At 62.7% G+C, this 57,671-nt stretch carries 50 protein-coding genes (2 of these 50 running past the window's edge); 19 read left to right on the top strand and 31 right to left on the bottom strand.

Features of this window, described 5'->3' with window-relative positions:
• A protein-coding gene (locus AC0Z42_RS20125; protein ID WP_485469954.1) for a heavy metal translocating P-type ATPase crosses the window boundary here: on the bottom strand, nt 1–1,421 show its 5' portion. The gene continues 871 nt to the left of window position 1, outside the view; the window shows 1,421 of its 2,292 coding nt (coding positions 1–1,421); the start codon lies at nt 1,419–1,421; its stop codon lies beyond the left edge, outside the window.
• 96 nt (nt 1,422–1,517) lie between these two features.
• Between AC0Z42_RS20125 and cadR the strand changes: the two genes are divergently transcribed.
• Nucleotides 1,518–1,946: a Cd(II)/Pb(II)-responsive transcriptional regulator gene (cadR, locus tag AC0Z42_RS20120; protein ID WP_485469953.1), complete on the top strand. Its 429-nt coding sequence runs from the start codon at nt 1,518–1,520 to the stop codon at nt 1,944–1,946.
• Between the two features lie 24 nt (nt 1,947–1,970).
• Here the strand turns inward: cadR and AC0Z42_RS20115 are convergent, their stop codons facing one another.
• The 5 genes from AC0Z42_RS20115 to AC0Z42_RS20095 all read right to left on the bottom strand — a co-directional run bounded on the left by AC0Z42_RS20115 (nt 1,971) and on the right by AC0Z42_RS20095 (nt 5,932).
• Nucleotides 1,971–2,354, bottom strand: a complete 384-nt coding sequence (locus AC0Z42_RS20115) for a hypothetical protein (protein WP_485469952.1) — start codon at nt 2,352–2,354, stop codon at nt 1,971–1,973.
• A 96-nt stretch (nt 2,355–2,450) separates the two neighbouring features.
• Nucleotides 2,451–3,002: a DUF4142 domain-containing protein gene (locus AC0Z42_RS20110; RefSeq protein ID WP_485469951.1), complete on the bottom strand. Its 552-nt coding sequence runs from the start codon at nt 3,000–3,002 to the stop codon at nt 2,451–2,453.
• Between the two features lie 96 nt (nt 3,003–3,098).
• Nucleotides 3,099–3,752, bottom strand: coding sequence for an SMI1/KNR4 family protein (locus tag AC0Z42_RS20105; RefSeq protein ID WP_485469950.1), 654 nt, complete (start codon nt 3,750–3,752; stop codon nt 3,099–3,101).
• A gap of 63 nt (nt 3,753–3,815) precedes the next feature.
• A complete protein-coding gene (locus AC0Z42_RS20100) occupies nt 3,816–4,946 on the bottom strand; it encodes a catalase family protein (RefSeq protein ID WP_485469949.1) in 1,131 nt (376 codons plus the stop codon).
• Nucleotides 4,947–5,035: 89 nt separating this feature from the next.
• Nucleotides 5,036–5,932 (bottom strand): LysR family transcriptional regulator, encoded by an 897-nt coding sequence (locus AC0Z42_RS20095; RefSeq protein WP_485469948.1) that lies wholly within the window; start codon nt 5,930–5,932, stop codon nt 5,036–5,038.
• A 101-nt stretch (nt 5,933–6,033) separates the two neighbouring features.
• On the opposite strand from AC0Z42_RS20095, the gene AC0Z42_RS20090 reads away from it, so the two are divergent.
• From AC0Z42_RS20090 to AC0Z42_RS20080, 3 genes are all read left to right on the top strand, one after another.
• Nucleotides 6,034–7,473: an amidase gene (locus AC0Z42_RS20090; RefSeq protein ID WP_485469947.1), complete on the top strand. Its 1,440-nt coding sequence runs from the start codon at nt 6,034–6,036 to the stop codon at nt 7,471–7,473.
• A 135-nt stretch (nt 7,474–7,608) separates the two neighbouring features.
• Nucleotides 7,609–7,770, top strand: a complete 162-nt coding sequence (locus AC0Z42_RS20085; RefSeq protein WP_485469946.1) for a hypothetical protein — start codon at nt 7,609–7,611, stop codon at nt 7,768–7,770.
• 21 nt (nt 7,771–7,791) lie between these two features.
• Entirely contained in the window at nt 7,792–9,333 is a 1,542-nt protein-coding gene (locus tag AC0Z42_RS20080) for an FAD-dependent oxidoreductase (RefSeq protein ID WP_485469945.1), read from the top strand.
• 18 nt (nt 9,334–9,351) lie between these two features.
• On the opposite strand, the gene AC0Z42_RS20075 is transcribed toward AC0Z42_RS20080, so the two are convergent.
• From AC0Z42_RS20075 to paoA, 8 genes are all read right to left on the bottom strand, one after another.
• Entirely contained in the window at nt 9,352–9,771 is a 420-nt protein-coding gene (locus tag AC0Z42_RS20075) for a DUF2061 domain-containing protein (protein ID WP_485469944.1), read from the bottom strand.
• 449 nt (nt 9,772–10,220) lie between these two features.
• On the bottom strand, nt 10,221–10,679 hold the full coding sequence (locus AC0Z42_RS20070; protein ID WP_485469943.1) for a hypothetical protein: 459 nt from the start codon (nt 10,677–10,679) through the stop codon (nt 10,221–10,223).
• Between the two features lie 460 nt (nt 10,680–11,139).
• Nucleotides 11,140–11,874, bottom strand: coding sequence for an SDR family oxidoreductase (locus AC0Z42_RS20065; RefSeq protein ID WP_485469942.1), 735 nt, complete (start codon nt 11,872–11,874; stop codon nt 11,140–11,142).
• A gap of 39 nt (nt 11,875–11,913) precedes the next feature.
• Entirely contained in the window at nt 11,914–12,636 is a 723-nt protein-coding gene (locus AC0Z42_RS20060; protein ID WP_485469941.1) for a helix-turn-helix transcriptional regulator, read from the bottom strand.
• Between the two features lies 1 nt (nt 12,637).
• The gene (locus AC0Z42_RS20055) at nt 12,638–13,570 is read right to left on the bottom strand and encodes an NAD(P)-dependent alcohol dehydrogenase (RefSeq protein ID WP_485469940.1); all 933 of its coding nucleotides are present in this window, start codon (nt 13,568–13,570) and stop codon (nt 12,638–12,640) included.
• Nucleotides 13,571–13,657: 87 nt separating this feature from the next.
• Nucleotides 13,658–15,862 carry an aldehyde oxidoreductase molybdenum-binding subunit PaoC gene (paoC, locus tag AC0Z42_RS20050; RefSeq protein WP_485469939.1) on the bottom strand — a complete coding sequence of 735 codons (2,205 nt, stop codon included), beginning with the start codon at nt 15,860–15,862 and terminating at the stop codon, nt 13,658–13,660.
• Nucleotides 15,859–16,815: an FAD binding domain-containing protein gene (locus AC0Z42_RS20045; RefSeq protein WP_485469938.1), complete on the bottom strand. Its 957-nt coding sequence runs from the start codon at nt 16,813–16,815 to the stop codon at nt 15,859–15,861. Before AC0Z42_RS20045 ends, paoC begins: the two co-directional genes overlap by 4 nt.
• Nucleotides 16,812–17,462 (bottom strand): aldehyde dehydrogenase iron-sulfur subunit PaoA, encoded by a 651-nt coding sequence (paoA, locus tag AC0Z42_RS20040; RefSeq protein WP_485469937.1) that lies wholly within the window; start codon nt 17,460–17,462, stop codon nt 16,812–16,814. Before paoA ends, AC0Z42_RS20045 begins: the two co-directional genes overlap by 4 nt.
• Before the next feature lie 183 nt (nt 17,463–17,645).
• Between paoA and AC0Z42_RS20035 the strand changes: the two genes are divergently transcribed.
• The gene (locus AC0Z42_RS20035) at nt 17,646–18,551 is read left to right on the top strand and encodes an AraC family transcriptional regulator (protein WP_485469936.1); all 906 of its coding nucleotides are present in this window, start codon (nt 17,646–17,648) and stop codon (nt 18,549–18,551) included.
• Here the strand turns inward: AC0Z42_RS20035 and AC0Z42_RS20030 are convergent.
• Nucleotides 18,548–19,192 (bottom strand): pyridoxamine 5'-phosphate oxidase family protein, encoded by a 645-nt coding sequence (locus AC0Z42_RS20030; protein ID WP_485469935.1) that lies wholly within the window; start codon nt 19,190–19,192, stop codon nt 18,548–18,550. The two genes, AC0Z42_RS20035 and AC0Z42_RS20030, sit on opposite strands and share 4 nt — an antisense overlap.
• Nucleotides 19,193–19,400: 208 nt before the next feature.
• Here AC0Z42_RS20030 and AC0Z42_RS20025 point away from each other — a divergent pair, with 208 nt between their 5' ends.
• From AC0Z42_RS20025 to AC0Z42_RS20015, 3 genes are read left to right on the top strand one after another with little or no spacing between them, the layout of a single operon-like run.
• Nucleotides 19,401–20,969, top strand: coding sequence for an ATPase domain-containing protein (locus AC0Z42_RS20025; RefSeq protein WP_485469934.1), 1,569 nt, complete (start codon nt 19,401–19,403; stop codon nt 20,967–20,969).
• Nucleotides 20,966–22,231, top strand: coding sequence for a sensor histidine kinase (locus AC0Z42_RS20020; protein ID WP_485469933.1), 1,266 nt, complete (start codon nt 20,966–20,968; stop codon nt 22,229–22,231). The genes AC0Z42_RS20025 and AC0Z42_RS20020 overlap by 4 nt, the downstream gene beginning before the upstream one ends.
• A gap of 10 nt (nt 22,232–22,241) precedes the next feature.
• Nucleotides 22,242–23,138 carry an alpha/beta hydrolase gene (locus AC0Z42_RS20015; protein WP_485469932.1) on the top strand — a complete coding sequence of 299 codons (897 nt, stop codon included), beginning with the start codon at nt 22,242–22,244 and terminating at the stop codon, nt 23,136–23,138.
• Here AC0Z42_RS20015 and AC0Z42_RS20010 read toward each other — a convergent pair.
• The gene (locus AC0Z42_RS20010) at nt 23,130–24,527 is read right to left on the bottom strand and encodes an aminotransferase-like domain-containing protein (RefSeq protein WP_485469931.1); all 1,398 of its coding nucleotides are present in this window, start codon (nt 24,525–24,527) and stop codon (nt 23,130–23,132) included. The genes AC0Z42_RS20015 and AC0Z42_RS20010 overlap by 9 nt on opposite strands.
• Nucleotides 24,528–24,630: 103 nt before the next feature.
• On the opposite strand from AC0Z42_RS20010, the gene AC0Z42_RS20005 reads away from it, so the two are divergent.
• Nucleotides 24,631–25,551 carry a DMT family transporter gene (locus tag AC0Z42_RS20005; protein WP_485469930.1) on the top strand — a complete coding sequence of 307 codons (921 nt, stop codon included), beginning with the start codon at nt 24,631–24,633 and terminating at the stop codon, nt 25,549–25,551.
• Here AC0Z42_RS20005 and AC0Z42_RS20000 read toward each other — a convergent pair.
• The 14 genes from AC0Z42_RS20000 to AC0Z42_RS19935 all read right to left on the bottom strand — a co-directional run bounded on the left by AC0Z42_RS20000 (nt 25,505) and on the right by AC0Z42_RS19935 (nt 46,395).
• On the bottom strand, nt 25,505–27,046 hold the full coding sequence (locus AC0Z42_RS20000; RefSeq protein WP_485469929.1) for a cryptochrome/photolyase family protein: 1,542 nt from the start codon (nt 27,044–27,046) through the stop codon (nt 25,505–25,507). The two genes, AC0Z42_RS20005 and AC0Z42_RS20000, sit on opposite strands and share 47 nt — an antisense overlap.
• A complete protein-coding gene (locus tag AC0Z42_RS19995) occupies nt 27,046–27,489 on the bottom strand; it encodes a GNAT family N-acetyltransferase (protein ID WP_485469928.1) in 444 nt (147 codons plus the stop codon). The genes AC0Z42_RS20000 and AC0Z42_RS19995 overlap by 1 nt, the downstream gene beginning before the upstream one ends.
• 6 nt (nt 27,490–27,495) lie before the next feature.
• Nucleotides 27,496–28,554, bottom strand: coding sequence for an AI-2E family transporter (locus AC0Z42_RS19990; RefSeq protein WP_485469927.1), 1,059 nt, complete (start codon nt 28,552–28,554; stop codon nt 27,496–27,498).
• 81 nt (nt 28,555–28,635) lie between these two features.
• Nucleotides 28,636–30,360 (bottom strand): gamma-glutamyltransferase, encoded by a 1,725-nt coding sequence (ggt, locus tag AC0Z42_RS19985; RefSeq protein WP_485470052.1) that lies wholly within the window; start codon nt 30,358–30,360, stop codon nt 28,636–28,638.
• Between the two features lie 116 nt (nt 30,361–30,476).
• The gene (locus AC0Z42_RS19980; protein WP_485469926.1) at nt 30,477–33,680 is read right to left on the bottom strand and encodes a PAS domain S-box protein; all 3,204 of its coding nucleotides are present in this window, start codon (nt 33,678–33,680) and stop codon (nt 30,477–30,479) included.
• Between the two features lie 53 nt (nt 33,681–33,733).
• On the bottom strand, nt 33,734–35,272 hold the full coding sequence (locus tag AC0Z42_RS19975) for a PepSY domain-containing protein (protein ID WP_485469925.1): 1,539 nt from the start codon (nt 35,270–35,272) through the stop codon (nt 33,734–33,736).
• Entirely contained in the window at nt 35,272–37,386 is a 2,115-nt protein-coding gene (locus AC0Z42_RS19970; protein ID WP_485469924.1) for a TonB-dependent receptor, read from the bottom strand. Before AC0Z42_RS19970 ends, AC0Z42_RS19975 begins: the two co-directional genes overlap by 1 nt.
• Before the next feature lie 14 nt (nt 37,387–37,400).
• Nucleotides 37,401–39,455 carry a TonB-dependent receptor gene (locus AC0Z42_RS19965; protein ID WP_485469923.1) on the bottom strand — a complete coding sequence of 685 codons (2,055 nt, stop codon included), beginning with the start codon at nt 39,453–39,455 and terminating at the stop codon, nt 37,401–37,403.
• 63 nt (nt 39,456–39,518) lie between these two features.
• The gene (locus AC0Z42_RS19960; RefSeq protein WP_485469922.1) at nt 39,519–39,899 is read right to left on the bottom strand and encodes a DUF2946 domain-containing protein; all 381 of its coding nucleotides are present in this window, start codon (nt 39,897–39,899) and stop codon (nt 39,519–39,521) included.
• Between the two features lie 41 nt (nt 39,900–39,940).
• Nucleotides 39,941–41,128: a PepSY-associated TM helix domain-containing protein gene (locus tag AC0Z42_RS19955; RefSeq protein WP_485469921.1), complete on the bottom strand. Its 1,188-nt coding sequence runs from the start codon at nt 41,126–41,128 to the stop codon at nt 39,941–39,943.
• An 8-nt stretch (nt 41,129–41,136) separates the two neighbouring features.
• Nucleotides 41,137–43,542, bottom strand: a complete 2,406-nt coding sequence (locus AC0Z42_RS19950; RefSeq protein ID WP_485469920.1) for a TonB-dependent siderophore receptor — start codon at nt 43,540–43,542, stop codon at nt 41,137–41,139.
• A gap of 99 nt (nt 43,543–43,641) precedes the next feature.
• Nucleotides 43,642–44,649, bottom strand: a complete 1,008-nt coding sequence (locus AC0Z42_RS19945; protein ID WP_485469919.1) for a FecR family protein — start codon at nt 44,647–44,649, stop codon at nt 43,642–43,644.
• The gene (locus AC0Z42_RS19940; protein WP_485469918.1) at nt 44,646–45,179 is read right to left on the bottom strand and encodes a sigma-70 family RNA polymerase sigma factor; all 534 of its coding nucleotides are present in this window, start codon (nt 45,177–45,179) and stop codon (nt 44,646–44,648) included. Before AC0Z42_RS19940 ends, AC0Z42_RS19945 begins: the two co-directional genes overlap by 4 nt.
• 115 nt (nt 45,180–45,294) lie before the next feature.
• Nucleotides 45,295–46,395, bottom strand: a complete 1,101-nt coding sequence (locus AC0Z42_RS19935; protein WP_485469917.1) for a hypothetical protein — start codon at nt 46,393–46,395, stop codon at nt 45,295–45,297.
• Nucleotides 46,396–46,637: 242 nt separating this feature from the next.
• Between AC0Z42_RS19935 and AC0Z42_RS19930 the strand changes: the two genes are divergently transcribed.
• Nucleotides 46,638–47,267, top strand: a complete 630-nt coding sequence (locus AC0Z42_RS19930) for a hypothetical protein (protein WP_485469916.1) — start codon at nt 46,638–46,640, stop codon at nt 47,265–47,267.
• Nucleotides 47,257–48,342, top strand: coding sequence for a hypothetical protein (locus AC0Z42_RS19925; RefSeq protein WP_485469915.1), 1,086 nt, complete (start codon nt 47,257–47,259; stop codon nt 48,340–48,342). The genes AC0Z42_RS19930 and AC0Z42_RS19925 overlap by 11 nt, the downstream gene beginning before the upstream one ends.
• A 99-nt stretch (nt 48,343–48,441) precedes the next feature.
• Here AC0Z42_RS19925 and AC0Z42_RS19920 read toward each other — a convergent pair whose 3' ends face one another.
• The gene (locus AC0Z42_RS19920; protein WP_485469914.1) at nt 48,442–49,377 is read right to left on the bottom strand and encodes a LysR family transcriptional regulator; all 936 of its coding nucleotides are present in this window, start codon (nt 49,375–49,377) and stop codon (nt 48,442–48,444) included.
• 113 nt (nt 49,378–49,490) lie between these two features.
• Here AC0Z42_RS19920 and AC0Z42_RS19915 point away from each other — a divergent pair, with 113 nt between their 5' ends.
• From AC0Z42_RS19915 to AC0Z42_RS19880, 8 genes are all read left to right on the top strand, one after another.
• Nucleotides 49,491–50,267 carry an SDR family NAD(P)-dependent oxidoreductase gene (locus AC0Z42_RS19915; protein ID WP_485469913.1) on the top strand — a complete coding sequence of 259 codons (777 nt, stop codon included), beginning with the start codon at nt 49,491–49,493 and terminating at the stop codon, nt 50,265–50,267.
• A gap of 16 nt (nt 50,268–50,283) precedes the next feature.
• Nucleotides 50,284–51,270: an aldo/keto reductase gene (locus tag AC0Z42_RS19910; RefSeq protein WP_485469912.1), complete on the top strand. Its 987-nt coding sequence runs from the start codon at nt 50,284–50,286 to the stop codon at nt 51,268–51,270.
• A 38-nt stretch (nt 51,271–51,308) separates the two neighbouring features.
• A complete protein-coding gene (locus tag AC0Z42_RS19905; RefSeq protein WP_485469911.1) occupies nt 51,309–52,235 on the top strand; it encodes a Gfo/Idh/MocA family protein in 927 nt (308 codons plus the stop codon).
• A 219-nt stretch (nt 52,236–52,454) separates the two neighbouring features.
• Entirely contained in the window at nt 52,455–53,480 is a 1,026-nt protein-coding gene (locus AC0Z42_RS19900) for an SDR family oxidoreductase (RefSeq protein ID WP_485469910.1), read from the top strand.
• A 21-nt stretch (nt 53,481–53,501) separates the two neighbouring features.
• Nucleotides 53,502–54,077, top strand: coding sequence for a DJ-1/PfpI family protein (locus AC0Z42_RS19895; RefSeq protein ID WP_485469909.1), 576 nt, complete (start codon nt 53,502–53,504; stop codon nt 54,075–54,077).
• Nucleotides 54,078–54,169: 92 nt separating this feature from the next.
• A complete protein-coding gene (locus tag AC0Z42_RS19890; protein ID WP_485469908.1) occupies nt 54,170–55,186 on the top strand; it encodes a serine hydrolase domain-containing protein in 1,017 nt (338 codons plus the stop codon).
• A 256-nt stretch (nt 55,187–55,442) separates the two neighbouring features.
• Nucleotides 55,443–56,216: a ferredoxin--NADP reductase gene (locus tag AC0Z42_RS19885; protein ID WP_485469907.1), complete on the top strand. Its 774-nt coding sequence runs from the start codon at nt 55,443–55,445 to the stop codon at nt 56,214–56,216.
• A 175-nt stretch (nt 56,217–56,391) separates the two neighbouring features.
• Nucleotides 56,392–57,671 carry the 5' portion of a S41 family peptidase gene (locus AC0Z42_RS19880; protein ID WP_485469906.1) on the top strand. Its footprint extends 55 nt past the window's final position, so only the first 1,280 of its 1,335 coding nucleotides appear in the window; its start codon is at nt 56,392–56,394; the stop codon falls past the right edge of the window.

Genomic DNA, 57,671 nt, shown 5'->3' with positions numbered 1-57,671 from the left:
ACCACTTCCGTCACGGCCGGCTTGCCCATGGTCAAGGTACCCGTCTTGTCGACGGCGATGGCCTTGATGCGATGGCCGGTTTCCAGGAATTGCCCGCCTTTCACCAGGATGCCGCGCCGCGCCGCCGCCGTCAGGCCGCTGACCACCGTGACAGGCGTGGAAATGACCAGGGCGCAAGGGCAGGCGATCACCAGCATCACCAGCGCTTTATACACCCAGTCCATCAGCGGCTGGCCCAGCAGCAAGGGTGGCAGCACGGCCACCAGGATGGCGCACACTACCACTGCCGGCGTGTAATAACGGGCGAACTGGTCGACAAAGCGCTGGGTTGGCGCCTGCTTGCCCTGGGTTTCCTCGATTACCTTGACGATTTTGGCCAGCGTGCTATTGCCGCTGTTGGCCGTGACGGTAATATCGAGCAAACCCAGTTCGTTGATAGTGCACGCGTAGACCACATCGCCGGCAGCCTTGTCCACTGGCATGCTTTCGCCCGTGATCGGCGCCTGGTTGACGGCGGACTGGCCGTTTTGAACGATACCGTCCAACGCGATGCGTTCGCCCGGCTTGACGCGCACCAAGCTGCCTACTGCCACTTGCGCCACCGGCACGCTGTGCCAGTCATTGCCCGATTGCACGGTGGCCACATCCGGCGCCAGCTGCATCAGGCTGTGCACGGCATTGCGCGCGCGGTTCAGCGACATGCCTTCGATCAGTTCGGCAATCGCGAACAGGAAAATCACCATCGCCGCTTCCGGCCACTGGCCGATGGCCAGCGCGCCCAGCACCGCCAGGCTCATCAGGAAATTGATATTCAGCGTGAAACTTTTCAGGGCGATCCAGCCTTTTTTCAAGGTCGGCCAGCCGCCGCTGGCGATCGACAGCAGGGCCAGCGCGATCACCAGCGGCGAGTTGTCCTGGTGCGACGTCCACGCCAGTGCTTCGGCTGCCACCGCCGCCACGCCGGACACGACCAGCAGGCTTTTCTGCATGAGCGGGAGCTTTCCTTCATCGGCGTCGCGCGGCTTGGTCGCGCCTGCCTCGACCGGCACGGCCTGCATGCCGATGGCGTGCAGCGCCGCCTCGACCGTCGAAAGGCCAGGCAAGGTGTGATGCACGTCCAGCACCCGGTTCATCAGGTTGAAATCAAGGCCCACCACGCCAGCCATGCCGGACAGCTTGTTGCGGATCAGGCGCTCTTCCACCGGGCAATCCATATTGGCGATGCGGTACTTGGCCGTTTGCGCGCCGGCCGGCGTCGCACTGGGCAAGACCGGCAAGTCAGGCAGGACGGCAGGCGCATCTGGGTGGCTGTGCGAACAGCAGCTGCCATGCGCGTGTGCGTGCGGCTTTTCGTGGGCGTGCGCGTCGGCGGCGCGGTCATCGTCCGAGGGCGTGTGGGCGTGGTGGTGATCGTGCGGCATCGCATCATCCTTCAGGGATTCGTGTATGCTTGCATTAGAAACCCTGTAGCCGCTACAGGGTCAAGCGAAATCTACACGCTACAAGAAAGGACCGCCATGCGTATCGGAGAACTGGCCAGGCGCACCCATTGCGACGTTGAAACGGTGCGCTACTATGAAAAGGCGGGCCTGCTGCAGGAACCGGGCCGCAGCAGCGCCGGCTACCGCGAGTACAAGGCCGAACACCAGGAACGGCTGCAGTTCATCCGCCATTGCCGTTCACTGCAGATCGGCCTGGCCGACATACGCGCCTTGCTTGAATTTAAGAATAACCCGGCCGAGGGTTGCCAGAGCGTCAATCAATTGCTGGACCACCATATCGAGCGTATCGCCGAGCAGATGGCCACCTTGCAAACGTTGCAGCAGCAACTGGTCAGCCTGCGCCATCAGTGCGACCAGCCAACGCCGTCGCAGGACTGCGCAATACTGCAAAACCTGTCGGTAGCAGCCAGCGGCAACGATTGCGCCTGCCATACCGAACACTAAGCGCGAGCCGAACTCAATGCCATCTCAGGCGCATTGCGGCAGGGTCCAGCCTTCATAACCCATATCGGTCGGGTAGATCGCGCGCTCCTGGCCCCAGCGGGCATGGTCCTGCAAGCCATCTTCATGCAGGTCCAGCACCCATTCGGTGCTTTCGAGCATGTCTCCCTGCTTGTCATAGACACGGAAGAACGACTGCGTGCTCAGCGAACGCACGATATTGGACACCGTGCCGCTGCCATAAGCGGGCGCATAGGTATTGATCACGCACTTGCCGCTGGGACTCCAGGCTTGGGCGTACAGTTTGGCGTGCTCGGCGGCATTGATCTTGACGGACAGCCAGACGGCAATCAGCATGGCCATCAGCAGGCCGGCCACGATCAACAGGCTTTTCTTGAGGAGTGGAGACATGAAAGGCAATAAAAACGAGATGGCCGCATTGTAAGCCATGCTGGCACTGGCCGCGCATTTTGGCGATCAGTGCCAGTTATCCATTTACTTGCTTTTTCACTTACCCAGGCTGGAATGCAGGGCGTTGGCCATCTCCAGATGGTGTTGCAACGCTGGCAAGGTCTTGGCGGCAAAGGCCTTGATTTCCGGGTCGGTGGCCTTCTGGCTCGCGTCTGTAAACAGCTTCACGGCATCTTTATGCGCAGCAACGCCGATCTTGGCAGAGTATTCCTGGTCGAACTGCTTGCCTTCCAGGCCGCTCAGCTTGGCGATATCGGCCTTGTGACGTGCGCTGGGCTCGTCGCTGACCGTGATCTGTTTGCTCGCTGCCAATTGCTTGAGTTCATCGGCTACCTTGGTATGGTCGGTCACCATGGAATCGGCAAATTTCTTCACTTCCGCATTGGTACTTTTGCTCTGCGCCACTTTGCTGGCCGCAATCTCGGTACTGCCCGAGTCGGCCGCCTTGGTGATAAAGGTTTTATCGTAGGCGCCCGGCGCATTGGCGGCGATGCTGTTGATCGCCATACCGCTTAACAGCGCGATGGTAGCGCCAATCGCAATGCTTTTCATGGAAGGCGTACGGGAACTGGTGGTGGTCAGACGCATGGGGTTTCCTTTCGATATGGTTTATACAAGCTGATTAAAAGCATAAGCCAGCCATACGAGCATATACATAGGACGCACGCGGCCATCGCCGTAGGACTAGTCCTGTACGTTACCGCACAATTCAATCTCCAGGCGCCGGAACAGCGGACCGATCTCCGGATCGTCGCGCCAGTCGGGCAGGCCGATATCGAGATATTCCGCAGTGGCCGCCAGGTGCGAGGGCAGACTCGCGTATTGCTCAAGGTCCCTGATCACTTCGTTCTTGTCCAGATACAGGCTGGCGATATAGGCGTCGAACGACGGCGCCAGGACCATCAGGCCGGCCGGTGCACGCGGCCCGGCCCACGCCGGCAGTTCGCGAATATGTGCCAGCACCCGGCCCTGTCCCTCATCGCTGAGGTCCAGGAACAGCATGGAATCGCCGCCATCGCGGGCAAACGGCAGGATTTTTTCCGGCATCTCCATGTGCTTGCGCGCGGCGCGCAATTCGCCGATCAGGGTTTCATCGCAGAAGTCGCCTTCGCCGGCATTGAACAGGCCCGGAAACGACATCTGCTCGACGCCGCCACGGCCATCGGGTACGTCGCAGTAATAATCGATCTCGCCGCCGTTGGCCACCTGCAAAAACTCCAGGAAGCTGGCCGGCAGCGAAGCCTGCAGTTCGGTTTCGATGGCGGCGATCTGGGCTGGCGTGGGGGCCGGCCCGGCTTCGTCGATGGCGATGTGGCGATAGCGGGTGTAGTAGCTCATGGGTGTCCTGGCGGGAAGTAAAAACCGCCAGTGTAAGCAAGGCGGCCGCTTGGGTGCGTTCCATTACACTATCGGCAAGTCTTCGACGCCGCGTGGTTCGCGCACTTCGATCCCCGTGCGCTCGAAGCGGAAGCGCGACGACATCGCATAGGCCGCCTTGCGCACCCGCATGATGGAGCCCAGCGGACGGTGTTTCAGAATACCGTGCCACGGCGTAAACGACATGCCGTCATCGATGGCGCGCGACAACGCTTCCGTCCAACCCGCCTGTGGCGGCGCCGTGATGCGCGCCACCGGCAGGAACGGGCTGTCTTCCTGCTTCCATTCGACCGACGCATCTTCCAGCGGCATCGCCTCGATATCGCGGCACAGCTGCACCCGCACTTCCCAGGTCGCCGCATGGCTGGCAAAAAACGCCGCTACCGCCGCGCGCAGCCCGTTCGGCTTGCCGTCCAGGTCGACTGGCGCATCTTTCAGCGCAGCCAGTTCCGGAGAGACCGGCACCAGTTGCACCTTGGCCATGTAGAGGCCATATAAAATGGGGACCTGGCTGAAATAGGTTTCGCCCAGCACATTGGTTTCCGGGTGGCCGCCCATGCCTTTCAACAAGGTGCTTGCGCCGCCAACCGCTTCCAGCGCCTTTTCCGCACCTTGCAATACGGTGGACAGGGCTTTTTTCAGGCCTGGCGCCTTGTCGGTGGTGCTGGCCAGCAATTTCAGGCTGCCAAGGAATTTTTTCGCGGTCGGCGCCTGGAACACCGGGCCATTGACCAGCACGAAATCCTGGGTCGCAGCCGGCGTGCTGGCCGTGCTGGCTTCGCCGTCCAGGATCGACAGCTGCGTACCCGGTACCCCAAGCACCTTGATGGCCATGCCGCGCGGCACCGAGACATTGTCGTCCAGCATGTCGCCGGGAATGGTGGAGATGCGCATCACCACCGGATAGCTGCCCGGTTGGGCAAACAGACCTTGCGCCAGCTCGGGCGCCAGGCCATCGAGTACCTGCAACTGGCCGCGCAGCAAGCCATGGCTTTTTGCATGCACGCTGCGCGTGGCGTGGCCGGTGTCTTTATAGGTCGTTGCGGAAATGCCGTGCAAGGTCTGCAACAGCTGCGCCGTGGTGTCCTGCTCGCCTTCCTCTTCATATTCAAAACGCGGCTCGTAAGGCAGGGGCGGGCGGGGAATGGCGGACATGGCTTTTCCTTGTGTGGGTAAATGATGGCCCATGATTGCCGCAACCGGCGATGCCTTCTGTATGCTGGCGTACAGAGTGACGTAATGCGCTACAGCGCCGCCATGACCTGCGCGCGCAGCCAGCGGTGGCCGGGGTCCAGGTGCATGCGCTCATGCCATACCATCGCCATCTCGTAATCGGGCAGCACCAGCGGTGCTTCCCAGGTGCGCAGCTGCGCCAGGGCATTTTTCAGCAGCCGCGACGGCAGCAGCGCCACCATGTCGGATTGCGCCAGCAACGGAGGCACGAACAGGAAGTGCGGCACCGACAGCACCACCTTGCGCTGGCGGCCCTGTAGTGCCAGCGCCGTATCGACAGCCGTGCGGTAGCCGCCGCCATTGGGCGACACCACCACGAATTCCAGCGTGCAAAAGCGCTCGAGATCGGGCGCGCTCTGCAACAGCGGATGGTCGCGCCGGCAAGCGAGGACATAGTGTTCGGTAAACAACACGCGGTGGCGCAACAGCGGCGGCGCTTCTTCCTGCGCCAGGAAGCCGAGGTCGACCTGGCCGCTTTCCAGTTGGCCCGCCATGCGCGCCGGCACCGCTTCCAGCACGGCCATGCGCGAGCGCGGCGCCAGGGCGCGCAAGCCAGGCAGCAGCGGCAGCAGGATCGCGTATTCGGTGGCGTCGGCCGCCGCCAGCTTCCATTCCACCTCGGCCGTCAATGGCTCGAAGGCGCTTTCCGGCTGCAGCACCTGCTCCAGCTGGGCCAGCGCCGCTTGCAATGGCGCCATCAGCGCCAGTGCGCGCGCCGTCGGCAACATGCCGCGCGGGCCAGGCAACAGCAGCGGATCGTCAAAGGCGGCGCGCAGCTTGCCCAGCTGCACGCTGACGGACGGCTGGCTCAGGTGCAACCGCTCGGCCGCGCGCGTCACATTGCGCTCGACCAGTAGGGCATCGAGCGTCAGCAGCAGATTCAAATCGAGCTTGCTTAAATTGTGCATGACTATACCTGGAATTTACCTTATTCATTTCCGCAATACTACCATCAGCCCTACAGTGTGTGTAGTGCCACAGCACATTCATCCACTACAGGAGCAATCTGATGCAACTCCATGAATATACTCAATATGATGGCCTGGGTCTGGCAGCACTGGTGCGCCAGGGCCAGGTCAGCGCAGCGCAATTGCAGGCCTGCGCGCTGCAGGCCATCGAGGCCGTCAATCCCCGTCTCAATGCGGTCGCCGAACACTGGACAATGGACTGCGGGCCAACCGATCCTGCTGCGCCGTTTGCCGGCGTGCCTTTCCTGATCAAGGATATTGCCGTGGCCATGGCCGGCAAGAAAATGGAAATGGGCAGCCGCCTGGCGGCCGGCCATGTGGCGCCAGCCGACTCATTCCTGATGACGCAGTTCCGCCGCGCCGGCCTGGCCACCATCGGCCGCAGCACCACCCCTGAAATGGCGTTTGCCACCACCACCGAAGCCGTACTGTACGGCGCCACGCGCAATCCCTGGGACCTGGCACTGAGCCCGGGTGGCTCCAGCGGCGGCGCGGCAGCGGCCGTGGCCGCCGGCATCGTGCCGCTGGCCCATGCAACGGACGCAGCCGGCTCGATCCGCGTGCCGGCCGCGTCAACCGGCCTGTTCGGCCTGAAGCCGAGCCGTGGCCGGGTCTCGAACGGACCGGCGATGGATGAAATCTTCAGCGGCCTGGGCGTGCAGCTGGGCGTCAGCCGCAGCGTGCGCGACAGCGCCGCCTTGCTGGACGCGGTACAGGGCGTGATGCCGGGCGAGCCGTATGTCACGGCCGCGCCAGGCCACACTTGGCTGTCGCAGGTCAGCGCACAGCCAGGCAGGCTGCGAATCGGCGTGATGCGCACCGCCTGCGATGGGCAGCGCCCCGACGCCGAAGTGGGCACGGCGCTGGACGACGGCGTGCGCCTGCTGGAAAGCTTGGGTCACCATCTGGAAGACGCCGCGCCGCCGCTGGGCGTATCGTGGGAGGCATTTGTGCTGGCCAATGCACGCATCTGGTGCGCCAACCTGGTGGGCTGGATCGATGGCATGGCGCAAGAGCAGGGGCGCGCCATCTCGCTGGCAACGCTGGAACCGGCCACCCTGGCTTGCTATCGCTATGGCCAGGCGGTCTCGGCAGTCGAGTTTGTTGCTGCGCTGTCCGTGCGCAATACCGTCACGCGCCAGGCGGGCGCCTACTTTGCCCACTATGATGTGTTGCTGTCGCCCACCTTGCCGTCGCTGCCGTGGCCGCTGGGGCGCTATGGGCAAAACCAGGAAGCGATGGACGGGTTTGCCTGGACGGCGCGCTTGTTCCAGCACTCGCCGTACACGCCGCTGGCCAATGTGGCCGGCCTGCCTGCGATGTCGGTGCCGCTGGCCATGTCCGGCAATGGCTTGCCGATCGGTATGCAGTTCATGGCTGGCCTGGGCCGGGAAGGCTGCTTGCTGCGACTGGCGGGCCAGCTGGAACGGGCCGCGCCGTGGGCGCAGCGGCGTCCACCGGTGTGGGCAGGAAACAAGTAGTCCGCAAGGCATGCATGACCTTTGATACAGGTCAAAACGCCCCTCATTGTCGGCATTTCCATGTAACTTAGTTCGCTGGCCGGCATCTTATCCTTCATCACATGGCGCGGCACTGGCCGGGACTGGAGCGATAAAGTGACAAGCAAAAAATTCCTTTACATGGTGGAGCGTCTGTACCGCGCCGGCCAGCGCATGGATGCGGCCAAATCGATCCAGGAGCGGGTGCTGGCGGCGCGCTGGCTGACGGCCTGGAACAGGGCCTTGCAGACCGAGCACGCCAGGAATCTCCATCTTTAAGCAGCATCGGGACGGTCCGTCATGACACCAGCAAACAGCCATCTTTCCACCTCGGTCTGGCAAGCCACGGCGGCGCCAGTCATCCCTGCGCCTTTGCCTGGCGATGCCACAGCCGACGTCTGCGTGATCGGCGCCGGCATTGCCGGCCTGACCAGCGCCTGCCTGCTGGCCAGGCACGGCCTGAAAGTCATCGTGATCGACGCCGCAGGCATCGGCACGGGCGAAACGGGCCGCACTACCGCGCATTTCTTTCCTCCTGACGAATGGTATGGCGGCATTGAACAGTCGTTCGGCCCGGCACAGGCGCGCCTGGTGGCCGACAGTTTTGCGCGCGCCATCGACATGGTCGAGTCCATTATTTCCAGCGAGTCCATCGATTGTAAATTTGAACGGCTCGATGGCTATCTGTACGCCTTGCCCGGCAATGGCAAGCACGATATTGACAAGGAATTGGCGGCGGCCCTGCGTGCAGGCGTACTGGCAGAGCGGCACGAGCGCGTGCCGGGCTTGTCGTTCGACACCGGCCCCTGCGTACGTTACCAGGGGCAGGCGCAATTTCATCCGCTGATGTATCTGCATGGACTGGCGCGCGCCATCCTTGCCCACGGCGGCGCAATCTACGGCCAGACCAGGGCGCTCAAGCTTGAGGGCAACATCAACGAGCAGCGCGTGACGACCGAGCGCGGCGAGATACGCGCCAGGTCGGTGGTCGTTGCCACCAATACGCCGTTCAACAACCGCTTCGTGCTGCATACGAAACAGTCGGCCTATCTCACTTACGTGGTGGCGTTTGCCGTGCCCAAGGGCAGCGTGCCGCGCATCCTGCTGTGGGATACAGGCGATCCCTACTATTACATACGGCTGGAAACCTCGGGCGCGCCGCCTGGCCATGAAGTGCTGATCGTCGGCGGCGCCGACCACAAGGTGGGCCAGGATGCGCATCCCGAACACCGCTACGCCGGCATCGAACGCTGGGTGCGCGAGCGCTTTCCCATGGCTGCCGACGTACTGTACCGGTGGTCGGGCGAAGTGATGGAGCCGTCGGACGGGCCGGCATTTCTTGGTCGCAATCCCATGGACGAGAAAAATGTCTATGTCATCACGGGCGACTCCGGCAACGGCATGACCCACTGCACCATCGGCGCCATGCTGGTAACGGACCTGATACTGGGCCACGCCAACCCCTGGGCCAGCTTGTACGACCCGGCCCGCAAGGTCACGCGCGGCATGGCAGATTTCGTCGAAGAACAGATCAATACCGCGGCGCAATATGGCGACTGGGCCAAGGGCGGCGAAGTGCAGTCCGGGCAGCAGCTGGCGCCAGGCGAGGGCGCCATCATCAACCAGGGACTGCAAAAGGTCGCCGTCTACCGCGATGACCAGGGCGCCTTGCACGCGGTCACGGCCAAGTGTCCGCACCTGGGCTGCTTGGTACATTTCAACTCGGCCGAGCGCTCCTGGGACTGCCCATGCCACGGTTCGCGCTTCAGCATCAGCGGTGCCGTCCTGCACGGACCGTCCTATGCGCCGCTGGATCCGGTGCGCCTGGAAGGGCCCACCTGATACGTCGGCACAATATGGTCAAGCGGCAAAGCGGCTGAACTGCTGCGCTTGCAAGCGGCCGCGCAGGCGTTCCCACAGGCGGTCATGGAAAGGCAGCACGATCACATTGCATATTGGCTCGATCACCGCAAGCAAGCCGCCAAAGGCAGCCGAGCCCGTGGCCCAGTACATGACGCCAAACGCGACGCCGATATGCAAGCTGGTCTGGCTGACTTTTTCACCCACCAGGGCAAACAGCGCCAAGCGGCTGCTGGACTGGCGGTGGCGGATCGCATGCCAGGCTTTTTCATGCCAGGGCAGCACGGCGACATTAATCACCGGCTCGATAATGGCTGCCAGCCCCCCGAGCGCCAGCGAACCGGTCAGCATATAAGCCAGGCCGAACGCGATCGACATATGGGTGACAATCTGGCTGAATGTTTTAATGGCAGTAAACAAGGGAGGCTCCTTTCTGTACAAGCTGATCCTTGATTTAGATAGTAACGATTCGCATTTACAAAAGAAAGCGAAATCTTTCAATGCTTTCAATAGAAAAGGACTATTGACCGCGCAGTGGCACCAGGGAGGGGCAGGGCAGCAGCAGTTGTTGCTGCCCTGCCGCAATACCGCTCAGAACGGACGTCAGGACCGCAGATGCCTGGCTGGCGTGCCATTTCCCGTCAGAAATTCGATGAACTCCAGACGCTGGCCGGCGCCCTGAACCACGGCGGCGCACGTGCATAATGCAGCGGTCAAAGCGGCTGTGGCCCGTATCGACGCTAATCTGGGCAAGCGCGCCCGCAGTCATGGAGACGCAGCGCCGGTTCCGCAGCGGCACGCTGGAGGAAGCACCCGTAAACAGTTGAAACAGTTGGTATTGTCGAGTATGTCGGCGAACGACGGGATGGCTACGCCTTCAGCAAGTCAGGCTGGTTGAACAACTCGTTGATGAGTTCACAAACGATATCAAAGCTCCGGCCGACGTTCGGACGAAGATTATCTGTGCCATGGGCATGCATATTTCTCAACTGCGGGAGTGCGGTGATAATACGCCCGATCCAGTCGAATTGAAGCTCCGCCTCGGTTGGCTGCACATTTGTGTAGTCAACAACGCGGTGATTCAAACCTTCCTCGTTCATTCTACGTATCTCGGCACGACGATGGCGATCCCGTGCCATTTCCAGCGCACGTTCACCTCTGTCGCTCAAGCGCTCGTTAGCGATCAATCCATTGGCGCTAGCGGCACGCAATAACTTCGCCAAGCCCCGCGGCGGTTCATCTCCTGTAAAGCTTGCCAAACGCAAGCGCGCCGCCATTTCCAAGCTCGCCAGAATATGCTGTTCCGCCACCATGTTGAAGCGATACACATGCGATGCATAAACGAACAGGTTCCTGCCAGTCTCGAAATGAGTCCGCACTTCGTCAGGAACATCAGCAGAGAGGGTGAATTGGACGATATAGCCGATCCGTTGTTCAGGGTTTGGTGTTGAGTGCGAGGATCTGCCTCCCGCACGTTGCCTGGAGTACGAACTCTATCGCAGCTGTCGATCATTTTTGATCCTGTGTGGTTGTGTTAGAGAGGAAGTGCACCGGTCAAAAAGACGGACCAGCATGCTTACGCAAAATCGCATTTGCGATTGAAGAAATGGTAAAAAGACAATTTTCGCAAATTGCATCATAACTTCGCATAATTTATATTATGTAAAATTACGTACTTGGGGAAGGAAGGCTTTCGCTCATGTCCTACAAAGGGTAACTTTTTAAGCCACAGCCAACGCTGGCTCTTGCATCCATGGAGCCAGCGCGCAGAATCAATACCGACAAATTTCAACCATTCATCCGCTCAAACAAGCCCTCGCCCATCTTGCGTGCGCCCGCCGCCAGCCCTACCAGGACCTCATCCTGGCCGCTTGCCAGCTGCAGCAGCGCTTCGGTCGCAAAATCTTGCGGCGTCATCATGCGCTGGCCCGCCGTGCCGGCGCTGCGATCGTTGCCGCCCAGCCCTGTGTCGACGATCGGTGGCGCCAGTTCCACCACCCGCACCGCAGTTGCCTTCAGTTGATGGCGCAGTGTAAGCGTAAACGAATGCATGGCTGCCTTGGTGGCGCAATAGACAGGAAGGTCGGCGATCGGCGCGTAGGCCAGCGCGGAAGTGACGTTGATGATGGTGGCCGATGATTGCTGTTTCAGCAGCGGCAGCAGCTCGCCGATAAGTCGCACGGGTGCGGTGAAATTGGTTGCCACTTCCTGCTCAAGACCGGCCAGCGCATCGGCGTCGCTGAACAGGCGGCGATGCTGGATGCCGGCGTTGTTAACCAGTATGTTGAGCTGCGGATGCTCGCTGCTCAGCCAGTTCACCATGGCCTGGCGGCTGGCCTGGTCGGTGATGTCGCAGACCCGTATCAGCAAGTCCGGCACCTGTGCTTGCCCCTGCAGCAGCGCCGCTTCGCTGCGCCCGCAGATAATGACGCGGTTGCCGCGTTCTGCCGGCTGGCGCGCCATTGACAGGCCGATGCCGGCGCCACCGCCGGTAACAAGGATGGTGTTGGATGTCAGGTTCATGTCGGTGTTCTCTTCAATTGGTCAATTTCCAGGTTGTAATCAAGCGCAATCGCGCTGCCGGCAGGGATGGTCCGGCAGCGCGCGCCACTGCCGGATCAATTGGCGCCGGTGACTTGGGTAGCGCTGGTCGAGGAAGTCCAGGCTGTCGATGTGATCGAGGTGAAAAATGCGAAACACGCCATCCGACTCGCACCTTGCCGCCACTGACCAGCGCGAAGCCACGAAACCCAGCATCACGGGCCAGATGGTGTCGTCGACCGTGGCGGCAGGCGCTACCGCAGCCCCCTCTTCCCGATACGCCAGGCGCAGCTTGCGTTGTTCCCGCACCGCGAGGCGCAAACGGCCCAGATCGGCGCCGGCAAGATCCTGGGCGCCCTGATGGCGGCTGATGAACAGGCCGTTGTCATCGAATGTGCGGCGCATCTCGGGCGCCAGCACCGCGTCGATCTTGGCCAGCGCATCCTGCACGGCGCGCGCCATGCCGGTGTCGGCATGGCGGCTGACCCACTGGGCGCCGGCCACCAGCGCGTGGATTTCGTCTTCGGTCAACGCCAGCGGCGGCAGGCTGAAGCCCGGCTTGAGCAGATAGCCCACGCCCGCCTCGCCGATGATGTCGGCGCCCATGCCCTGCAAGGTGGCGATATCGCGGCGCAAGGTGCGCAGCGACACGCCGGTGTCGCGCGCCAGCACGCTGCCCGCCACCGTGCCGCGATGGCGGCGCAGCATTTGCATCAGGTCGAACAGGCGGTGGCTGCGCGTCATCTCAGCCCATCCGCACGACAGCTTTGCCGCGCAGGCGCTGGCCGCCTTCGATGGCCGCGATCAGGGCAATCGCCTCGCTCAACGGCACTTCCCTGGCGATCGTCAGGTGCAGGCTGCCGTCGCCGGCGGCGCGGGCCAGCTCGTCGAGCAGTTCAGGTCTCGGCGTGCACACCACCATCTTGAGCCGGCGGCTGAACAGGGCCTTGATGAATTTGCCGGGCGTGGGATGCAGGTCGAGCAAAACGCCGCCTGGCTTGAGCAAGCTGAAACCGGCGCCGCTGTCCATGCTGGCGGCTGTGTCGAAGACTGCGTCGTAACGTCGGCGCAATTGCGACAGATCGGCTTGGCGGTAGTCGAGCACGTTTTCCACGCCGAACACATGGGCGCGCGCCATATCGGCGGCGCTGCACGTGCCCGACACCCGTATGCCGTGCTTGCGCGCAATTTGCACGGCGGCTTCGCCGACCGCGCCCATGCAGCCATTGATGAAGACATGCTGGCCGGCGACCAGGCCGGCCTTGTCGATCAGGGCGTTCCAGGCGGTGATGCCGGGCGAACCGAGGCAGGCGGCCTGGTCGAAACCGACGTTGGCCGGTTTCAGGACCAGCGCGCTTTCGCTGGCAATCGCCGCTTGGCCCAGTGCGCCGCATTGCTTGAAGCGGGCCTGGCCGAATACCTCGTCGCCGACCTGGAAGCGCGTCACGCCAGCGCCGACCGACATCACCGTACCGGACAAATCCATGCCCATGGCGCGCGGAAAGCGTTTGCCGGTGACGATGCGCATCTCGCCCTGGCGCAGTTTCCAGTCGATCGGGTTGATGGCGGCAAACCTGACGCGCACCGCCACCTCGCCCTTGCCCGGCGCCTCTGGCGTGAACTGTTCAAGGCGCATGACGTCCGGGCCGCCATATTGCTGGTATTCAATCCGTTTCATGCGGGTCCTGCTTTCTGTAGTGGGGTAAAGCGCCACTCTAGCTGGCCTTGGTGCCATTTTTTGTCACCATGGTGACGATCATGACGATCAAGCGGGCAAATGATCGAGCAATTTGTCGAGCGTGATGGGGTAGTTGCGCACGCGCACGCCGGTGGCGTTGTAGACCGCATTGGCGATCGCCGCCGCCACGCCGCTGATGCCCAGTTCGCCTACGCCTTTGGCCTTCAGCGGCGAGATGGTCTCGTCCACCTCGTCGAGGAAAATCACCTCCTGGTGCGGCATGTCGGCGTGCACCGGCACCTCATAACCGGCCAGGTCGTGGTTGACGAAAAAACCATGGCGCTTGTCGACCACCAGTTCCTCCATCAGCGCCGCGCCGGCGCCCATCGTCATGCCGCCAATCACCTGGCTGCGCGCGGTTTTCGGATTCAGGATGCGCCCCGCCGCGCACACGGCCAGCATGCGCCGCAAGCGGATTTCGCCGGTGGCGGCGTCGACCGCGACTTCGACAAAATGCGCGCCAAAGGTCTGCTGTACATAGCGCTTGGCGAGGTCGCCATATTCCATCGCGTCCTCGCCAGCCAGTTCGCCGTCTTTTGCCGCCTGGGCCAGGGCAAAAGACCGATCATCCTGCGTCACCCGCCCATCGGCGAACTGCGCGCGCTGCGCGTCCAGGCCGAGTTCGGCCGCCACCAGCGCGCGCAGCTTGACGCAGGCCGCGTACACGCCCGCCGTCGACGAGGCAGCGCCCCACTGGCCGCCCGATCCCGACGACTCGGGAAAGGCCGAGTCGCCCAGCCTGACGACCACCTGGTCCATGCCGACGCCCATCATTTCGGCCGCAGTCTGGGCGATGATGCTGTAGCTGCCGGTGCCGATATCGGTCATGTCGGTCTCGACGGTGACGATGCCCTTGCCGTCCAGCCGCACCCTGGCCGCTGATTTGGTGATCGGCGCGCCACGAATGGCCGCCGCCACGCCAATCCCCAGCAGCCAGCGCCCTACCCGCCTGCTGGCCGGTGTTCGATTGCGCTGCTGCCAGCCAAAGTGCGCTGCGCCGGTTTGCAGGCATTGCACCAGTTGCCGGCGCGAAAATGGCCGCCGTGGGTTGGCCGGGTCGACCTGGGTGTCATTGATAATGCGAAATTCGACCGGATCCAGCCCCAGTTTTTCCGCCATCTCGTCCATCGCGATTTCGAGCGCCATCATGCCCGGCGCTTCGCCGGGCGCACGCATGGCGCTGCCTTCCGGCAAGTCGAGTTGGGCCAGGCGCAGGCGCGTCATGCGGTTGGCGCCGGCATACAGCACGCCGGTCTGGATGGTGGCCGCTTCCGGCCTGCCGCCGGCCAGGTTGCCGGACCAGCTTTCATGCCCGATGGCAGTGATCCTGCCATCCCTGCCGGCGCCGATGCGCAGGCGCTGCAAGGTGGCCGGCCGGTGCGTGAGGTTGTTGAACATCAGCGGGCGCGGCAAGGTCACCTTGACCGGCCGCCCCACCGCGCGCGCGGCCAGTGCGGCCAGCACGGCGTCGCAGAGGATCGTGCCCTTGCCGCCGAAGCCGCCGCCGATATAGGGCGAAATGATGCGTACATTTTGCTTCGCGATGCCGAGAGTCTTGGCGATATCGCGCACGCCCCAGTTGATCTGCTGGATCGCGGTCCATAACGTCAGTTGCTCACCGTTCCAGGCGGCGATGGTGGCGTGCGGCTCCATCATGGCGTGCGCCTGGTCGGGCGTGGCGTACTCGGCATCCAGCCGCACGGGTGCGGCGGCAAACGCGCCGATAAAGTTGCCTAGCTCGCTTTCCGGCGGCGGGCCGAAGGCGGCCGGCCTGGCCACCGGCGCGCCGGCCCTGGCGGCGGCCAGGTCGAACGCGCCCGGCTCGCGCACATACTCCACGCGCACCAGCTGCGCCGCCGCGCGCGCCTGTTCCAAGGTCTGCGCCACCACCACCGCGACGGCCTGGTGATAATGGTCGACCTGCGGCCCGGCCAGCGCGCGCGCCACATAAAACGCGCCGCGGTCAAGCTTGCCGGCGTTGCCAGCATGGACCACCGCCAGCACGCCGGGCGAACCCTTGGCTTGCTCAATATCGATCGCCGCGATGCGGCCCTTGGCGATGCCGGCCCCGACAACATAGCCATAGGCGGCGTTCGGCGCGGCCGCATGTTGTTCATAGGCATAGGTGGCGCGCCCGGTCACCTTGAGCGGGCCGTCGACCCGGTCCAGCGGCTGGCCGATGACTTTCAACTGGTCGATCGGATTGGTGGTAGCTGGCTGGTCAAATTTCATGCGGTCTCCTTGCGTGCCTGGTCCAGCACCGCCTTGATGGTGCGCTGGACCAGAATGATCTTGTAAGCGTTGTCAGGCGTGGTCCTGGCGCCGGCCATCAGCAGCGCCGCGACCGCTTGCGCGCCCTGCGGCATGGCCGCTTCCGCCGCCTCGATGCGCCAGGGTCTTGCCGCCACGCCGCCCAGGGCGATGCGCCCGCTGCCGTCCGCCTGCACGATGGCGCCGACCGACACCAGCGCGAACGCGTACGAGGCGCGGTCGCGCACCTTTTGATAAATATGGACGCCGCCGACGGGTTTGGGCAAGGTGACGCCGGTAATCAGCTCGCCAGGCTCGATCACCGTCTCGCGCTGCGGCGTGTTGCCCGGCAGCGTATAAAAGTCGGCGATGGGAATGCGCCGGCCCGCGCTGTCGGCGCGCATCGTGGTCACCGTGGCGTCGAGCGCCCGCATGGCCACCGCCATGTCGCTCGGGTGGGTGGCGATACAGGCGTCGCTGGCGCCCAGCACCGCATGGCTGCGCGAAAAGCCGCCGATGGCCGCGCAGCCGCTGCCTGGCTGGCGTTTGTTGCAGGGCAAGTTCGTATCGTAGAAATACGCGCAGCGCGTGCACTGCAGCAGGTTGCCGGCGGTGGTCGCCTTGTTGCGCAATTGGCCCGAGGCGCCGGCCAGCAGCGCGCGCGACAGCAAGGCATAATCGCGCCGCACGCGCGTATCCGACGCCAGGTCGGCATTGCGCACCAGCGCGCCGACATGCAGGCCGCCGTCCGGCGTGGCCTCGATGCCGTCCAGGCCCAGGCCATTCACGTCGATCAAATGGCTTGGCGTTTCGATATCGAGCTTCATCAGGTCCAGCAAATTGGTGCCGCCGGCGATAAATTTCGCACCCGGCCGGCGCCCTGCCAGCGCTGCGCCGGCGATAGATTGCGCGCGTTCATAGGTAAAAGCCCTCATGCGCCACTCCCGGCGACTTCGGTAATGGCGTCGACGATATTGGAATACGCGCCGCAGCGGCAGAGATTGCCGCTCATGCGTTCGCGCAGTTCGCCGGCCGTCAGCCGCACCGGCGCTTCAAGATTGGCAGTAACATGGCTGGGCACGCCCGCCTTGACTTCGGCCAGCACCGCCACCGCCGAACAGATCTGCCCCGGCGTGCAGTAACCGCACTGGTAACCGTCGTGCTTGATAAAAGCCGCCTGCAGCGGGTGCAGCGACTGCGGCGTACCCAGCCCCTCGATGGTGGTGACGCTGTCGCCCTCGTGCATTACCGCCAGGCTCAGGCAGGAATTGATGCGGCGGCCATTGACCAGCACCGTGCACGCGCCGCACTGACCATGGTCGCAGCCCTTCTTGGTGCCCGTCAATTGCAGGTGTTCCCGCAAGGCATCGAGCAAGGTGGTACGTGTGTCGAGGATGAGTGCTTGCTGCTGGCCATTGATGGTGAAGCTGACCTGGTGCGGGGCCGGGCCGGCATCCGTGGCGCCGAACTGGGCGTTCGCGCTCGCACTCGCGCTCAAAGGCACCAAGGTGGCGGCGACGGTGGCGCCGCTGCTGACCAAAAAATCGCGCCGCTGCATGTCGGCAGTGTGAGGATCGTGCATGTCGGTGTCCTGGAGATGGTTGGCTTGCGCCCAGCTTGACACAGGCGCCCTGCGCACGATATCCGGATGCTGCCGACTTATTGCCTGTTCTTCTCGAAGTGCGCCGTGCACACTGGCTGGCGCCTGGCCTGCACGCGTATGATGATTGCCTGAAGAATCCACTCCGACTGACGAGGCAAAGCCATGACCCCCGACCCAGAACCCGCGCGCCGCCAGCTTGCTGGCAAGCTGGCGTCATTGATCGGCACCGCCGAGAGCATGCTGCTGGCGGTGCCCGGCCTGACGATCTACCGCCATGCGGCGCCCACCGAGGCCTATTCGAGCACCTACCAGCCCAGCATCGCGCTGGTGGCGCAAGGCAGGAAGCAGGTCGACCTGGGCCAGACCCGGTTCGTCTACGATGAATCACACTTCCTGCTGACGTCGCTCGACTTGCCCGTCACCAGTCGCGTGATCCAGGCCAGCGCCGGGCGCCCGTACCTGTGCGTGCGGCTGGCGTTCGACATGGCGATGGTGCGAGAACTGCTGGCACAGGGCACCTTGCCGGCGGCCCGGGAACAGACGGGCGCGCTGGCGATGACACTGGGCCGGACCACGGCGCCGCTGCTCGATGCCTTCGGCCGCCTGCTGGACCTGCAGCATGCGCCCGGCGAGATCGCTTTTCTCGGCGACCTGCTGGCGCGCGAGATCATCTACCGCGTGCTGCAAAGTACCGAAGGCTCGCGCCTGCGCGCTATCGCGACCCTGGGCGAACACGGCCAGCGCACGGCGGCGGTGGTCGAATGGATCAGGCAACACTACGCCAGGCCGCTGCGGCTGGATGAACTGGCCGGCGTGGCCGCCATGGGCCAGTCCACCCTGCACCGGCATTTCCGCGCCCTGACGTCCATGACGCCGCTGCAATACCAGAAACAGCTGCGCCTGCATGGCGCGCGCCGGCTGATGCTGACCGAAGGATGGGACGCATCGAGCGCCGCCTTCGAGGTCGGCTACGAAAGCGCGAGCCAGTTCAACCGCGAGTACAGCCGTTTTTTTGGCCGTTCGCCGATGCGCGATATGAAGGCGCTACGCACGCCGGAGGGTGGCTAGCGCCTGAGTTTGTCGTCGCCTTCCGCAACCGCCAGCCGCTCCCGCAGCTCGCGCTGTTCCGTTTCAAGTTGCGCCAGACGCTCGCGCAGCGGCGCCACCGCTGCACTGACTTCCTGCTCGGTATAGCGCGGCGTGATGTGCTGCGGGCAATTCCAGTCAAAAGCCTGCAGGCGCAGCCGGTAGATGCGCTCGATTTTGGCGCCATACGCGGTGTCGGTGACCTGCGCTGTCAGTGCCGGCTCGTCTTCTGGTCCCAGTATTTCGACATGCATGTAGATTTTCAGGCGCGCGCGCCGGGTGTAGTCCATCAGGAACAGGCAGGCACGGTCGTTGGTGGCCAGGTTGCCGGTGCTGATGTACTGGCGGTTGCCGCGGTAGTCGGCAAACGCCAGCGTCTGCGCGTCTATCAGCTTGAGAAAGCCGCGCGGCCCGCCCCGGTGCTGCACATAGGGCCAGCCGGTCTCGGACACCGTCGCCATGTAAAAGCTGTCACGTGCGGCGATAAACGCCGCTTCGCTGTCGGTGAAGCGGTCGAACTCGCGGTGGCCCTTGAAGTCCTGCCAGGCATGATCGGCGCCCATGCTGGCCTGTGCGGCGAGCACGCCGGGCGTGATGGCGATATCGAGAAAACCATAAGTCATGGGAAACCTCCGCATTAACGCGCGCCAGGAAAGGCGCGGCAGCGGCCATTATCAAGCGTCCCGCCAAATCTGATAATCCCTTGAAATCGAGATTCATCCTGTCAATAAATGGAAGAATGCATGGCCCGGTGCAAAGCGATGCCTGGCTCATCAGCACTTGTAAACTGCTACACTACGGTAACTATGACATTCTTACCCTCTATCGCACATGAATAACGTTGACGCCCTGGTCAGGACCGGCATCGCCGGCCTCGACGACATACTTTTCGGCGGCATTCCGCGCAATAACAACATCATCGTGGAAGGCGCGCCCGGTGCCGGCAAGACCACGCTGGGGCTCGGTTTCATCCATGCCGGCGCGGCGCAATACAATGAACCGGGGGTGATCGTCTCGTTCGAGCTCGACGAGGCCAAGCTGCTGCGCGACGCGGCCGGCTTTGGCTGGAACCTGCAGGCGCAGATCGACCTGGGGCTGATCAAGATCATCCAGACCAGCCCGGCCGTGCTGCTGGCGGAATTCCGCAATACCGATGGCGCGTTTGCAACAGCCCTGCGCGAGATGGGTGCGCGCCGTTTGCTGATCGATGGCCTGACGCCGATGCGGCTGTACGCCGAAGTCCACGACCTGCCATTTCGCGAAGACATCCACGTGCTGATCGAAGGCCTGAACCGGCTCGGCGTGACGACCATGGTGACGGCCGAGCGCGACGAGTCGATCGCCGCGCCGGCGCACGAGCGCTTCGTGTTCGACACCATCATCGAGTTGTCGCGCGCCGAACAGCGGCGCCGGGTCGAGCGCCGGCTGACGGTAGCCAAGTCGCGCGGCCAGGATTTCATTGCTGGCAGCCACACCATGCGCATCGAGGCGCACGAAGGCGTGCATGTGTACCGCCGCGCGCAGTCGCGCCCGCTGCTGCTGAACGACCAGCCCACCTCGGACCGGCGCATCTCGGTCGGCGCGCCGGCCATCGACATGCTGATGGACGGCGGCCTGTACGAAGGTTCGGTGACCATGGTCAGCGGCATTTCCGGCACCGGCAAGACGGTGCTGTCGGTGCAGTTCCTGACCGCTGCCGTGAAGGCCGGCCACAAGACACTGCTGGTGACGCTCGACGAACATCCGCGCCAGCTTGCCCGCAATGCCGCCTCGCTGGGCTTCGACCTGGACGGCATGCAGGCACGCGGCGAACTGTTTTTGCTGTACGAGTCGCCACTGGAACTGGAACTGGACGTCCATTTCGACCGCGTCATCAAGCTGGCCGAACAGGAAGGCATCGATTGCATCGTGTTCGACTCGATCGCCGTGTATGAAATGGCCAGCCGCACCGAGGTGGCCGACTACCTGTACGCGCTGGCGACCCACTTCAAGAACCGCCTCTCTACCGTGTTCTTCAACTACGAAAGCCCGGAGCTGCTGGGCCTGTCGCAGATCAGCGAAGAACTCAAGGGCTCGCACCTGGTCGACAATATCATCTTGCTCAATTACGTCGAGATCTCCACCGTGCTGCGCCGCGCCATCGCCATTCCGAAGGTGCGCGGCAGCCGTAACCTGCAGGTGACGCGCGAGTACGTGATCGCCAGGGGCGGCCTGTCGCTGCTCGATGAAGACCGCTCGGAAGCGGCGCGCACCAACGCCGTGCCGCAACTGCCGTTTTCAGCGTATTCGAGCCTGCTGTCGCGCTCGCCTACCCGGCAAAGTCCGGCGATCGAATCGGCCGTCGTCAATGGCGAAGAGTTGCCCGATTCGGTCGTGCTGCCTCGCAAAGCGACTTCGTGATCAGCATCGCCGAACCCGATTTTCACCAGGTCGACTGGGAAGAGTGGCGCACGCCGTTGCTGCAGGTGTGCCAGGCCAGCGGCATGGTGGTGTCCGCCTGGGACATTGCGGGCGTGCGCCAGGTCGGCCCCTTGCTGTCGTCGCGCACGGCGCAGTTGCTCGGCACCTCGACCTTGTGGCGCGACGACGGTGCTGGCACCGAAGCCGAGCGGCGCATCGTGGCGCGCATGGCCGCCGGCCAGGATGATGCGGACGCCACGGCGGAGGAACTGTTCCATGGCATGCAGATTTGCAGCCTGCCATTGACGCGCGCCGGCTACCGTTATGGCGTGCTGGTGTTCGGCTGGTGTTTTCGCGATTTCAGCTCCCCCATGGAGTGCGAGCGCCTGGCCAACCTGGTCGGCATATCGGGCCGGACGCTATGGCGCGAAGTGCGGCTTGAAGCGCCGCTGACCGACGCGCGCCTGGCCACCTACCGCGAATTGCTGCGCACCCTGGCCGGTTCGCTCGACCGCCAGCGCGACACCATCGATGAACTGAATCGCGTCAGCCGCACGCGCGACCTGTTCCTGGCCACCGTCTCGCATGAAATGCGCACGCCATTGTCGGCCCTGTCGATGCGGGTCGACCTGCTGCTGCACACCATGCGCGACATGCCGCCGGCGCTGCAGGCGTCCTTGCTGGCGATGCGCGTGCACGTGCGCCAGGAAGCGGCCATGGTGGAAGACCTGATCGACGCGGCGCGCACCCTGACCGGCACCATGTCGATCGCAAGAGCGACGGTATCGCTGGGACGCATCGTGCGCGACGCGGTCGCCACGATAGAAACCATGGCCAACGAAAAGCGCATTGTTTTTTCCGTCATGCCGGCCAATTACGGCGACCATATCGAACTCGACGCCGATCCACGCCGCTTGCAGCAGGTGCTGTGGAACCTGCTGCTGAACGCCATCAAATTTACGCCGCAAGGCGGCAGCGTGGGCGTGATGATCGATGGCGACCAGGATGGCGTGCGCATCCGCGTGCACGACAGCGGCCAGGGCATTGCGCCGGAAGACCTGCCGCATGTGTTTGGCGCATTCACGCTGCAAAGCCACGCCAATGCCAGCGGCCTGGGGCTGGGCCTGTATATCGCGCGCCGCATCGTCGAACTGCACGGCGGCACGATTGCCGCCAGCAGCGCCGGCAAGGACCTGGGCACCAGTTTCACGATTTACCTGCCAACGCGCCAGAGCGCCCTGCTGCCCTCGCCAACCGTCTGAAGGAATGCGCTTGAAACCAGTTTCCCTGCTGCTGGCACTGTGCTGCCTGTTCAACAGCGCCCAGGCCGCCACCGCTGCGCCTGCCGCCTATATGCTGCCCGCAACCGAGGTGCGCGAACTGCGCGCGCAAGCGCTGCAGCGCGACTACCAGCTGTTTGTCGCCCTGCCCGATTCCTACCGCGAAGGCAGCAAGCGCTATCCGGTGGTGTTCGTGGTCGATGCCGATTATTCGTTCGCCGTGGTGCGCAATATTGCCCAGCGCCTGGCCAAACATGCAGGCATGGAAGAAGTCATCGTGGTGGGCCTGTCATATGCGAAGGGCGATGGAGGCGTCTACAGCCGCCGGCGCGACTATACGCCAAGCACGCCGCGCAAGCATGACTACCGCTCCGACATGCCGGGGCGCCAGCCGGCCTTTGGCGAAGCGCCCGCGTATGCCAGATTCATCTCGGGCGAGGTGTTTCCGCTGATCGCCAGCCAGTACCGCGCCAACATGGGGCGCAAGATCTTCGTCGGCCATTCCTACGGCAGCCTGCTGGGCCTGCAGATCATGCTGACCGAACCGCGCACCTTCGAGCATTACATCCTGGGCAGCCCTTCGCTATGGTACGACGCTGGCGTGATGTTCGAGCGCGAACAGGCCTATGCCAGCAGCCACAAGGACCTGCCCGCTTCCGTGTTCTTCGGCATCGGCGGGCTGGAGCGCCTGCCTGCCGGCAAGAAACGCTCGCGCTCCGAAGAAGACGCCGACATGGTCGCCGATCTGCAGGAGTTCAACCAGAAATTGAAGGCGCACAAATTCGCCGGCTTGACAACGCGCCTGCGCGTGTTCGACGACGAAGACCATGCCAGCGTGTTTCCAATGGTGCTGACACACGGCTTGCGCGCTTACCTGAAGTCAAAATAAGCGTGCAGCAAGCGTACCGAGGCGGCGCAGCGCCGCCTCGATGGCGTGATCAAAAGGCAAGCCGCAGCTGAGCCGTACATGGTCGCGGTAGTCGCCATTGCTTGAGAATACATGGCCGGGCATCACGCCCACGCTTTGCGCCAGGGCCTTGCGTGAAAACACGGCCGCGTCGCTGCCCGGCGGCAGCTGTATCCATAGCGACAGGCCGCCGCGCTGCTCGCCCATGCGGGTGCCGGCTGGCCAATGCCGGTCGATGGCGGTGCGCATGCGGCTGGCGTTGCCGGCCAGCGCGCGGCGCAGTTTGCGCAAATGGCGCTCTAGGTCGTGGCGCGCCAGGTAGTCGCTGATGGCCAGCTGCGGCAGGGCCGCATTGCCGACGGTGGAAAAATACTTGGCGCGCAGCAGTTCGCCGGTCCAGGCGCCGCCCAGCATCCAGCCCACGCGCAGGCCCGGCGACAGGGTCTTGGAAAAGGAACTGCAGGTGATCACGGCACTGCCATCGTTCCAGCGCCGCAACGGCGGCGGCCGGCTGTCGTCCCAGGCCAGGTCGCCGTAGATATCGTCTTCGACCAGCACAGTGCCATGGCGCGCACAGCATGCCAGCAGCGCTTGCTTGGTGCTGGCGTCCAGGCTGAGCCCCAGCGGATTGGAAAAATTCGGCACCATCACGGCCGCGCGCACCGCTTGCCCCGCCAGCAGGGTTTCCAGCAAGGCCAGGTCCAGGCCGCCAGAAGCCAGGCGCGGCAATTCCAGCACCTGCAATCCCAACGTGGCCACCGTTTGCAAGATGCCCTGATAGGTCGGTGTTTCGACCAGCACGATGTCACCGGGGCGCGTCAGCACGCGCAGGGCCAGGGTGATCGCTTCCATGGCACCGGCCGTGATAATGATTTCATCGGCGTCGACGGTCACGCCCATGCTGGCGTAGCGCTGGGCGATCTGCCGGCGCAGCGGCGCGTAGCCCTGCGGCGGCGCATAGCCCAGTGCCGGCTCGCGCTGGCGGCGCAGGCTGCGCGACAGGGCGGCGGCGATGGTGGCGTCGGGCAACAACGAAGGCGCCGGACGCGCCGCATGCAGCGGCAAAATATTGGCGCTATAGTCGACCAGCAGCAGATCGAGCAAGGCGGGGTTGCTGATCAGGGCCGGCGCGCGCGGCGGCGGCACGCTCGACCACAGGCCCTGGCTGACCGTGCGCACGAAATAACCGATGCGTGGGCGCGCTTCGGCCAGCCCTTCTCGCTCAAGCTGCAAACAGGCCTGCACGGCCGTGGCCGCACTGACCTGGTGGCTGGCGGCCAGCTGGCGGATCGACGGCAGCCGCTCGCCGGGGCGCAAGCCGCCCTGTTGTATCTGCAGGCGCAGCAGCTGGGCCAGGTTTTTGTAAAGCATGGGGCAGTTTCTGTATTGGTCTCTTTCCATCATACCTGCTGCTGTATTGGTCTGCGGAGAAAAACTACACTGGCCTGCCTTGATTACCAGGCGCCACCTCATCATGTCAGCAAGCTCATCACCGCGCAGCACCGCCCTGTGGCAAATGCTCGCCGCGCAATTCTTGATCGCCTCGGTCGGCATCTTTGTCCGCGAAGGTGGCCAGGACCCCGTCACCACCGTATTCTACCGCTGCCTGTTCGGCGCCCTCTTCCTTGGCCTGTGGGGCGTGATGGGCGGCCATCTGCGCGGCATCTTGCAAGACCGCAAGCTGGTGCTGGGCGCCATCGCTTCGGGCGTGCTGCTGGTGCTCAGTTGGGTCAGCCTGTTTGCCGGCATGGCGCGCTCTTCGATCAGCGTATCGACCATGATGTTTTATTGCTACCCCTTCGTGATGATGGTGCTGGCGGCGCTGCTGCTGGGCGAACGCACCCGACCGGCGGACTGGGCCTGGACCTTGCTGGCCTTTCTGGGCCTGGTGGGTTCGGCCAATCCGCAGCGCATGTTTTCCAGCATGGGAGCGAACTACCAGGCCGGCATCGCCCTGGCCCTGCTGGCCGGCGTGCTGTGCGGCGCGTCGCTGTTGCTGTCGCGCCATATCAGCAAACAGCGGGCGATCGCGGTGGTATTCATGCAATGCTGCGTGGGCGCCGTGATGCTGGCGGCGTTTTCCAGCAGCACGGTGCTGCGGCCGGGCAATCACTGGTACTGGCTGGTGGGCCTGGGCGTGATCCACAGCGGCCTGGCGTATGCGCTCAGCTACAGCGCCTACCGGCACTTGGCGGTGGCGACGATTGCGGTGCTGTCGTTCGGCTACCCCTTGCTGGCCCTGCTGCTCGACTTTCTGGTGTATGGCCAGCGCCTGGCCCTGGTGCAACTGGCGGGACTGGGCCTGATCGTGCTGGGCAGCCTGGGCGTCAGCCTGAAGCTGTCGCTGTTCAAAGCGCGTCGAGCTTCGCCAGCATCACGCGCGCCTGCTCCGTAAAACCGGTGATGGCGGCATCGTCCATTTTTTCCAGCTGGCGATAGGCCATGCCGATGCGCGGATTGCGTTCCAGGCTGGCCCTGTTGCGCCGGAAAAAGTCCCAGTACAGCGCGTTGAAGGGGCAGGCCGTCTCGCCCAGCCGGGCCTTTTTATCGTAATGGCAGCCCTTGCAATAGTCGCTCATTCGGTCGATATACGCGGCGCTCGACACATAGGGCTTGGTGGCCAGGAAGCCGCCATCGGCGAACTGGCTCATGCCGACCGTATTGGGCAACTCCACCCATTCAAAGGCGTCGATATAGATGCCCAGGTACCAGCGGTGCACTTCCCCCGGATGCAGGCCCGCCAGCAGGGCGAAGTTGCCGATCACCATTAGCCGCTGGATATGATGGGCGTGCGCCTGCTCCAGCGACTGGGTGATCGCATGCGATAGGCAGTTCATTTTCGTCTTGCCATCCCAGAACCAGCGCGGCAGCCTTCGCTGGTGGCCGAAAAAATTCTTTTCGACATATTCGGGCATATGCGTCCAGTACACTCCGCGCACATATTCGCGCCAGCCGAGGATCTGGCGGATAAAGCCTTCGACGGCCGCCAGCGGCGCGGCGCCGGCCTCGAACGCCGCTTGCGCGCGGTCAACCACCTCGCGCGGATGCAGCATTTTCACGTTCAGCGCAAACGACAGCAACGAGTGGAACAGCCGCCAGGCCTGGCTGCTCATGGCATCCTGGAAGTCGCCGAAATGCGGCAAGCCGCGCGCGATAAAAGCATCGAGCTGCTGCAAGGCTTCAATACGGTTCAAGGGCCACGGCAGCTGGCTGGCCTGCGGCTTGCCGAAGCTGTTCACGCCGGCGTCGACAATCGCCTGCCACAGCAGGGAATGGTCGTGCAGCGTGCGCGCGTCCGGCGGTTCGGCGGGCAGGCCGCGCCACGGCTTGCGGTTGTCGTGGTCGAAATTCCACTGGCCGCCGACCGGCTGTCTGGCGTCTTCCATCAGCACGCCGTGCTTGATTCTCATCTGGCGGTAGAAGAACTCCATCAGCCACTGCTTGCGGCCCTTGAAGATATCGGCCGCTTCGTGCCGGCTGGTGTAGAAATGGTCGGTATCGACCACCAGCCACGGCACCCTGGCAGCGCGGCCGTGCCGGTACAGCTGCTGGTCCAGCCGCCACTCGTCGGGCGCCTGGTATTGCACCGAAGCTGCGCCATGTTCGGCCACCAGCGCATCGAGATTGTCGGTGATGGCCAGCGCGCTGTGCGGCTGGTCGATGGCAATATAGTGGACGCGGTGGCCGGCCTGGCGCAGCTGGCGCGCAAAGTCGCGCATGGCCGCGAAGATGGCGAGGATCTTCTGCGCGTGGTGCAGCACGTAGTCGGTTTCCTGGCGCACTTCCATCAGCACATAAATGATGCTGTCGTCGACCTCGGCAAACCAGCGGTGCTGCGCGTTGAGCTGGTCGCCCAGCACCAGTCGCAAGGTGGTGGTATTGCTGTTCATTACGCAGTCAACAGATAGTAATTGTCGAATTCCTCTTGCGCCACCAGCTTGAAGCCGTGGCGCAGATAGAAACGGTTCGAATCGCTGTCGCGCAGCGCCCCTACTCTCAAAGTCAAGCCTTGCGCCCTGGCTTCGGCGATCACCCTCGCCAGCACGATGGCGCCCAGGCCCCTGCCCTGGCTGTCTGGGTGGATATACAGATGGTCGAGCAGCAAGGCGTTCGGCTCCGGCTTGACGACCACAAAGCCGACGTGCCGGCCCGCCAGCGTGATATGGCGCGTGTGTGCGGGCGAATAGCCGGACAGGAAACGCTCGCGCGCCCGCTGCGGGTCGAAGCGGCCGATGCGCATCAAGCTGTCGCGCATTGCGGCAATGCGCAGCGCGACCAGTTGCTCCGCATCGTCTTCACGCGCCGCTACCAGTGCGATGGTCGTGATGTCCATGCCGGCTTATTCCGTATGAAACTCGCTGGCCGTGGCAAACAGATCCCAGGCTGCAATAAACATGGCCGCCACGATCGGACCGATCACAAAACCGTGCAGGCCGAACAGGGCCATACCGCCGACGGTCGACAGCAGCACCACGTAGTCGGGCATCTTGGTGTCCTTGCCGACCAGCACCGGGCGCAGCAGGTTGTCGACCAGGCCGATCACCAGCACGCCGAAGGCGATCAAGGTCACGCCCTGCCAGATCGAGCCGGTGGCCAGGAAATAGATGGCGACCGGCGCCCACACCAGCGCCGCGCCAATCGCCGGCAGCAGCGACAGGAACGCCATCAGCACGCCCCACAGCAGGGCAGCGCGCACGTCGAGGAACCAGAAGATCAGGCCGCCCAGCGCGCCTTGCGCAATCGCGATCAGGATATTGCCCTTGACGGTAGCACGGATCACGGTGGTGAAATTGTTGAACAAACGCTGCTTGTATTTGCGGCTGAGCGGAATGGCGGCGCGGATGCGCGCGGTCAGCGCGGCGCCGTCGCGCAGCAGGAAGAACAGCAAATACATCAAGATACCCAGGCTGGTCAGGAAATCAAACGTGTACAGGCCGATATTGATGGCTTTCACGGCGACTACCTGGCTCACTTGCGAGGCGCCGGCCGTCAGCTTGTCCTGCAGGCTGGCCAGGTTGGTCAGGTTGAATCGGTCCAGCAGGCTGATCGCCCAGGCCGGCAGCACGCCCATTACCTTGCCGAAGAAGCCGGCCACGGTAATGTCGCCGGCCCTTACCATTTCCACCACCGACGCCACCTGGTTGACCAGCGCGCCCGAGATCAGCGACAACGGCAGGATCACGATCACCAGGATCAGCAGCAGTACCAGCATCGACGACAGGGTCGCCCTGCCCTTGGTTTTCAGCAATACCCAGCGATACACAGGCGCAAACACGATGGCCAGGATCACACCCCAGAAAATGGCGCCCGCATACGGCAGCAAGATCCAGCCAAAAGCGATGGTGACGATGGCCAGCAGCAGCAGGAACGTCTTGTGTTGTAGTGTGAGTTGGCTCATGGATAGTGGCTTATTGATAATCGAAGTTGCACCATGATAAGCCACACCCGCGCGTTTGCCTCACACAAATGTGAGCAACGTTCAATATCCCACAGCCGAGCCCGCCGGACGGCGGCCATCGTTGGCGCCGTAGATATAGCCGGGTAGCACCTTGCCCGAGACGCCCGAGTCATTGCCGGCGCTGGCCGCGCCCACGCCGGCCGCATCGGGCAAGCCCATCATGATCAGTTCGGTCGCGCCCCAGGTGCTCTGCTCCGTCATCTTGTAACCCATGCCGGCCAGGATATTCAAGGTATCGACCGACAGGCCGCGGCGTTCGTAATACACTTGGTCGGGCAGCCATTGATGGTGGATGCGCGGCGCGTCGACCGCTTCCTGCGGCTCCATGCCGTAGTCGATGATGTTCAGCGCCGACTGCAAGGTGATGGTAATGATGCGCGAGCCGCCCGGCGAACCGGTCACCAGGAACACCTTGCCGTCCTTGGTCACCAGCGTGGGCGCCATCGACGACAACGGCCGCTTGCCCGGCGCAATCGCATTGCTCTCGCCCTGCACCAGGCCGTACATGTTTTTCGCGCCGATCTTGGTCGTGAAGTCGTCCATCTCGTCGTTCAGGAAAAAGCCGGTGCCGGGCGCAATCACCACCGCGCCGAAGCGGCCGTTCACGGTATAGGTGGTCGAGACGGCGTTGCCTTCCTTGTCGACCACCGAGTAATGCGTGGTTTCCGGCTTTTCGCCTTGCGCGTTCGGCTGCACCTGGCTTGACGGCGTGGCCTTGTCGGGCAGGATCTGGCTGCGAATCTGCGCCGCATACGATTTGCTGAGCAGATGGTCGACCGGGTTCTGCACGAAATCGGGGTCGCCCAGGTAGGTATTGCGGTCCTTGTAGGCGTGGCGCATGGCCTCGGTCATGTAATGGACCGAAGCGGCCGAGTTGTAGCCCAGCTTTTTCATGTCGTAGCCTTCGAGGATGTTCAGGATCTGGCACAGGGTCACGCCGCCCGAGCTCGGTGGCGGCGCCGAGATGAACTGGTAGCCGCGATAGCTGCATGCCAGCGGCGCCATTTCGCTGGTCGTATAGGCGGCAAAGTCGGCCGCCGTGATCACCCCGCCGCCCTGTTTGGCCGCTTTTTCCACAGCAAACGGTATCGCGCCTTTGTAGAATGCGTCAGGTCCCCGTCTGGCGATCGCCTCCAGCGTATTGGCCAGGTCCTTCTGCACCAGCCGGTCGCCTGGCTGCAGCGGCGTGCCGTCCTTGCGCAGGAAGATGCGCGCCGCTTCCGGATCTTTCTTGAAGTAGGCCACGGTGGTGTCGAGGATGTCAGTGTCGCCGCGGTTCAGAATATAGCCTTCACGCGCCAGCTTGATGGCCGGGGCCAGCACCTGCGCGCGTGTCAGCTTGCCGTACTTGCGCTGCGCATAGTCGAAGCCGGCCACGGTGCCGGGCACGCCGACGGCCAGGTAGCCATGCAGGCTGGCGCCCGGTTTCAGGTTGCCCTCAGCATCCTGGTACATGTTGGCGCTGGCGGCGGCCGGCGCTTTTTCGCGGAAGTTGATAAAGGTGTCCTTGCCATCGGCCAGGTGGATCGTCATGAAGCCGCCGCCGCCGATATTGCCGCAGCAGGCATTGACCACGGCCTGCGCATAGCCAACTGCCACGGCCGCATCGATGGCGTTGCCGCCGCGTTTCAGAATATCAACGCCGACCTGGCTGGCCAGGTGCTGCGACGAGACGACCATGCCATTTTTCGCTTCCACGGCCGGCAACGAGACAGCCTGTACGGAGGTGGAGATGGCCAGGGCCATGACGGTGATGGCCGCTGGGGCCAGGTGGCGCAGAGACATTGCGGTGTTCCTTGATGCTTGAAGAAAGGAGAATGGTACAGGCAGGACATGATTCATGCCCACCTTGTACATCGTTCCTACGGCAGCACCGCCTGCAAACTGGCAAAGTCATACGGTTTTAGCAACACCGCATCGGCTGGCACGCCATCGATTTTTGCCTGTCCGCTGGCAATCACGATATGAATCGACGGGTGCAAGCGGCGCGCCGCTTCGGCCACGGCCGCGCCGGACAGGCCCGGCAAGCCCAGGTCGGTGATCAGGATATCGAACGATGCTGCTTCCAGCGCGGCCAGCGCCGCATGGCCGTCAACCGTTGCCTGCACCTCGTGGCCCAGCAATTGCAGCATGTCGAAGGTGATGGCGCGCACCGCGTCTTCGTCCTCGACCAACAGTATCTTGCGCGCGGCGGGGATCGCGGGCGCCGCAGGCCTGGCTTCCCGCGACAACGCCGGCGCGACCGGCTTGCGGTTGCCCAGCACCTGGCGGATCTTGCGCGCCAGGCTGTCGCGCGAATAGGGTTTGCCCAGCAATTCCACGCCAGGGTCCAGCCGGCCGCCATGGACAATCGAATTTTCCGTGTAGCCCGAGGTAAACAGCACGGCCAGGTTCGGCAGCAGTTCGCAGGCCTTGCGCGCCAGGTCGGCGCTGCGCAGCGGGCCTGGCATCACCACGTCGGTAAACAGCAGGTCGACGGCAATGCCGCTTTCCAGGATGGACAGCGCGGCGGCCGCATCGTTGGCCTTCAGCACGCGGTAACCGAGCCCGCCCAGCATTTCCACCACGATGGCACGCACTTCCTCGTCATCTTCGGCCACCAGGATGGTCTCCTCGCCGCCGGCTGCCTCGTCCATGACTACGGTTTCCTGGCGCGCCTCTTCATCCATCGAGCGCGGCAAATACACTTTCACCGTGGAGCCCTGCCCGACCTCGCTGTAGATCTTGATATGGCCGCCCGACTGCTTGACGAAGCCATACACCATCGACAGGCCCAGGCCCGTGCCCTTGCCTTCGGGCTTGGTGGAAAAGAAGGGGTCAAACGCGTGCGCCAGCACCTCGGCGGTCATGCCGCAGCCGGTGTCGGTGACCGACAAGGTGACATACTGGCCCGGCGACACTTCCGCATGGCTGCGGCAGTAAGGCTCGTCCAGGTAGGCATTGCCCACTTCGATCGTCAGCCGGCCCGGGCCATCCATGGCGTCGCGCGCGTTGATGGCGAGGTTCAGCAGGGCCGTTTCCACCTGGGTCGGGTCGACCAGCGTATTCCACAGGCCGCCCGAGACGATGGTTTCGATATCGATTGGTTCGCCCAGCGCATGGCGCAGCATGTCTTCCATGCCGGTGATCAGTTTGCCGATCTTCAGCACGCGCGGTTCCAGCGCCTGGCGCCGGCCAAAGGCCAGCAGCGAGCTGGCCAGCTTGGCGCCCCGGTTCACGCCGCCAATCGCGTTTTCCACCCAGTGCGCGGCGCGCGGATGGGCGAATGGCACCGTGGCCAGCATCTGCAAATTACCGGAGATTACTTGCAGCAAGTTGTTGAAGTCATGCGCCACGCCGCCCGTCAGCTTGCCGATGGCGTCCATCTTCTGCGATTGTTCCAGCGCTTTTTCGGTCTGCTTCATCGCCAGCGCGGCGGCGCGCTCGGCCGTGACGTCGCGCGCCACGGCATGGATGTACTGGGCATCGGGCACGGCGCTCCAGGACAGGATGCTGTAGCCGCCATCCTTGCGCAGGTAGCGGTTCTCGAACTGGATGGTGCGTGCGCCGCTGGCCAGCAGACTCACCTGTTCCAGCGTGCTGGCGCGGTCATCGGGATGGACCAGTGCCATGAAACTGGTACCCAGCACCTCGGCCTTGGCCCAGCCCAGCACCGCGACAAACGCCGGGTTGAGCGACACCAGCGTGGCGTTGAAGTCGCCAACGAGCATGATCTCGTTCGACAAGCGCCACATGCGGTCACGCTCGGCCGTGCGCATGCTCACTTGTTCGGCCAGGGTGGCGTTCAGGTGCTGCAGCTTGAGCGTATTGAGCTTCTGGTCCTCGATATCGGTATTGGTGCCGATCCAGCTGATCACGCTGCCGGCCTCGTCGCGGATCGGCAGCGCGCGTATCAAATGCCAGCGGTACTGGCCGTCGTGGCGCCGTACGCGGTATTCGGTTTCAAAGGTGCGGCCGCTGTCGACCGAGGCGCGCCAGCGCGTAACTGCCTCGACGATATCATCCGCATGCACCAGGCTGGGCCAGTTGTCGGCATTCAATTCGCCGTGGCTGGCGCCGCTATAGGCGTAAATCTGGTCGCTGAACCAGTCCAGGCTACCATCGGCACCGGCCGACCAGACCTGGTTGGGCATCGCTTGCGCCCACACGCGAAAGCGCGATTCGCCTTCGCGCCAGGCTTTTTCAGCCAGCACGCGCTGCGTCACGTCCGAGCCCTGCACGAAGATGCCGGAAATCACGCCGTCTTCATCGCGCACTGGCTGGTAGACGAAATCCAGGTAGGTTTCGTGGGCGGCCGTGCTGCCGGTGGCGGCCACGCTGAACGGCATGGCCAGGCCGGTGTACGGTTCGCCACTGGCATACAGGGCGTCGAGCAGGCCGACAAAGCCCTGTTCGGTTGCTTCGGGCAACGCTTCGGCCACCGTCAGGCCGATCAATTCGCGGTGGCCCACCAGCGCCGAATAGGCGCGGTTGGCCTGGGTAATCGTGTGCTGCGGGCCCTGCAGCAGCACCATGAAACCGGGCGCCTGCTCGAACATCTGCGCCAGGCGCGCATGTTCGCCCTTGATCTTGCGCTCGGCATTGACCTTGCCGGTGGTATCGACCACCACGCAGATAATGCCGACGGCCACGTCGTGTTCATCGAAAATCGGTGAATAATCGAGGTCGAGCCAGTAACGCTGCAGCTTGCCGTCGCGCATCCATGTCAGTTCCTGGTCGCGAAAGCTCAGCGCCTGGCCTTTCATTACGGTGGGAATCACGCCGCGGTTGAAGTCGGCAATTTCCGGAAAGGCATCGGTGGCCGTCATGCCCATGATTTCCGGATGACGCACGCCGGCGAAGGTGGAATACGCCTGGTTGTAGATCAAGGTGCCGTGCTCGCCCCACATGGTGACCATCGCCACCGGCGAGCGCACCATCATCGCGACCAGGCTGCGCATGGTCGGCGTCCAGCCGGCTATGGCTCCCAGGCCGGTGGCGCCCCAGTCCCTTGCCAGGATAATGTCGCCGACTTCGCCTGCGCCCTGTAGAAATGTCGAAGTGGTAGCGGCTGTAGCGGCAGTCATGGAATCCCGGCGTGATGGAAGGAGCGAATTGATCGCGGTCAATTATACCGGCTTCAGCCAGCCCCACCGGCATGGCTTGCCACCGTTGCCCGCCACCAGGTGCGCAACCGCCGCCAGCCGATCACGATGCCGGTGGCGCTCAGCACCATGCCGCCCAGGCTCAGCATTATCAACGCCCCTTCGCGCCATGGCCCGCTGCGCAGCAACGGCAGGTCCCAGCTGTGCAGGACGCTGAACAGCCAGCGGCTGACCCGCTGGCGCCGGTCCACGCCCAGCGCCACGGTCCCGGTGTACGGATCAAGATAGACCCAGTTCGCCTGCGGGTCGTCGAAGCGCACCTGCAATACGGGCAGGCGGCGCTCGCTGGAGCCCATCATGGCTTCCGGTTCGCGGCCATAATAATAGGCGTCGTAAGAATTCAGCCAGTCGCGGTTCGACGCGATGCCCGGCAGCAGCTTGCCTGCCGCCTGCAAAAGCTGCTCTTGCGGCCATTGTTCGCGCACCACAAGATGGCCATCTTGACGCATGATCAGCCGCGTGCGCGCCGCGCCATCGCGCGCCAGCAGATAGGGCTGGCTGTTCAGCACCCGCCATTCCAGTTCCACCGCATGAAAACCCTGCGCCGCCAGCAACTTCAAGGCTTGCAGCGGCGCCACATCCAGCTCGTGTATTGCCGGCGTGCCGCCCTGCCAGGCCGCCAGGTCCGGCCGCTGGCCCTGCGGGTCAAAGATGCGCAGCGGATTCATCGACATCAGCCCGCTGAAGATCCAGGCGCATACGATGCCGGCAAACAGCAGCCCCGTCACATGGTGCCAGCGCATCCACGATTCGCGGTACGGCGTGCGTGCGCCCGATTTGTAGCGGCTGGCAAAACGCCAGCGCCAGATGCCGGCCACGGTGCCCGTCAAGGCCGTGAAGGTTGCTACCGCCGAGGCGATGATCACGATCCAGCTCCATACCGGGTCGGTGGAATGGTTACGCAAGGGATATACCCAGTGCAGCCATGCGCCCACGAAATTCCACAACCGCTGCGCGCGCGGCGCGTCCAGCAGCACTTCGCCGGTGGCCGACGACAGGTACAGCAAGGTCTGCGCACCATCGTCCAGCTGCACCTGGTGCAGCGGCCGGTGCATGTCGAGCGCGCGCGAGTGGGTCCAGCGGTCTTCCTGCACCAGCCCCAGGTAGTGCGCACCTGCGCCTGGCACAAAGGCGCGCGCCGAGGCCAGCGCCATCGCCGGGCTGGCCGGACCCAGCGGCTTGCCGCTGGCGGCATCGAACAGCCGCAGGCGGCCTCCCCCATCGCGTATGCGGTAGACGGGCCTGCCTGCCACCGTGGTCAGCACGATCTCGCGCGCACCGGCCGGTATCGCCACCTGTGCCAGCGGCAAGCAGCAGCCGGCCGGCGACAAGGTTGACGCCAGGGCTGGCAACGCCGCCAGCCGCTCCCAAGGCGTGAGCTTCGGATAGCCGACAAACAGCATCACCATGCCGCTGATAAACCACAGCAGCATCAGCAGGCAGGCGGCGATACCGGTCCAGCGGTGCAACTGATACAGCAAGCGTTTGAAGTGAGGAATCGTCAGCTTCATCATCAGAAACGGTAATGCACGGTGGCTTCCACGCTGCGCCCCGGTCCGTTGAACCACTGGTTGGTGGTGTAATAGGCGGTCGTGAAAGTCTGTTTATCGAATGTATTGGCCGCGCGCAAGGAGACAGTGGTGCCCGGCGCCGCCTGCCAGCGCAGCGCCAGGTCCGCCGTGGCATAGCCCGGCATGGCGATGCGGTTGGCGTTGTCGGCATAGCGGCGGCCGACAAAGCGTGCGCCGCCGCTGGCGCTCCAGCCTGGCATGAAATTCCAGCTCAGCCAGGCATTCGCCAGCCGCTGCGCCACGTCGGGCGGCACCTTGCCGGCACGCGACACAGCCCGGCCCGCTTCCGCCTCGATAAAGTCGTCATAGCGGGCGCGCAGCACGCTGGCGTTGGCGTCGAACCGCCAGCCCTGCGCCACGTCCACGCCCAAGGTGGCCTCGACGCCGCGCGACGAGCGCTGGCCCACCTGTACTCGCAACTGCGGATTGAGTGGATCGCGCGCCAGCAGATTGTTCTTGCGGATCTCGTAGGCGGCCAGGGTCCATTCGCCGCGCTGGCCCCAGAACGATTGTTTCAGCCCCACTTCCAGCTGCTTGCCGGTCGACAAATCAAACTTGCTGTTGGCGGAAGATATCATCAGCAGCCCGCCGACCGGATCGGCCGCGCGCGCGAACTGCGCATACAGCGCCAGGTCGGTAGTCAGGTCATGGACCGTGCCGAGACGCCAGCCTGTATTGTCATACGACTGGTCGAATTCATCCTGGCCGCTGACCAGGTTGCGCCGGCGCACGTCGGCATGGTCGTGGCGCAGGCCCGCGATCACGGCCCAGGCTGGTGTCAGTTCGATGCGGTTTTCGGCAAAGATGGCGTATTGCCGGGCAGCGTTGCGATAGCGCGGCAAGGTCGGCTGCTCGCTGAAAAAGTGGCCGGCGATGGGGTTGAAAGGGTCGACCGAGGCCGGATCGGGGCTGCCCGCATAAGTATTGTTGGTGTGCCGGAAGCGGCTGCTGCTCAGGTCAACGCCGATGGCCGCCTGGTTGGCCAGGCCCAGCAAGGTGCCCGTGTGACTGACCGTGGCGGTGGCGCCGTCCTGCTTCTGTTCGTGCAGGATCTCGGTATCGCCCGAACGGTCGACCAGGCCGGTGCCCGGGTTGTAGGCATAGGTTTCGGCATTGCGGTAATGGCGCTGGCTGTCGATATGGTAGAGCCTGGCGCGCACGGTAGTACTCGCGGACGGCGTCCATTCCAGCCCCAGTTCGCTCCAGCGGTCGTCGTAGCGGATGATGCTGTCGCTGACGTTATAGTTTTTATCGCGCAAGGCGGGCAGCTGGCGCCCGTCGACCAGCGGCGTGCCGAAGTAGCGCATCGGATGCTGCAAACCCCGGGCGTGGCGCAAGGTCAGGTGCAGATCCGGCGTGGCATCCCACTGCAGCGCGCCGGAAAAAGACACATCGCGCGACTGGCCCATGTCGATCCAGCCGCTTGATCGGTTGCCGCTGGCGTCGAGCCGGTAAGACCAGTGTTCATCGATGGCGCCGCCGCTGCCCAGGCCCAGGCGCTGGGTGTTGTCGGTGCCGACGGTTGCCTGTACTTCATTATGGATGGCGCCGCGCGTGGGCTTTTTCGGGATCACATTGATCACGCCGCCAATCGCGCCATCGCCATGGATGACGGACGCCGGTCCGCGCAGCACCTCGATGCGCTCGACCGACCATGTGTCGAAAGGAAACGTCAAGCCGACGCCACCGTACTGGCGCACGCCGTCGTACAGGCGCATGACCGAGGTGGTGTCGGTAAAACCGCGCGCCGACAGCGAGCTGCCGCCATTGCCCGGATGGGCCATGGAACTGATGCCGGCCGCGCGCGTGATGGCGTCGACCAGGCTGGTGTCGCCGCGCGCGTCAAGCTGCTCGCGCGAGATGATGTCGACGCTGGCCGGGGTTTGCGCGAGGGTCAGGTTCAGGCCGGAACCGGTAGCGGTATTGCTTCCCAGCATGGAAGTCCTGTCGGCCACCACGGTGACCGAGGGCAAGACGGGCGTGTCGGCCAGGACTGCGCCGGTGCACAGGGCCAGCGGCAGCACGCAGCCGGCGATCGTGTATTTGATTGTTTTCATGGCAGGTCTCCTCCTCAGAAGCTCAGGTTGGCCGATGCTGTCAGCGCCCTGCCGTCGCCGGGCGCGTGGCGGGTGACGTCGTTGATCCACACATAGTCGACATAGCGATCGGCCAGGTTGTTCAGCTGGACATCAAACGACAGCGACGGCGACACGCGGTAGCTGGCGCCCAGGTTCAGCAAGACATACGCGCCGTACTTGCGCCCCGTATTGGCGGTGGTGAGAAAATAACTGCCCTGGCCATTGGCCCAGGCCGACAGTTTGACTGCCGGGCTCATGCTCCAGTCATAGCCGGCCGAAAACACGTGATTGGGTACATGGTCGATCTGCTTGCCCAGCGTGGCGGGCGCGGCCGGGTCCGGCTCAACGATGCGCGAGCGCTGGCGCGAATACGCGATCCAGGCCGCATGGTTGCCGCCGTGCGCATTCAGCTGCAGGTCGATGCCCTCGCGGCGCGTCTTGCCGACATTTTCCGAGTCGCCGGCCGGGTCGTTGAGCTTGCGTTTGACTTCGTCGCTGGCGTCCTGGCGCCACGCGGCCAGGCGGCCGTCCAGCCAGGGCGCCGGCGTCCATTTCACGCCGCTTTCCCAGCCATCGTTGATCGACGGGCGCAAGCGGTTGGCGTTGCTGCGGTAGGCTGCGGCGCCCGCACCGACCTGGAAAGTGCGGCCCCAGTTGGCGTACACGGTGGCCATGCGCCACGGGCTGTAGGCGGCGCTGAACTTCGGCTGCCTGATCAATCCATAGTCCTGGATCGGGAAATGCACGTTTTTCGAAGGGTCCGAAAAGCTGCCCAGCACCTTGTCAACGCGGTAGCCCGGCATCAGTTTCAGGCCTTCGATCGGCGTCAGCACCGCCTGCAGATAGCCGCCCCAGGTATCAAAATCAAAGCGCTGGTCGCGCGTGGTGGCGGTGCGCACCTTGTCGACCGTGCTGTAGCGCGGGCTGCGGTCGTTCTGGTGTTCGGCGTTGACACCGGCTTCGAGCGACACGCTGCGCAGCGATTGCGGGCGATAGCTGAGGCTGGCCAGCACGCCGACATGGGTTTCGTCGATAATGCGTTCCTGCTGGCTGGTGCGCTGCGAGTAGCGCAGCCAGCGCTGGTCGCGCACGGCGTTGGCATAAACCTTGGCGGACAAGGACAGTTCCGCCGACAAAGTGGTATCGAACGACAGGCCCAGCTGGCTCATCTCGCGCTGGCCACCGGTACTGCGCGCATAGCCATACGACGAGGTCGGCGCGCGGCGGGCATCGGCCTCTTCCAGGTAGCCGGCCTCGTCGCCGTCGCTTTGCGTATGGCGCGCGCTGGCCACGATGCGCGTGCTGCCGTCATCGGTGGTGTAGCCCCATTTGCCGGCCACCGAGACTTTCCGGAAGCCCGCATTTTCACGGTAGCCGGCCGAACGCAGATAGCCGGCCGAGTAATTCTGCGTCCAGTTGCCCGCTTCCACTCCCCTGACCAATTGCACCTGGCGCGTATTGAAGCTGCCATAGCCGAGCCTGGCTTCATCGTAGTTGCCGCCGGTGCGCGTGTTGACGGTGGCGTTGCCAGCGATATTGTGCAGGCCGTAGCGCGGGTCGTTGGTGCCGCGCACCACTTCGATATTGCTGATCTCCAATGGGAACAACATATCGAGAAAGGGCATGCCGCCCGCATTGTCGTTGGCGGGCAGGCCATCGATCAGCAGCTTGACGGCGTTGACCTCGCCTTCGCCATTAAAGCCGCGGAACGACAGCTTGCCGGACTCATTACCTTGACGAAATTGCGTGAGCATCACGCCAGGCGCGCGTGCAAACAGCTGCCAGGCATGGCTCACTTGCTGCTGCTCGATCTGTTCTGGCGCGACGATATCGACCGACGTGAGCATGTCGCGCGCGGACAGCGGACCGCTGCGCCGGGCCGAGACTTCGACGCTGCCGACCTGCAAGGCCGAGGTTGTGTCAATATCGGTATTTGCCTCTGGCAAGGCTTGCGCAAACGCTGGCGCGCAGCACAGCAAGGCGGAAAACAGGCGCAGCGGCGCGGCGCCGCCTGCCCCGGCCGGAACATGGAATTGCTTGGATAACATAAAAAAACCCGTCTGAAGAATCTGATGATCAGGGCGACCGCAGGGGCGCCCGCAGCGTGAAAATCAGGACAGGACGGGTGGCGCGCGGGGATTGCCGCTGGACCACAGGAACAGTGGCGCCGGCGCGCGATAGTACAAGGGCGGGTAGATATCGTGGCCGCCGCTGACGGCAAAATTCAACGGCAATCCGGGCAGCAAGGCAAACGAGCCCGCATGGGTGCTGCAGTACGGGCAATGCTCGAACGCATGGACGACGGGGTCCATGCCCGGTTTTTTCACGTCCACGCCGACATCCATCACGCCGTCGACAGTACAGATCTGCATTAGCAGGGACGACGGAATGGCAACGGCGGGCGCGGCCAGCGCATGCGAAATCGATGGCGCAATGGCGGCAAACAGCACGGCCAGCATGGCCAGCCAGATCTGCAGCGTTCGTCGTTTCATCGATATCAACATGCCGGCATTATAACGAGCAAATGCGCTTTTCAGCCAGTAGCCAGCCGCCCTGCCCGCCTTTTTCTCATCCATACGTGCACGCCGGTCACGCTGAGCGCCGTCACCGCCAGCCCCATCAGGCACACCAGCAACTGCAGCGGCCAGCCCCACATGGCCGCCATATGCAAAGTGGCCAGCCAGGTCGACAGCGTATCGCCGGCCGCCGCGCCGGTCGGCAGCCACAGTCCCTTGAATTCGCCCGTGCCGGCATCCATCACCAGCCGCGTATGGCCGCCCTTGTGGCGGATATCGTGGCTGCTGCGCACGTCATAGCGGTAGATGGCGCGCTGCGGGTCGTACAGCAGCGATTTTTCCGCCACCACGGTAAAGCCGCCGACTTGCGCCTGCTGCGCCATCAGCCGGCGCGCAACGGGCAAAGCCTGCTCCCAGGCCATCGCTGGCGCCAGCACGGGTTTGGCCAGCTTCGGCAGCGCTTCCAGTCCCCGCTGGTGGGCGAACGCGCCTTTCATCACCGGCTCATAGACTTGCGGCAAGTTGAACGCCACGCTGCTCCAGGCCAGCACGAACAGCATGGCCCAGGTCCACAGGCCGCCCGCGCGGTGCAGGTTGAAGCTGATTTTATACGCGCTGCCGCGGCGAAACTTCCACGCCTGCCACCAGCGCGCCGGCCATGGCCGGGCAGGCTCCCCGTTAGTCCGCCTGTTAGGCAAAGTCAGCCAGGCGCCGGCAAAACAGTCCAGGGTCCACAGCAACGCCACGATGCCGAACAGCAAAGTGCCGATGCCATCGAGGGCCAGCGAGTAATGCAGGCGATAGATGAAGGGCATCAGGTTTTTCATGCCCTGGCTTATGTCTCCCCAGCGCCGCTGGCCCAGGACCTGGCCCGTGTACGGGTCGACAAATACCTGGTCGTTCGCCAGCTTCTGGCCCTTGGCCAGTGGCCGCAAGGCAAACAGCACCGAGCGACCATCGGTAAATTCCAGCGGCAGCCGCGCCGCCAGCACGTCCGGATAACGCGCTTGCACCCGCGCATGCAGCAGCAACGGGTCCATCCTGGCGGCACCCGGCGGCGCTGTCACGCGGAACAGTTGCGGGCTGATGGCCGCCTCCAGTTCCTCGTTCCAGGCCAGCAAGCTGCCGGTGATGCCGACAATCACCAGGAACAGTGCCAGCAGCAAGCCGACGTAGCGGTGCACCAGCAGCATCACCGCGCGCATGCCAGTCCTTACCACTGGTAGGACAAGGTGGCGGTGGCCTGGCGCTTATCGCCATAGCTGCAGATGGCAAATTCGCAATAGGTAAATTGCTTGTTGGCCAGGTTGCTGACATTGGCCGTCAGCTGCCAGTGGCGGCTGAGGCGGTAGCTGAGCATGGCGTCCAGCATGGTATATGCCGGCATGGAACGGCTCATGCCCGACGGTTGGGTGGAACCCTTGTAGCGCACGCCGGCGCCGGTGGTCAATTGCGGCAGGCCCAGGCTGGCAAAGCTGTAGTCCAGCCACAGGGCTGCTTGGTGGAACGGCGTGTCTTCGCTGCGCTGGCCGATTTCGCTGGCAATCGTGCTGCGCGTGGTGCGCGCATCGGTATAGGCGTAGGACGCGATCAGGCTGGCGCCACGGCCCAGGTCGGCTTTGGCTTCCAATTCCAGCCCTTTCGAGCGCACCTGGCCCGCCTGGCGATACACATCGTTGCCGGCGTCGTATTTGAGCACATCGGTTTGCGTCAATTCGTACACGGCCGCGCTTAGCAGCATATTGCTGTTGGCAGGCTGGTAGCGCACGCCGGCTTCATACTGCTTGCCGCCCGTCGGCTTGAAGGACTGGCCGTTGGCGGCGGCCACCGCCACCGGGAAGAACGATTCGCTGTAGCTGACATAGGGCGCGAGGCCACTGGCCGTCTTGTAGACCAGGCCGGCGCGCCAGGTGGTGGCCGAGTCGTCCTTGTCCAGCCTGCTACCGTTGCGGCGCAGGGTCTGGTCCTGGCTGGCCCAGTCATGACGCGCGCCCAGCAGCACGGTCCAGGTTTCGCCCAGGCTGAGCTGATCCTGCAGGTAGATGCCCTTTTGCAAAGTTTCGATGCGCGAACCACGGTCGACATTGCGCGCGCGGTTCACCGTTACCGGCTGGCCATAGTTATAGGTAAGCAGGTTCAGGGTTGGTGCATTGCTGCGGAAATTGCGCGAGTCATACGTGGTCTGGTAGGCGTCCACGCCGGCCAGCAAAGCGTGTTCCATACCCAGCCACTGCCAGTTGCCAGCCACATTCGTGTCGCTGACAATGCCGCGCGCCCGTTCGCGCCGGTCGCTGTACTGGCGGGCCAGCAGGCCGCGTTCGCTGGCGTTGCGGATCGCCGCCGCCGTGGTCTGCGCCTGCAGATAGTTCCAGTTCACGTCCGCCTCGAAATAGCGCAGCTTGTGGCTCAGTTTGAGCTTGTCGCTGAAACGGTGCTCGAATTCATAGCCGATCGCATGCATGTCGCCCTTCATCTTGTCGTAATCGGGCTCGCCGATAAACGCCTCGCGCCCGATTCGTACCGGACCGGTACCGACACCCTCGACCAGCTGGTACGGTAGCGGCGCGGAAAACCGCGTCGCCGTCTTTTGATAGAACGACAGGATCGTGAGCGAGGTGTCGGCGCTGGGGCGCCAGGTCAGCGCGGGCGCGATATATAGCTTGTCGTCGTTCAGGTAATCCTGGGAGGTATTGCTTTTGCGGCCCAGCATGGTCAGGCGATAATCGAGCGTGTCACTGCCGGGGACCTTGCCACCGACATCGATGGCGACCTGCTTGCGGTCGTGGCTGCCCGTCTGCAGCTGGACTTCACGCACCGGCGCGCTGGTCGGGCGCTTGCTGACGGCATTGATCACGCCGCCCGGCGACAGCTGGCCGTACAGCACCGAGGCCGCGCCGCGCAACACTTCCACCCTTTCCAGGCCAAATGGCTCCTGGGTGCCGTCGTAGGAATTGCTTTGCAGGCGCATGCCGTCGCGCATCGAGCCGCTGGTGGCGGACTCGACATCCATGCCGCGGATGCGGAAGCGGTCGGCCGTGCGGCTGAAGCTGGTGGGCTGGCTGGTAACGCCCGGCGTGTAATTGAGCGCCTGCGACAGGGTTTCGGCCTGGCGGTTGCGCAATTCGTCATTCGTGACAACGGAAATCGACTGTGGCGTATCGATAATGGCCGTATCGGTCTTGCTGCCGGCGGCCGAACGTTTCGCGACATAGCCGGCCACCGGCCCGGTCGGCGTTTCGCGCTCGGCGCTGGCCGTGACGCTGATGCCTGCGAGCGTCACGGTGTCAGCCTTGGGGACCGGTTTGACCACCACCACCCTGCCTTCCTGCGATGCCTGCAAGCCGCTGCCGACCAGCAAGCGTTCGAGCGCCTGCTGCGCACTCAGGCTGCCCGACACGGCCGGCGCGTTCTTGCCGGCCACCAGGTCGGGATGGACGATCAGCTGAAAACTGGCCTGGCGCGCCAGTTCGTTCAAGGCCGAACCCAGCGGCTGGGCCGGCAGGACGATGGCGAAGGTGGCGGCGCCCTGTGCCAGCACAGGCGAGGCGGCCAAGCTGGCAAGGCTGGCAATGGCGACGACAATGGTCAGGGGAACAGGATAAAAACGGGGCTGCGGCATGCGGGTAGTCTCCAGGGTCAACACGGTAAACAAGAATCACTACCAATGCAGACGCGCGAACTTGCCGCAGGTTGAGGTGCCAACTCAAATTTTTTGTATTTATCTTGCGAGCTTGCCAGCCGCCACGATTTCCGTCACGCTGCCGTGTTTGCGCAGCTGTACCGGCAAGACCAGCGGCAAGGCGCTGCCGAAATCGGCCGCCAGGCGTGTGTCGAAACTGCCGTTGACGCGCATGGCGGCCACCTCGGGATCATTGATGACCAGCCTGGTATCGCCATACCGTTCGAATTCGGCTACCGCCTGCGCCAACGGCGTATTGTCGAAATTGATGCGGCCTTCGCGCCACAGCAAGGCGCCGTGGGCCAGGCGGGTATCGACTGTGCCCAGCGCGCCTGCCCGGTTGGCCTGCACAGATTCGCCGGCCGTCAGTTCCACCGCGCCAGTGCTGCCGGCCGTGGCATGCAGGGGCGCCACCCTCACCCGGCCCTCTTCCACCGTCACGGCTTCGCCGCCCAGGCCCAGCCCCGCATGGGTATTGCGCACGGCAAAGCGGGTGCCGACCACCGTCACGCGCAAGCTGTCGGACAGCACATCGAAGGGCCGCGCCTTGTCGGCGCGCACATAGAAATTGACCTGGCCTTCGGGCAGCCGCACCTCGCGCCGCTGGCGGTACAAGGTCACTTCCACCCTGGTCGCCGTATCGAGCTTCATGACGCTGCCGTCGGGCAGATGCACATCGAGCTGTTCGCCGCGCGCGCTGGCAAAGCTTTCATGGAAGACGGGCTGCTGTTGATAATAATTCCAGCCAAACCAGCCGCTCCAGACCGCGCTGATGGCGAGAGCGGCCGTGACCAGCGGCAGGCGGAACGCCCGTTTTTTGGGTTCCGGCATCGCCCTGGCCAGTTGCGCCACCGCCGTGGGATGCAATTCGCCCAAGCCGTCCCATACGCCCTCCATGCGCGCATATGCTTGCCGGTGTTCACTGTCGGCGGCCAGCCAGGCCTGGAACTGCGCTTCTTCGCTGGCGCTGAGGCCGTCCTGGCGGCGCACCTGCCAACTGGCTGCTGCCAGGTCAAGATCGAGATCGAGATCGACGGTCTGACTCATGCCAAAGGTCCTCGCTTTGCCTGCTGCGGCCAGGTGGCGGGCACGCCCAGCCTGTCTTCGCAGGCCTTGCAGGCCAGTACCGCGCGGATAATGTGCTGCGCCACCATATTCTTTGAAATGCCCATGTGCTCGGCCACCTGCTGGTGCGACATGCCGTCGAAACGGTTCAGCACGAACGCTTCGCGGCAACGGGGCGGCAGCGCGTCGATCACGGCGGCAAACGCCAGCGCATGCTGTTCGTGCGCATACACGGAGTCCGGTTCCAGGTGCGCCGGCGCGGCCGGCTGCGCCGATTCGGGCAGGTTGTCGATATCGTCATGCTGGCGGATCGCTTCGCGTCGGTGGCGGTCGATGATCAGGCGGCGCGCCGTCTGGTGCAGCAAGGCGCGCGGCTCGGGGATTTCCTGGCCGGCATTGCGCACGGCCAGCACGCGGGCATAGCTTTCCTGCACCACGTCGGCGGCAGCATCGCGGTCGCGCACCATGCGCGCGCAAAAATTCAACAGCTCTCGGTAATAATGCTCAAGCACAGGTGTGGCACGGTCGTGAAAGGTGAACCGTCCAGATATGGCGGCGGCTGATCTGTAGGTACAATTGTAAATAAGAAAGATTCTCATTATGCCGGGTGTGGCCTGGGCTGTCGAGTTAAATCGCGGCGGCCAGCGTGCGGTTCAGGATCAGCAATTGCCTGGTGCTGTCATCGTCCCCGGCCATCGAATACAGCACCACCGCATAGGCGTGCTGTGCCGTGCGGTTGAGGCTGGAGATGACCAGGTTGCCATGCGGCAGCTGCAGCACCTCGCCGGTAAGCAAGTTGCGATAACCACCGGCATCCTTGCTGTAGTACAGCTCGATCAACTGGTCCTTGCGGGTGGTCAGCCAGCCATTGCCGAACTCGCAATTGAAGCGGGTCACAAAGGTATCATCACCGATCGCTTCGGGCCGCCAGGTATTGAAGAATTCATCTTCGAAAGCGATCAAGTTGATAATTTCGCTGTTTCCGGCCATATCGATGTTGACCATCACGAGCTGGCCCTCATGCTGGGCCAGCAAATACGAATCGCCATCAAACGACAGCGCCAGTATCTGCAGGCCATACATGCCGTTGGCCGCGATGCTCCTGCGCCGCAGTTCGTTGCCCTGCTCGTCGATTTCACGGTGCAGCCAGTCGTCGCCCATGTGAGCCAGCAACTGTATGGTCGAGCCGGTGATCGCCACCTTGTTATTGCCCGGCAGTGCCAGCTTGAGATTGCTCTTCTTTTTCAGCAAGCCGTTCTCGAACTGCATCACCAGCATCTTGTCGGGCTTGGTATCGGACCAGTCGGCATCGTGAAAAATCGATGCCGTTTCCGTGCTGCCAATAAAGTCGCCCACGAACGGCCGGCTGCCTTTCGGCGGCGCGACCTGTTCGCGCTGGAACACGGGAATACTGATTTCCAGTTCCTTGTCGGGGTGGTAAGGCACGATGGAAACCCAGGCCTGCTGCTGCGGGCTCAAAAACAGGGTCGGCAGGATGCCGTCATCTTCCGCGAAATGCTCGGCCTGGCCATCCGTGTCCACCACCGTATATATCAACTGGTAGGTGCCGTCTGCGCGGTACACATAGTTCGTCAACAGGCTTTTTTCGCCCGAGGCAATGCTTTCCTTGGCCGACAACGAAGTGGCGACCGTCAAGGTGGTCAGAACGCCATGGCTGGTAGCGGTCACGCTCGCTTGAAATGGCTGGACTGGGCTGAGGTTTTTCATGGCGCTCCGGAGGAATGGCTACCCAAACAATATTTCCGACGATTATGCCTCAAGGCAAGCAAGATGCTCCTCACATTTGGCAAAAGCGACGAAGCTGGCTGCGTTTGCCTGCAAACTATCGTGTTTCATGAAATTTACGCCGAGAATTATTTTTCTGGAATTTTTTATTTACCGTCCAATAATTGGCCCACATCGAAGAACCTTGAGAATTTTGATGCTATATTTTCACAAAAAAGGAGAGCATGATGGATCCTCAAGGTTATGTCGTAGTTATCGCTGCAATTTCACGTTCCATAGGCTTGCTTATTGCTGGCATAGGAGCAATTTGTTGCATATTTCTCGGTTGGTCTTTATATCGTGACGGAATAAAAGTAGCAACTGTGGGAACTTTTGACTATGGCAATTTCAAGATCAAGCTAAGTTCGCTTGGACCAGGAGTATTCTTGGTGGCATTTGGCGCAGCAATTTTATTGTATTTGATTGCGCGCCCCGCCAATATCAATATGCCCGAGCCAGACTGCTCAAACATTGGAAGTCAGCCTAAAACTTTTTCTGGCTCACTCGGCAGTAATTATCATGTTGACATGTCAACATCCTCCTTTCAGCCATTTTTGACGAAATACCAGAATAGTTCTTCAAAACCACCACCCGCAAGTTGCAAGCCTTGCCGTGTCTGGTCGGTAAACTACCTGGAAGGATCGCCACCAATCCAACAGTATAAGGACGCACTGGATATGGCCAACAAAGCTTTAGTATCGGAAATGAATGCCAAGAAAAAGGTAGATGCCAACAATGAAAGTGATCAGCTGGAAAATTTGCGCAACGCCATTGACAGATTGCGTGAACTAAGGGAGAACCTGAATGAAAATTAGCTGGCTGATCTTTTCTGTTCTTTTTTTTCCACCAGCACATGCTCAGTCTGTCATAGGAACGCCGTTAAATGTTCCATATAAAACGCTTGTTGAGTGGCTGTCGTCGCCGGCCCCTGGAAAAAAGCTGCTACCACAGCATTTAAGCGAACAAATGCTCCGCTATATTCCAGGTGAAAAACGGGACTTTGTACGCACAATAAAAATCACTTTGCTCGATGGCAGCCCAAATCACGGCTGCGCGCTTGATTTTTTTGCTAAAACAGGGAAAACAGCAAATGGAAATCCCGAAATCCTGTTTTGCATTCGACAGTTTCAGTACATTGAACAAATTACAAGAGTTTTCAAATACGCGAACTTGAATATTTTACACGATGACGAATATGCTGACAGACGCATTAAAATATGGGATAATTATCTTCTCTATTTAAGAAAAAAACGAAATGAAGATCGCGATTCAATATACACAAATTCCGCATCAAATTTCGAACAATTTTGCTCTGCGGAGTTTTATTTTTTAGTGAATGCATTGGGCCATTTCGGTAATAACTGCCCTGCTGCCGCGGCAGAAAAACATGCAGCCGACTTCAGAAAATTTTATTTGCGTGGTGAAATCATTCCTGAAAAAATATTAAATGGTTTGACCGCAGAAAATATAGCGAATGTACCGGTCCGCATGACAGAAGAGGCCAACACTGTAGACTGGCAGGCGATTTGGTTTGCGGCGCTATTGCACGAGTTAGGTCATCTATTGCTATGCCATGAGGGCAAATTTTCCGGCTTGTCTTGTGAAGATGCCGTGATGCCAGCAACAGCGGTGCAACGTGAGGTGGATGCGGACAAATTCGCTTTATCTGCCATACAACAGTTAAAAAAGGAAGATGTGGACTGGATCGCTGCTACCCAAGTATCGTTGGTGGTTCAGAGCGTAAGCCGGTCAGCATTTGAAAAGGGTGAAGTTGTCAACTTTGAGCGAATAATGAAAAATGCAATTTTTTTTGAGGAGCTTAATAAAATTCTGAGTCAAGATAAAGATTTTATGGACTTCGTGAAAAAATATCTCACTCCGCCGTCATAGTTTTTTACGCCCGCCTTTCATGTCGTTTTGCCCGGTTGTACATCGTCGTAGGGAAAATCATATTACAGTTCATTTGTAAGCCACGCTTCAACTGCGTGACTACCGCAATTCGCCCAGTGATTGCTGCCTGCGAATAATATCCACCAGGGTCCTTAACGCCGGGTGATTGTGGCGCCTGCTGCTGTAATACATATGAAACGGCTCGCCGCGCGCCGCATGCTGGTCCAGCACCACGCGCAAGCTGCCTTCGGCCAGCTCAAGCGCGATGCGGCTTTCCAGCAGGTAGCTCAGGCCCACGCCGGCCTTGGCGGCGTTGATGGTGGTCGCGGTGTCGTTGATGGTGATCAGGCCGGGCACGCGGATGCCGCGTTTGGCCGGCTTTTGGGCGCTTCCGCCGCCACTGCTCAGCTCCCAGCGATAGCTGGAATTGTCTCCCAACAGCAGTTGCAAACAGCTGTGCTGCGCCAGGTCGTCCAGCGTCTGCGGCACGCCATGGCGCGCCAAGTAGGCGGGCGCACCGGCGACCACCCAGCGCTGCGGTCCGGACAATGGCACGGCGATCATGTCTTCCGGCACATAGTCGCCGTAGCGGATGCCGGCGTCATAACCGCCGGCAACAATATCGATGGGCCGGTCTTCGACTACCACTGTCAATTTCACATGCGGGCACAGCCGCGCAAATTCGGGCAGCGCCGGTGCGATCATCAAATGGGCGGCGTCGGCAAACACATTGATGCGCAGCTCGCCGAAGCGGCCCGCGCCGGGCGCGTCGATCTCGGCCAGCGCATGGCCGATGGTGTCGAAACCCTCTTCCAGGCGCGCCGCCAGCGCCACCCCGGTATCGGTCGGCGCCACCGCGCGGCTGGTCCGGTTCAGCAATTTCGCCCCCAGCCGTTCTTCCAGGCGGCGCATGGCGTGGCTGGCCGCCGATGGCGTCAGGCCCAGCTGGATGGCGGCGGCCTTGAAACTGCGCGTGCGCATGATGGCGAGAAAGACCCGCAGGTCGGCAAGTTCGATACGGTCAAAGACGGACATGGATGAATTTGAGTAATCATTTCAATGAATCAGGCTCACGTCAAATTTTAGCATGGCGGCCTGCAACCACAGTACGATCTTGCCTATAAAAACATCTTACCACTGGAGAACCGATGACTATCGCTACACATCTGGCACTGGGCGACCTGGCCGGCAAGCGCATCCTGATAACGGGCGGCTCGACCGGCATCGGCGCAGCCGTGGCGCTGGGCTTTGCGGCGCAAGGCGCGCGTGTCGTGCTGCACTACAACGCCAGCCTGGAAGCTGCCGAGGCGCTGCGCGCGCAGTATCCCGAAAACATTACTCTGCTGCAGGGCGACCTGGCGGAAGCCGGTGCGGTGGCGCGCGTGGTCGACGAGGCGGCGCGCGTGCTCGGCGGCCTCGATGGACTGATCAACAATGCGGGCAGCATGCTGGGCCGCATTCCCACCACGCAGGCAACGGACGCCCACTTCGACGACGTACTTAACCTGAACGCCAAGTCGGTCTGGCAGGCCAGCAGCGCCGCCCACCCGTACCTGAAAGCGGCCGGCGGCGGTTTTATCATCAACACCACCTCGATCGCGGCCAGGAACGGCGGCGGTGGCGGCGCGGTGCTGTATGCGGCGGCAAAAAGCTTTGTCAGCAGCCTGACGCGCGGCCAGGCCAAGGAATTCGTGGCCGACAAGATCCGCGTCAATGCCGTGGCGCCCGGCCTGATACTGACGCCATTCCACGTGCGCGACACGCCCGAACACATGATGGCTGCGCAAAGCGCCACCATCCCGATGGGCCGCGCCGGCCTGCCGCAGGAATGCGTCGGCGCTTTCCTGTTCCTGGCCTCGGAAGCGCTGTCGGGCTATATCACCGGGCAAATTATTGAAGTTAACGGCGGCCAGTTGATGCCCTGAATTGAGAGATAAAAACATGAAACAACGATCATTCGGCCGCACCGGCCACAGCATTTCCGAAATCGGTTTTGGCGCCTGGGCCATCGGCGGCGCCTGGGGCGACGTCAGCAGCGAGGACGCCAAGGCGGCCCTGCATGCGGCGCTCGACGCCGGCACCAACTTTATCGACACGGCCGACGTGTATGGCGACGGCCGTTCCGAGCGCTTCATTGCCGAGGTGCTCAGGGAACGCGGCGGCGAGAAACCGTATGTGGCGACCAAGGCCGGGCGCCGCCTGTCGCCGCACGTGGCCGACGGCTATAACGAGGCCAATCTGGTGGCCTTCGTCGAGAGGTCCCTGGTCAACCTCGATACCGATTGCCTGGACCTGGTGCAGCTGCACTGCCCGCCACCGGACGTGTATTACCGCCCCGAAGTGTTCGACGCGATGGACCGCATGGTCAGCGCCGGCAAGATCCGCCACTACGGCGTGTCGGTGGAAAAGGTCGAGGAAGCATTGAAAGCCATCGAATACCCGAACGTGGCGTCGATCCAGATCATCTACAACATCTTCCGCCAGCGCCCGAACCAGCTGTTTTTCGCGGAGGCGAAAAAGCGCGATATCGGCGTCATCGTGCGCGTGCCGCTGGCGTCCGGTGTGTTGACCGGCAAGATGCACGCCAACACGGCCTTTGCCGCCGACGACCACCGCGCCTTCAACCGCAATGGCGAAGCGTTCGACAAGGGCGAAACCTTTTCCGGCGTGCCGTATGAGGTGGCACTGGAAGTGGTGGAAGATATCCGCCGCCTGGTGCCCGGCAATGCCACCATGGCGCAGTTTGCCTTGCGCTGGATTTTGATGGAAGACAGCGTCAGCACCGTGATTCCCGGCGCGCGCAACGCGCAGCAGGCGGCAGCGAACAGCGCGGCCAGCAGCTTGCCCGCTTTGCCTGAGGAAACCATGGCGGCGCTGCGCGCGATTTACCAGCATCGCATCGCCCCATTCGTGCATCAGCGCTGGTAAGATTGCGGCTCCCAATGACACCCCTAGAAAGAGAATCAATGTCAGCCATCAAACTGGGTATCGTCGGCGTCGGCAAGATTGCCACCGACCAGCATCTGCCCGCCATCGCCGCCAACAGCGACTTTCAACTGCTGGCTTCGGCCAGCCGCAACGCCACCGTTCCGGGCTTGCCAGGCTTTGCGTCGATCGACGAAATGCTGGCGCAGCAGCCGGACATCGAAGCTGTTGCCCTGTGCATGCCGCCCCAGCACCGCTACCAGGCGGCGCGCGCCGCGCTGTTGGCCGGCAAGCATGTGTTCATGGAAAAGCCGCCCGGCGCCACCCTCTCGGAAGTGGCAGACCTGGACCAGCTGGCCCAGTCCAAGGGCGTAACGCTGTTCGCCAGCTGGCATTCGCGCCATGCGCCGGCGGTGCAGGTGATCAAGGCCTTTTTGGCAAAAAACGCGCCGCGCCAGGTGCACGTGATCTGGAAGGAAGACGTGCGCCACTGGCATCCGGGCCAGGAATGGATATGGGAAGCAGGCGGCCTGGGCGTGTTCGATCCGGGCATCAACGCCTTGTCGATCGTCACGGAAATTTTGCCTGAGGCCATGTTCCTGAAATCGGGCGTGCTGGAATTTCCTGCCAACCGCGACGCGCCGATCGCCGCCGACCTGCGCTTTACCGATGCCAACGGTCTGGACGTGCACGCCGAATTCGACTGGCGCCAGACCGGCAAGCAAAGCTGGGACATCATCATCACCACCGAAGCCGGCGTGCTGCGCATGGCCGATGGCGGCGCGAAACTGTGGCTCGATGACGTGGCGCAGGAACTGGGCGATGAAGGCGAGTACCCTTCGCTGTACCGCCATTTCGCCGGCCTGGTGCAAAACGGCAAGTCCGATGTCGACCTGTCGCCGCTGCGCCATGTGGCTGACGCCTTCATGCTGGGCAAGCGCAAGGTCGTCGACGACTTCCTCAGCTAAGACTGACTGGATGCCGGGATCACGCAAACTGAGGCGATTCCGGACTTGATCGTCGTCAAGAGGTGTGCGGGCAAGCCGCACATAAGTGGGCTCGCGCACAGTGGGCCTGCTCGCTCCCCCTTACCGTGGGCTGGGGCCAACGGCGTTCGCGCAGCAGCCGGCCATGCTCTTTTTCCATTTTCCTCCCCTTCCCTGCTGCGATTTTTCATGGAGTGATTTATGGCTATCCAGTTACAACCGCTGCAATCACAAGTCATCGTCATCACCGGCGCCACCAGCGGCATCGGCTTGACCACCGCACGCGCCGCCGCGCGCAAGGGCGCACGCCTGGTGCTGGCCGCCCGCGACAGCGAGGCGCTCGACGAGCTGGTCACGCAATTGCGCGCCGATGGCGGCGAAGCACTGGCGTTTCCCGTCGATGTCGGCGTACGCGAGGAAATGGAAGCATTGGGCCACGCTGCGGTGCAACGCTTCGGCCGCATCGATACCTGGGTCAACAATGCCGGCATTTCCATCTTCGGCCGCCTGCAGGAGATTGCGCTGGCCGACCAGGAACGGCTGTTCCAGACCAATTTCTGGGGCGTGGTGCATGGCTCGCTGGTGGCACTGGAGCTGATGAAACATGGTGGCGCCCTGATCAACCTCGGCAGCGAAGTGTCGGAGCGGGCCGTGCCGCTGCAAGGCATGTACAGCGCTTCCAAGCATGCGGTAAAAGGCTTTACCGATGCCTTGCGCATGGAGGTCGAAAAAGACGGCAAGCCGGTATCGGTCACGCTGATCAGGCCGGCGGGCATCGACACCATGTTCACGGCCCACGCGCGCAACTACATGCAGCATGAACCGGAGCTGCCGGCGCCGCTGTATGCGCCCGAACTGGTTGCCGACGCCATCCTGTACGCGGCCGAACATCCGCAGCGCGATATCTACGTGGGCGCCGCCTCGCGCCTGATCTCGCTCGAAGGCACATTGATGCCGCGCCTGCTCGACAAGTTCATGAATATGTTCATGTTCGGCCAGCAACAAAAAAAACAGTTGTCCGCGCCCCAGCGCAGCGACGCGCTCTATGAGCCGGGCAAGCAAGGCCTGCGGCAGCGCGAGGGCGGCCACAACAGCAAGGTTCACGAACATTCAGCGTATACTTATCTCAGCACGCGCGGCAAGCCCATCGCCATGACCTTGCTGGCCGGCGGCGCGCTGCTGGCGGCATGGAAACTGGCCGATGGCGCGCGCGAACACAAACGATAATATCAAGAGGAAAAGCAACACATGCCAAACGCCGTCACCGTGCTGACCGAAGGCTTTGCCGACTGGGAAACCGGCCTGTTCAACGCCACCGCCCGCCTGTATTACGACTTCGACACGCGCTTTGCCACACCGCAAGGCAAGCCCGTGACGTCGTCAGGTGGCATGCTGGTCACGCCGCAGCTGGCCATCGAGGCCATCGACCTCGATGGCCTCGATGTGCTGCTGGTATGCGGCGGCCCTGGCTGGCAAAGCGCCGAAGCACCCGATATCACGGCCCTGCTGCTGGACGCGCAGCGGCGCCAGGTGGTGCTGGCCGGCATCTGCGACGGCACGCGCGTGCTGGCGCAGGCGGGCCTGCTGGACCATGTCCGCCATACCTCGAATTCGGCCGACAACCTGACCTCGATCAATACCTATGCTGGTGCGGAGCTGTACCAGGACGTGCCGCATGCGGTGGCGGACCAGCGTGTGATCACGGCGCCCGGCACCGCGCCGGTCACATTTACCGCCGCCGTACTGGCGGCGCTGGGCATTGCCGACGATGGCCTGAAGGGTTACCTGGCGTTGCACGCGGCTGAACACGGCCGTCCAGCATAAGCGCCGCGGCGACCAAGCCAGCGCAGCCGGTTCGTCCATGAATATTCCTGAAAGCCGAAGATGACGGCATTGCTGAAAGCAGTCACGAGTTTATGGTTCTTTGCCTGGTCACGACAGCACAGGCGCAGGCGCAGGCGGATGACTATACCACCAGGATAGACAAGCTGATCCAGGAAAAAAGCCCCCGAAGTTTCAATGGCGTCGTTCTGATCACGCAAAACGGCAAGACAAAATATTCAAGAGCCGCAGGCTACGCTGATATCGAGAAGAAAATAGCATTGAAGCCCGACGATAATTTCAGGATCATGTCGAACAGCAAGCAAATCACGGCGGTGCTGATCCTGAGAGAGGTTGAGAAAGGCAACATCGACTTGCAAAGCCCCGTCAGGCGATACCTGCCGGACTTGCCGCAGGCTTGGGCAGACACGGTGACGGTGCATCAACTGCTCAACTTCTCGGCAGGCATCACCGAGTTGGACCAGCCTTTGAGCTTCCAGCCCGGCACGGATTTTTTGTATGGCGTCACGACGTACAGCATGCTGGGCGCCATCCTGGAAAAAACAAGCGGGCAGAAATACATACAGGCGGCAAACGGGCTGTTTCAGGAATTGGGCATGAAAAACAGCTTTTGCTATGAGGAAGACAAGCACAATGACGTCATCAAGGGCTATGTCAATTCGAACAATACCTTTACTTTGAAACAGCATCCGGTCCAGAGAACAGGCTGGCTGGACTTCATCCCCGCAGGCGGCATCGTATCGAATGCCAAAGACTTGAATCTGTGGGATGACAAGCTGCACAAGGGACTCATCCTCACGCCGGCCTCCTACAAGCTGATGACAAGTTACAACATCGCCAGCCAGCATGTGGCGTTTGGCGAGGAAAAAATTGGCTATGGCTACGGCGTGTACGTGAACGACAAAATCCCCGCCAGCTATATCGGGCACTCGGGAAAGGGGCTCGGTTTCGCCTCCATCAAACTGTATTTTCCTGAAAAGGATGTCGATGTGGTCGTGCTGGAAAATCAGTTCAGCGAAGACAGCGCGCTGCATTACCACTTCGAAATCAAAATACGGGAAATTGTAATGAACAGCAGCCTTTTAAGGTAGGCGGCAGCGGCAAGAAACGCCAAAACTGTCTCAGATCAAGATTTTCGCCCTGTCCAAGCCCCCATTTTCGTGCTTTTGCAGCCGGATCTTGCCATCGGCACTATAATGTCGGCATCGCGTGCGGCGGCATTGGCGGCGATAGGCGGTAACAATTTCGCGTCGGGGCCAGTACAATACGGTCTGGACCGACACAGGATGTCACTTTTGCCAGCAGTTGCCAGCACCTAACCATTTTTTTGACCAGCAAACAAATACTATGAGTTCGATGAATGAAGAGCGCGTCTTAAGCGTGCACCACTGGACGGATACCCTGTTCTCCTTTACGACTACGCGCGATCCTTCGTTGCGTTTCTCGAACGGTCATTTCACGATGATCGGCCTGCGCGTGGACGGCAAGCCGCTGCTGCGCGCCTACAGTATCGCCAGCGCCAATTACGAAGAACACCTGGAATTTTTCAGCATCAAGGTACCGGGCGGCCCGCTGACCTCGCGCCTGCAGCACCTGGAAGTGGGCGATACCGTGATCGTCGGCCGCAAACCTACCGGCACCCTGGTCTCCGACTACCTGCTGCCAGGCAAGCGCCTGTACATGCTGTCGACCGGCACCGGCCTGGCGCCGTTCCTGTCCATCGTGCGCGATCCGGACATCTACGAGCGCTTCGACCAGCTGATCCTGGTCCATGGCGTACGCCAGGTCGACGAACTGGCCTACCACGACCTGCTGGTCGAGCACCTGCCGAACCATGAGTTCCTCGGCGAAATGGTGAGCGACAAGCTGCGCTACTACCCGACCGTCACCCGCGAAGACTTCCGCAACATGGGCCGCATCACGTCCCTGATCGAAAGCGGCAAGCTGTTCGAAGACCTGGGCGTGCCTGCGCTGGACCCGGCCGTCGACCGCGTGATGATCTGCGGCAGCTCCGACATGCTGCGCGACCTGAAGGAAATGCTGGAAGAGCGCGGCTTCAAGGAAGGCAATACCTCCACGCCTGGCGACTTCGTTGTCGAGCGCGCGTTCGCCGAGAAGTAATCGCTTTGCCGCTCCCGGGGGCCTGGCCTTGCTGTTCGCGGCAACGCCAGGTCCCTGGTGTTTTCAGCTGTGATTATTGCCGCCTGTCACCGCAATACGACAGGCTGTCGCAATGCCGGCCTGCCGGCACCCGGCATTGCTTAGAATCGAATTCCTTTCCAACTGGATATCGATCATGACCGTTTTGCCACGCCTGGGTGTATTCCTGATGCTGTTGTTCACCAATCCAGGCTTGCGCGCCCAGGACGAGCCCTTGCTCACGCCCGATCAGTTGCGCAACGATTTGCGCTTTATCCAGGACAGCATCGCCGCCACCCATCCGGAACCGGGGTTTTCCGCCGATGAAGCGCAACTGCGGCAAGCGTATCAACAACTGGCCATGCAGCTGCAGCAACCCATGACGCGCGATGCGGCCTGGCGACTGCTGGCCACGCTCAATCCCGTGTATGCCGACGCCCACTTGGCCATTACGCAGCCCGACCCGTACGGCCAGAGCGCCGCGCACCTGAAAGCGGGCGGCACGTTTTTTCCTTACGAAATGGTGGCGGACGCTGCCGGCACGCTGCGTATCCGGGCCGAACTGGGCGGCAACGCCTCGCCACTGGCCGGCGCCCGTGTCGAGCAGATCAACGGCATGCCGGCCAGCCGCATCGTGGCGCACATGCTCGAGCGCATGCATGGCGACACGCCCGCATTTCGCGCCGACCTGCTATCCACCCGCTGGCCCTTCTTTTACTGGAAGATGTTTGGCGATGCGGCGCAATACGTGCTGCTGCTGGCTGACGGCCGGCAGTTGCGCGTACCGGCCGCCGGTGCCATGCCAACCTGGCTGCAAGGACGCAACAGTGCAACAAAGCAATTCCATTTCGAACCGCTGGCCGGCGGTGCCGCGCTGCTGACCATCAACACCTTTGCCTGGCCCGACAAACGCCAATTCACCGAGTTTACCGAGGATGCCTTTCGGCGCATGCGCGAAAGCGGCGTCAACAAGCTGATCATCGACATCCGCGAGAATGGCGGCGGCAATGACGACATGTGGATAGACGGCGTACTGCCCTACCTGGCGAACAAACCTTACCGCTGGGCCTCGACCTACCGCAAGAAAGTGATCAAGGGGCGCGAGAGCGCAAGCGAAAAGCTCGGCGACATCATCGATGGCGAAATCGGCAACTGGCAGCAGCCGCAGCCCAATAACCCCTTGCGTTTCCAGGGCAGTACCTATGTGCTGGTGGGCCGCAATACCTATTCGTCGGCCATTCTGTTTGCCAACGTGATGCAGGATTTTCATTTTGGCAAGCTGGTTGGCGCCGCCAGCCATGCGCGCGCGCGGCAAAGCGGCGGCACGCAAAACTTCAAGCTGCCCAACAGCGGCCTGGGACTGGGCGTGCCGCGCCTGATCTTCCAGCGCCCATCCGGCATCGCCAGCCCGGCGCTGCTGCAACCGGATATTATGCT

This window comes from Janthinobacterium sp. 1L-D-8-B-C4, from assembly GCF_057291295.1.
This window is presented reverse-complemented; position numbering and strand designations above follow the sequence as displayed.

Coding starts and splice junctions, on each gene's coding strand:
- cadR (WP_485469953.1), top strand. CDS start 1,518: ATGCGTATCGGAGAACTGGCCAGGCGCACCCATTGCGACGTTGAAACG.
- AC0Z42_RS20115 (WP_485469952.1), bottom strand. CDS start 2,354: ATGTCTCCACTCCTCAAGAAAAGCCTGTTGATCGTGGCCGGCCTGCTG.
- AC0Z42_RS20110 (WP_485469951.1), bottom strand. CDS start 3,002: ATGCGTCTGACCACCACCAGTTCCCGTACGCCTTCCATGAAAAGCATT.
- AC0Z42_RS20105 (WP_485469950.1), bottom strand. CDS start 3,752: ATGAGCTACTACACCCGCTATCGCCACATCGCCATCGACGAAGCCGGG.
- AC0Z42_RS20100 (WP_485469949.1), bottom strand. CDS start 4,946: ATGTCCGCCATTCCCCGCCCGCCCCTGCCTTACGAGCCGCGTTTTGAA.
- AC0Z42_RS20095 (WP_485469948.1), bottom strand. CDS start 5,932: ATGCACAATTTAAGCAAGCTCGATTTGAATCTGCTGCTGACGCTCGAT.
- AC0Z42_RS20090 (WP_485469947.1), top strand. CDS start 6,034: ATGCAACTCCATGAATATACTCAATATGATGGCCTGGGTCTGGCAGCA.
- AC0Z42_RS20080 (WP_485469945.1), top strand. CDS start 7,792: ATGACACCAGCAAACAGCCATCTTTCCACCTCGGTCTGGCAAGCCACG.
- AC0Z42_RS20065 (WP_485469942.1), bottom strand. CDS start 11,874: ATGAACCTGACATCCAACACCATCCTTGTTACCGGCGGTGGCGCCGGC.
- AC0Z42_RS20060 (WP_485469941.1), bottom strand. CDS start 12,636: ATGACGCGCAGCCACCGCCTGTTCGACCTGATGCAAATGCTGCGCCGC.
- AC0Z42_RS20055 (WP_485469940.1), bottom strand. CDS start 13,570: ATGAAACGGATTGAATACCAGCAATATGGCGGCCCGGACGTCATGCGC.
- paoC (WP_485469939.1), bottom strand. CDS start 15,862: ATGAAATTTGACCAGCCAGCTACCACCAATCCGATCGACCAGTTGAAA.
- AC0Z42_RS20045 (WP_485469938.1), bottom strand. CDS start 16,815: ATGAGGGCTTTTACCTATGAACGCGCGCAATCTATCGCCGGCGCAGCG.
- paoA (WP_485469937.1), bottom strand. CDS start 17,462: ATGCACGATCCTCACACTGCCGACATGCAGCGGCGCGATTTTTTGGTC.
- AC0Z42_RS20035 (WP_485469936.1), top strand. CDS start 17,646: ATGACCCCCGACCCAGAACCCGCGCGCCGCCAGCTTGCTGGCAAGCTG.
- AC0Z42_RS20030 (WP_485469935.1), bottom strand. CDS start 19,192: ATGACTTATGGTTTTCTCGATATCGCCATCACGCCCGGCGTGCTCGCC.
- AC0Z42_RS20025 (WP_485469934.1), top strand. CDS start 19,401: ATGAATAACGTTGACGCCCTGGTCAGGACCGGCATCGCCGGCCTCGAC.
- AC0Z42_RS20010 (WP_485469931.1), bottom strand. CDS start 24,527: ATGCTTTACAAAAACCTGGCCCAGCTGCTGCGCCTGCAGATACAACAG.
- AC0Z42_RS20005 (WP_485469930.1), top strand. CDS start 24,631: ATGTCAGCAAGCTCATCACCGCGCAGCACCGCCCTGTGGCAAATGCTC.
- AC0Z42_RS20000 (WP_485469929.1), bottom strand. CDS start 27,046: ATGAACAGCAATACCACCACCTTGCGACTGGTGCTGGGCGACCAGCTC.
- AC0Z42_RS19995 (WP_485469928.1), bottom strand. CDS start 27,489: ATGGACATCACGACCATCGCACTGGTAGCGGCGCGTGAAGACGATGCG.
- AC0Z42_RS19990 (WP_485469927.1), bottom strand. CDS start 28,554: ATGAGCCAACTCACACTACAACACAAGACGTTCCTGCTGCTGCTGGCC.
- ggt (WP_485470052.1), bottom strand. CDS start 30,360: ATGGCCCTGGCCATCTCCACCTCCGTACAGGCTGTCTCGTTGCCGGCC.
- AC0Z42_RS19980 (WP_485469926.1), bottom strand. CDS start 33,680: ATGACTGCCGCTACAGCCGCTACCACTTCGACATTTCTACAGGGCGCA.
- AC0Z42_RS19975 (WP_485469925.1), bottom strand. CDS start 35,272: ATGATGAAGCTGACGATTCCTCACTTCAAACGCTTGCTGTATCAGTTG.
- AC0Z42_RS19970 (WP_485469924.1), bottom strand. CDS start 37,386: ATGAAAACAATCAAATACACGATCGCCGGCTGCGTGCTGCCGCTGGCC.
- AC0Z42_RS19965 (WP_485469923.1), bottom strand. CDS start 39,455: ATGTTATCCAAGCAATTCCATGTTCCGGCCGGGGCAGGCGGCGCCGCG.
- AC0Z42_RS19960 (WP_485469922.1), bottom strand. CDS start 39,899: ATGAAACGACGAACGCTGCAGATCTGGCTGGCCATGCTGGCCGTGCTG.
- AC0Z42_RS19955 (WP_485469921.1), bottom strand. CDS start 41,128: ATGCGCGCGGTGATGCTGCTGGTGCACCGCTACGTCGGCTTGCTGCTG.
- AC0Z42_RS19950 (WP_485469920.1), bottom strand. CDS start 43,542: ATGCCGCAGCCCCGTTTTTATCCTGTTCCCCTGACCATTGTCGTCGCC.
- AC0Z42_RS19945 (WP_485469919.1), bottom strand. CDS start 44,649: ATGAGTCAGACCGTCGATCTCGATCTCGATCTTGACCTGGCAGCAGCC.
- AC0Z42_RS19935 (WP_485469917.1), bottom strand. CDS start 46,395: ATGAAAAACCTCAGCCCAGTCCAGCCATTTCAAGCGAGCGTGACCGCT.
- AC0Z42_RS19930 (WP_485469916.1), top strand. CDS start 46,638: ATGATGGATCCTCAAGGTTATGTCGTAGTTATCGCTGCAATTTCACGT.
- AC0Z42_RS19925 (WP_485469915.1), top strand. CDS start 47,257: ATGAAAATTAGCTGGCTGATCTTTTCTGTTCTTTTTTTTCCACCAGCA.
- AC0Z42_RS19920 (WP_485469914.1), bottom strand. CDS start 49,377: ATGTCCGTCTTTGACCGTATCGAACTTGCCGACCTGCGGGTCTTTCTC.
- AC0Z42_RS19915 (WP_485469913.1), top strand. CDS start 49,491: ATGACTATCGCTACACATCTGGCACTGGGCGACCTGGCCGGCAAGCGC.
- AC0Z42_RS19910 (WP_485469912.1), top strand. CDS start 50,284: ATGAAACAACGATCATTCGGCCGCACCGGCCACAGCATTTCCGAAATC.
- AC0Z42_RS19905 (WP_485469911.1), top strand. CDS start 51,309: ATGTCAGCCATCAAACTGGGTATCGTCGGCGTCGGCAAGATTGCCACC.
- AC0Z42_RS19900 (WP_485469910.1), top strand. CDS start 52,455: ATGGCTATCCAGTTACAACCGCTGCAATCACAAGTCATCGTCATCACC.
- AC0Z42_RS19895 (WP_485469909.1), top strand. CDS start 53,502: ATGCCAAACGCCGTCACCGTGCTGACCGAAGGCTTTGCCGACTGGGAA.
- AC0Z42_RS19890 (WP_485469908.1), top strand. CDS start 54,170: ATGGTTCTTTGCCTGGTCACGACAGCACAGGCGCAGGCGCAGGCGGAT.
- AC0Z42_RS19885 (WP_485469907.1), top strand. CDS start 55,443: ATGAGTTCGATGAATGAAGAGCGCGTCTTAAGCGTGCACCACTGGACG.